The sequence below is a fragment of the Coriobacteriia bacterium genome (assembly GCA_016649875.1).
In the GTDB taxonomy this organism is placed as follows: domain Bacteria; phylum Actinomycetota; class Coriobacteriia; order WRKU01; family JAENWW01; genus JAENWW01.
Window position 1 is genome coordinate 1 of sequence record JAENWW010000012.1, and the last position, 40,428, is coordinate 40,428.

The window sequence follows — 40,428 nt, forward strand, 5'->3', positions numbered from 1 at the left end:
TCAACCGGTTTCCCTCTTGGAGATATGACAGCAACCTTTAGAGGAACATTTACAGAAGCCGGGACTAAAACAGTAACGGTAGAGTTTGTAGAAGTAGCAACAGGTACGGTCTTAGGAAGCAAAGATATAGCAGCAACAGTAGCAGCAGCTAACAGCAAACCAGTAGCAGCTAACCAAGGTCCAACAAGCGTAACAGTAGGTACAACTTATTCATTAGATCTAAGCACAATCTTCACAGATGCTGATTCAGATGCAATGACTTATTCACTAGTAAGTTATACTACTGCTGAATTATCACCAAGTTTAGTTGATGGTAAGACAGTAACGTACACACCATCAACAAACGATGCCGGCAAAACCGTAATAATAACAGTTAAAGCGAATGATGGAAAAGAAGACAGCGCAAATGTAACCATCACACTGACCGTCAACTCTTAAGTTAACCAATTAGCAAAATGAGTCCCTGTGCGTAAAATGCAGGGAGCAAGTCAAGGTCCCGCGGGCAGTGTCGAACCAGACTCACCTGCGGGGCTTTTTCTTATGTATATGTTTCCGCGCCCTCGCCGGAATACTCGGACAGTTTCGAGGGATTTAACTTGGCGCTCAAGTCGCAGTGCTATAATTTTATTGATGCCCATGATCACTCCGATATCGATTCGGCCCTCGAGAAAGAGATAGTCATGTCTGAAGAAAAGATTGCAATCCTCACCGACTCCGGAACCGATGTTCCACAGGAGTATCGTGATAAATACAACATGTACGTGTCTCCTCTCATGCTTATTTACAAGGACGGGCAGTACCGAGACGGGGTGGATATTCAGCCCGAAGACGTGTATGCGCGTTTTCCCGATGATATTCCGTCGACTTCGCTCCCGAGCCCTGTCGATGTTCAAGAAATCTTTAAAAAGATTAAAGCCGATGGGTATGAAAAGGTTATAGTAATCAACATTTCGAGCGGTCTGAGCGGTACATTCAACATGATGAACAACTTCGGACCATCGCCCGAAGGGCTGGAAGTTCGCTATATAGATACGAAGAACATAGCCATCGGAAGCGGATTTTCCGCCATACGTGCCGGCGAACTGATCGAGCAAGGGCTTTCGTTTGAAAAAGTATGCGAAGGGGTCGAAAAGGCGTCGCAAAACACGAAACTCTACTTCTGTGTTTCGACTCTCGAGTATTTGAGGAAGGGCGGACGTATCGGTTTGGTTGCTGCCGTCATGGGCACCATCCTTGATTTGAAGCCGGTCATATCTTGTAATGAAGATGGGATATATGACACCGTTGCAAAGTCTCGCGGACGCAAGAAGTCGCTAAAGGCCGCTCTTGAGTTGGCCGTCGATTTCGCCGAAAATTCGAGCGAATACAACATTACTGTGGTGCACGGTAATGCGAAGGAAGAGGCGGATGCGCTCTTGGAAGTCATGAAAGCGCTGCTGCCGAAATTCCGCATTGCAATCGAGGGGCAAATTACATCCTCGCTCGTCGTGCATACGGGGCCGGGGGTCATAGGTATCGGCGTTCAACGCTTGGCGTAAAACGTCCGCACCCCGGAATATGGATTTGTTTGATTTCTTCCTGCAAATGTGGATATTATATAGGAAAGACAATAGATTGAGACTTAGCTCGTAGAACGCGAGCATATAAAGAAAGTTCACTGAGAAGATTTGATCGTAGAGCGCGAACAGGGTAAACAAAAAAAGCTCACCGAGAAGACAGAGAAGCCCCCATTTCCGGATGGGAGTTTTTCTAAGAGAGGAGGAGCTATTATGGCTACTTCATCGTTTAGTAAGGATTTTACGTTAACCAGTAAAAAAGCGGTTGATTCGTTTACGAAAATCATATCTGTTCCTGCGGTAAGCGTAAAAATTGATAGGAGTTTGTTGACGCCTGAAAGAGAAAGGCAAGGCGAACTGAAAGTAAAACAAATGTTGTCTCGCTAAATTTTAAAAGAAAAAGCTATACCATGAAAGCGCTGCTGCCGAAATTCCGCATTGCAATCGAGGGGCAGGATATCCTCGGTTAGTATTTTTCTCCAAAAACGATACAGACCCGTGCTTTTGTGCTAAACTTTCAGTTCTGCGCATGCGAGAAGTTACGGAAGAGTCGGTTCGCATCGATTCATGTCCCTGTCGAAATGCATACGCGATTTTTTTGGTGGGTATAGCTCAGTTGGTTAGAGCGCCGCACTGTGGCTGCGGAGGCCGAGGGTTCGAATCCCTTTACCCACCCCAACAAAACTACCGAACCTGTCCTTGCGGCAGGTTTTTTCACGTGATAGGGCCTTTTTGTCTACAATGGAATTTATCGGAAACGCACGAAAAGGAGAGCGCTCGTGAACTGGAAATCATTCATCAGGGAAAATATACATCCTATGTCGCCCTACGCGCCGGGACTTCGTGGCTCCGAAGTCAAAGATCGCTGCTCTCGAGAAGAGATTCTCAAAATATCGAGCAACGAGAACCCCTACGGGCCGTTTCCGCGCGCAATCGAAGCGGGAAAGAAAATCATCGAGCATCTCAATCGCTATCCGGACGGATCTTCGCGTGACGTTCGCAAGCGTCTGAGCGGCTATTACGGCATCGACTATGAAAACATTGTGGCCGGCAACGGCAGCAACGAACTCCTCGTGCATATCGGCGAGGCATGCCTGGCACCCGGCGATGAAGTAATCTACTGTTGGCCGAGTTTCATCGTTTACCGTATGGTTTGTCAATTCACCGGAGCGACCGGTGTCGAAGTCGGCTTAAATGACGACGGTGCGTTCGATCTCAAAGCCGTCGCCGCGGCGGTAACCGACAAAACGAAAGTCATCTTTTTATGCAATCCGAATAATCCGACCGGGGGGATTTATCGGAAAGAGGAGTTCGAGGACTTCTTGGCATCGGTCTCCGATGATGTGTTGATTTGCATCGATGAGGCGTACGCCGAATATTGCGTCGATGCGTGTTACCCCAACGGGCTCGACTATTTCGACGGCGAACGTCCCCTCGTTGTTTTGCGAACTTTTTCGAAGATATACGCACTCGCCGGAGCTCGAATCGGATGGGCTGCTGCACCGTCTCCCCTTATAGAGGCGATTAACAAGATTCGCGAGCCTTTCAACGTCAACACCGTCGCCCAGGCGATGGCCTACTATTCGCTCGATGATGAGGCGGAACTCGATCGTAGAATGCTGGAGAACGCGAATCAGCGAGGTCGTTTATCCGCGATGTTTTCCGAACTCGGGCTGAAATTCGTCGAATCGCACACCAATTTCATGTACGTGTATTTCGACGATCCCGATAAAGTGTTCGATGAGCTTTTGAAGCACGGCGTCATCGTGCGCAACTTCGGTGCCGGCGGAGCGCTTCGCATCGGCGTGAGCACGCCTACTGACACTTCCTTATTAATCGAGGTGTTTCGTACGTTGAATGAAGAGGGGATTATTTAAGGAGAGCCTGCGGTGCTCCGACGTCAAGTAACCGAATCGGCTATAATAACAGGTGTAATTTGTCCATTCGCGCTCGCTTACGGTGATGGTGCATAAGCGCCTTAACACTTATGCGAGCGTTTTTATCGTCAGGGGAGTACGCTCTTGATTATCGCCATCGACGGCCCGGCAGGTTCAGGGAAATCCACGGTAGCCAAACAAGTCGCTTCGCGTCTTTTGTTCCACTATCTCGATACCGGTGCGATGTATCGTGCTTGCGCCTACCGCGCGCTCGAGCTCGGTATCGATTCGACGGATGAGGCGGCACTGGCCGCTCTAGCGAAACACGATTCGATAGAGTTCGGCTACGAAAAGGGCGAGGTTTTGCCTTCGCGTGTTTTTATCGCAGGGCAAGATGTCACTGATGCGATTCGCACTCCGCGGGTAGATGCGGCGGTAAGCCCTGTCTCGGCGTACCAGACCGTGCGTACGGCGCTTGTCGAACAACAGCGAGCGATTGCTGCGCAGGATGACTATGTGGTGGAAGGACGCGACATCGGTACGGCCGTTTTTCCCAACGCCGAGCTCAAAGTCTTCGTCACAGCCGAGCCGCAGGAGCGGGCCCGTCGCCGTGCCGAACAAAATCTCGAGCGCGGCATGGTCGGGGATTATGACAAAATCTACGAAGCGATTCTCGCACGGGACAAAGCCGACACCGAGCGAGAGGCATCTCCTCTCGAGGTCGCATGGGATGCCGTCACAATCGACACCACCAACCTCGACATCGAAGAAGTCATCGAGGCGATTGTCGTACTTGCGCGAAGAGAACAGGGCATATCCTAGATGAAACATGAAGAGCGTCGAGGAAAACTGTTCAAGGATGAAAGCATATCGAACTGGTGGGGAATGTATTGGGCGAATATCCTCATCGCTAAGCCGGCACATAGGCTGTATCGCATAAAGCTCGTCGATGTTGAAAACGTGCCGCAAGGGGCGTGTATCATGGCCGGCAATCACGTAAGCTACATCGATCCGATCGCGTTATGGGCGGGTATGCCGCAAGGGACCATTCATTTCGTGGCGAAATCCGAGCTGTATCACAATAAAGTTCTGGCATGGCTTCTCGACAGTGTCGGATCGGTGCCGGTGGCGCGCGGAGCGGCCGATCGTGCGATGATCAAGTGGGCGAGTGATTGCCTCAAGGGCGGTGAGTCCGTCGCGATTTTCCCCGAGGGGACACGTGGCCGAGGGCGCGATGACTTGGGCGGGCTCAATAAAGGGCAAGACGGGGCGGCGTTTCTTTCGTTACGCACCGGAGCGCCTATCGTTCCCATAGGAATCGCCGGCACTGATAAGATAATGCCGAAAGGCTCGAAGATGGTTCATTTTCCCCAAGTGATTCTGAAATTCGGAAAGCCCCTCCATCCGTCCGACTTCGAGGGGTCTCGAAAAGATAAAATGGCTGCGATGACGACGGCAGTGATGAAAGATATAGCGTGGTTACGCGATGGTGCCCGTGCCTTGGAAAAGAAGTAGAGAAGCGAACCCATGAAAGTCTTGATTGCACAATATGCGGGAGTTTGTTACGGGGTGGAGCGCGCTTTGCGTTTTGCCGAGCAAGCTACGAAAGACTCAAATTCGGTGCACAGCCTCGGTCCTCTGATCCATAATCCGCAGGCGGTCGAGAGGCTACGTTCCATCGGCGTCGAAGTCGCGGAATCCGTCGATGAGATCGAAGAGGGAACCCTTGTCATCAGGAGCCACGGTGTGGCGCCCGAGGTCATCGCGGAAGCGAAAAAGCGCAATCTGAACGTCATCGACGCCACCTGTCCTCACGTGAGTAAAGCTCAAGAGGCGGCGGCATTGCTGGCCGAGCAAGGGTATAGAGTCGTCATCGTCGGTGAGGCCGACCACCCCGAGGTCGCCGGAATAAAGGCATATGCCGGGGATGAGGCGCTCGTCGTTTCGAGTCCGAAGGAAATTCCGGCTCGTATCGGCGGGCGGAAGGTCGGTGTCGTGGTTCAAACGACACAGCTTGAGGAAACGCTTGAAGAAGTCGTCGCCGAGTTGCTAGAAAAAGCCAGTGAGCTTCGCGTCTTCAACACGATTTGCAGTGCAACCTCGAAACGCCAGCAGGCGGCTCATGAAATCGCGCAACAGGTGGATGTCGTGGTGGTCGTCGGCGGGCATAACTCCGGAAATACGACGCGCCTTGCAGAAATCTGCCGGAGCGTCAACCCGCGCACCTATCACGTGGAAACCGCTGACGAGCTCGAACCGGAATGGTTCACCGGTGCAAAAATCGCCGGTGTCACGGCGGGTACCTCAACGCCGGATGAGCAAATGCGCGGTGTGATCCATGTTCTTGAAGGGATGAATACTTAGATGGGCATCGAAACGGATAACTCATTGCTACCTACTGATAATTCGGACCGTTACGAGCGCTCGGAAGGGCGGCCCGGAGCCGTGCTGAAGACGGTTGCTCCCGGTTCTCCGGCAGATGAGGCCGGACTTGTTCCGGGGGAGCGAATCGTGCGTATCGAGGGCGAAGAATTGAGAGATATCATCGACTGGATGTGGTATGCCGATGATACGGAAGCCGAAATCGATGTTGAAGATAGCGGCAAAACGGTGCGCGAGGTGACACTTTCTCGCGACCTGGGGCAAGATTGGGGTATCGAGTTCGAGGATATTTTATTCGACGGCATCCGCCGGTGCCACAACGCTTGTACCTTTTGCTTTATGAACCAACTTCCGCAAGGGATGAGAGACTCACTTTACCTCAAAGACGACGACTTTCGGCTTTCGTTTTTACAGGGTAATTTCGTCACCTTGACAAACCTGTCGGATGCCGATGTCGACCGTATCGTCGAGCAGCATATTTCTCCTCTATACGTTTCGCTTCACGCATCGAATCCGCAGGTGCGAGAGACGCTCATCGGTAAAAACGCCCAGCGTGGGCTCGATAATTTCGTGGTGCTTGCAAAAGCCGGCATCGATATGAACGTGCAAATCGTACTCGTTCCCGAGGTAAACGACGGTGCGATTCTCGATGAGACGCTTCGATGGCTCAAAACATTTAAAGATCATGTGCCGAGCGTGGGAATCGTGCCGGTCGCTTATACGAACCAAACAAAGGAAATCGCAGGTCGTGAACCGAAGAGTTATAACTCTCAGCTTGCCGCGGCGCGCGTCATCGAACAAGTGCAGCATTACCAGTTCGAGGAACGGGCCGAGCGTGAGACCACGTGGGTCTATTTGGCCGATGAATTCTACATCTATGCTCAGGCTCCGTTCCCGAAGTCGGAATGGTACGATGAATTTCCGCAATATGAAAACGGAATCGGTATCGTGTGGTCGTTCGTCGATGAAATCAAAGAAAACCTCGCTCGCTATCAAGTCGCGGTGGGAAAGATCGGATTGGGCTCGGATGCGGCGACGGTGGTTGTCGGTGAACTTGCTTCTGAGACTCTGATCGGTGCGCTCAGCGCTCTCGATGCAGGCGGTCGCGTGCGTCTCCTCCCGGTGAGAAACTACTTTTTCGGGGGCAATGTATCGGTGACGGGGCTGTTGACCGGCATCGATTTGGTCACCACGATCCGTTATGACAGCGATCGCCTGGAACGTCCGACCACCTATCTTATTCCCGACATCATTCTCAACGCCTGCGGGCTGACGCTCGATGGGTATACGCCGGAACAAATTCGAGAAGATTGCGGCGCGAATATCGTCTTTCATGAAACGACAGTCGAGGCGCTCATCGAGTGCTTTGCAAATCTTAAGGAGCAATAATGCCAACATTGCCAATCGTTGCCGTAGTGGGACGACCAAACGTCGGCAAGTCGACTTTCGTCAACAGGATCGCTCAAACGGAAGATGCGATCGTGCACCGTTCGCGGGGAGTGACACGCGATCGCAGCTATCACACCGCCGAATGGTGCGGAAAGCACTTCATGCTCATCGACACGGGCGGTATCGAGATGGCCGAAGACGACGCTTTTCAGATATCGATTCGCGCCCAAGCCACGGTGGCGACGCGTGAGGCGGATATCATCATCTTTCTCGTCGACGGAAGGGTCGGTGTGACAGCTGATGATGAATCCGTCGCCCGTATGCTGAAGCGTTCGAACAAACCGATTTTTTTAGTGGTCAACAAAGTCGACACTCCGGGCTCTGAAAAGGAGACCTTTGAATTTTGGAACCTCGGCCTCGGCACACCCTATCCGATTTCATCGACGCACGGTAACGGGACGGGAGATCTGCTCGATGAGATCGTCAAAGATCTTCCCGATGCAGAAATGCTTGAAGATGACGGTGCGATTTCGGTTGCAGTCATCGGCCGCCCGAATGCGGGGAAGTCTTCACTGGCCAATAAACTCACCGGCGTGGATCGCTCGATCGTCTCCGACGTGGCGGGAACGACGCGCGATGCCGTTGACACGACCGTCGTTCATAACGACATCCTCTATCGTTTCGTCGACACGGCAGGCCTTCGCAGAAAGGGCGCCATAGACGAGGACATCGAATATTATGGATTCGTCCGTGCCATGCGTGCCATCGACCGCTGCGATGTCGCGTTGCTCGTTCTCGATTCGACGATAGGCTTGACCGACCAAGACCAACGGGTGGCGAGTTTTGCGGCCGACAGAGGCTGCGCCATCATCATCGTGATGAACAAGTGGGACTTGATGAAAGATGAAGAGGAGCGCGAGAGTTTTATCGCCCATGTCGAGGACAGACTCGGTTTCATCGGGTGGGCTCCGGTCGTTCGCGTAAGTGCTTTGACCGGCAAGAACGCCGTGAAAATATTCGACCACATCGACGTGGTATATGAAAACTTCTCACAAAGTATCTCGACGAGCAGTCTCAACAAGCTTCTGACCGAGATTCGCGATTTCGGGCACACGGTCAACAAGTACGGTAAGTCGCTTCGTATGAATTACGTCACACAGACGCATAAGTCTCCTCCGGGATTCACCTTTTTTGCCAATTTTCCCAATCTCGTCGATGAAAACTACAAGCGCTATATCGAAAATCGCATGAGAAAGCAATTCGGTTTTTCCGGCACGCCGATATACCTCAAGTTTAAGAAGAAAGATTAGAGGAGGGGACGCTGTGATCTTTTATCGATTCGTCGCCGCCTGTGTGGCCGGCTATTTGCTGGGTGCGATTCCCTTTTCGTTGGTTATCGGTAAAACGTTTTTCAAAATCGATCTTCGACGGTTCGGCTCGGGCAGTCTCGGAACAACCAACACGTTGCGTGTTTTGGGCGGTCGAGCCGCTCTCGCGGTGCTGCTGTTGGATGCGCTCAAAGGGACATGCGCCGTGTGGGTCGCTTGGCTGCTGGTTCCCACGTCCGTTTTCGGTGCATCGACTCACAGTTGGGCGTTGGTCGTCGGTACGTTCGCCGCGATTTTCGGACACGCATTCTCACCCTATATCGACTTTAAAGGTGGCAAGGGGGTGGCAACGACCGCCGGAGCGGTACTTGCGATGCAACCCATCGTCGCTTGCATCCTCATCGTCCTTTTTATCATTATCGTGTATTCCACGCGTTATGTTTCCGTCGCATCTATGGTCGTCGCGACGTTATATCCTATAATGGTACTTGTGTTTTACCGTGAGTTGCCGTTCATCTTGTTCGCGTTTATCGCCGCGATATTGATAATTTGGCTCCATCGCGCTAACATCGTTCGCCTCATAGCAGGCGAAGAATCGAAGATTTCTATTAAACACCGGGGCTCGCAGTCTCGCGGCGACCACTGATTCGGGAGGCATTTCAATGCAGGTTGCAGTTATAGGTGCCGGTTCATGGGGCACAGCAGTCGCGTGGTTACTCGACGGCAAGGGTATCGATGTTCGAGTTTGGGCGCGTGAGCCCGAAATCGCCGAACGCATAAATACCGATCACCATAACCCCGTGTATCTTCCCAAAGTCGAGTTTTCCGATCGGGTCATCTCCTCATCGGACATGCGGTATGTTTTGGACGGCGTCCAAGCAGCGGTCTTGGTCACTCCTTCGGTAGGGGTTCGTTCGACCGCAGAACTCATGGCCCCGTATCTGGGAGCGGATGTGCCCGTCGTCGTTTTGAGCAAGGGCATCGAAATGGGCTCGTCGAAATTGATGACCGAGGTTTTGGAGGAAGTGCTCGGCAATCCGAAACGCCTTGCCGGTCTTTCGGGGCCCAACCATGCAGAAGAGGTCAGCCATGCGGTTCCTTCCGCAACGGTCGTCGCTTCGAAAAATCCTCAGACCGCCGAGTTTTTTCAAAAGCTGTTCTCGACACCTTTTTTCCGGGTGTATACAAGTGACGATATCGTCGGTGTGGAGATGTGCGGAGCGGGCAAAAACATCATCGCCATCGCCTGCGGTTTGTGCGACGGACTAAGCCTCGGTGACAACACGAAAGCGACGTTGATGACGCGCGGTTTAGCCGAATTGTCCCGCTTGGGAATCACGGTGGGGGCCAACCCTTTGACCTACATGGGACTCGCGGGAATGGGCGACTTGATAGTGACGTGCACTTCCAAGCATTCGCGCAACAGGGCTCTCGGTGAGCTTGTCGCACGCGGCGGGTCGCTCGATGAATATCAAGAGCGAACGAAAATGGTCGTCGAGGGTGCCGTGGCATGCAAGGCGATTCGTGAACTCGCTCACGAAAAAGGTATCGAAATGCCCGTGACGAACATGGTTTACCAGATTTTGTACGAAGGACATTCACCCATCGAAGCCGGCGAGTGCTTGATGGAGCGCCCGCTACGCGAGGAGCGATGAACATGAGTTCGAATTCGGTGTTTTCGACGAAAGAACCCGGGCATCTGTTTATTTCGCCGTCACTTTTATCTGCCGACTTCACGGCACTGGGGGCGGCGGCGCAGTTGGTGGAACGCGCCGGTGCCGATATGATCCACATCGATGTGATGGATGGACACTTCGTGCCGAATCTCACCTTCGGCCCTCCCGTGATCAAAGCGCTGAAAAAAGTGACTTCGTTGCCGCTCGATGTGCATCTCATGATTGAAAACACCGACGAAACCTTAGGGTGGTACCTCGATGCCGGTGCCGATCTCATCACCGTACATGTGGAGAGTTGCGTTCACTTGCATCGGGTGATTTCACGCATCAAGGAATCGGGCGCCGCAGCCGGTGTATCTCTCAATCCGGGGACACCTCTGTGCACCGTGAAGCCGGTTCTGGCCGATGTCGACATGGTATTGCTGATGAGCGTCGACCCCGGTTTCGGCGGTCAGTCTTTCCTCGAGGGTACCGTCGGACGCATCGAAGGCCTTCGCGGTCTGTGCCTCGAAGAGCACGTTTCACCCGTCATACAGATCGACGGTGGAATCAATACCTCGACGGTGGTGAAAGTCGCCCGTGCCGGTGCCACCTGTTTTGTCGCCGGCAATGCGATCTTCGGTGCTTCCGACGCGCAAGCCGCTGTCGGCGAAATTCGCGACGCGGCATATCGCGCGTTTTTAATGTAGGGTGTATCATCGGTAGTCAGTGTCAGTGCTAGTTGAGAGAAGGACGGTGGATATGCGTCTTATTTCCGATTCTTTCAGAATAATCGGTCGGCCGTTTCTCGCACGCGCATATGAACTTGCGCTTGAGGGAGGGGCACGTACCGCCAGTCCCAACCCCATGGTCGGGTGCGTCGTCGTGTCCAAAGGCGTCGTGGTGGGAGAGGGCTATCACGAACGCGCCGGCGAGCCTCATGCAGAAATCGTCGCTTTGGAACATGCCGGTGAAAAAGCGAACGGCGCGACGGTTTATGTGACGCTCGAGCCGTGCAACCATACCGGCAGGACGGGGCCCTGCGCGCAGGCTTTGATCGAGGCGCAGGTCAAGCGCGTCGTGATAGGCGCTCCGGACCCCAACCCGAAGGCCATGGGGGGAGCAAAGGCTCTCAGCGACGCAGGAATCGACGTGGAGTTCGTCGACGATCCGCGTCCGTTCGAAGAGTTGACACGCGGTTGGGCAAAACGTCTGCGGACGGGCAAGCCTTATGTGCGGGTGAAGCTCGGTACTTCTTTGGATGCGGCGATCTCAATAAGTCGCGATTCCCAGACGACCATCACAGGAGCCTCGGGGGCAGAAGTCACCCGTCGTCTGCGCAAGTATGCCGACGGCGTGCTCATATCGGCATCGACGGCGATCGCCGATAACCCCTCGCTCACATTGCGCGGTATCAACGGTGAGCTTCTTGAAAACCAACCGAAGCGATACATACTGGTGCGTGTCCATGTTCCTCCGCGCGATCTGAAGGTATTTACCGACGGCGCCGCCGAGACCGTTATTTTATGCCCCGACTCGTTTGATGAAGATACCTTTGAGGGGTATAACGCAAAGGTTGTGTTTTATCCGATATCCGGTGGGCTCAACGCCGCGCTCGAGGCGATCGGCACTCTCGGTGTCAATTCGATTTTGATCGAGTCGGGACAGCGTTTGTTCACCGAAATCATCAACGGCCGCATACTCGATGAGCTCGTCACGGTGACCGCGGGCGGGTTCCTCGGAGCCGATTCCCTCAAAAGCTATGATGGCATCGCGACTATCGAGGGCTCGGAAAGTCCGCTTCGTGTCATGGAGCATCGATTGGTACCGTTCGATACCGCCATTTACGGCGATGTGGTGGCGACCATGTGGCGACCGCGCAGTGAGCGCGAGAAGTAGGAGATTTTCATGTTTACCGGAATAATCGAGACGGTTGGAATCATCAGCCGCATTTCGCAGGTTGACGGTGGCGCGCAACTTGAGATATACGCGCCCGATTTCGGTCGCGACATGGCAATCGGCGACTCGGTTGCGGTTAACGGTGCGTGTTTGACGATTGCGGCATTTTCACGCGGCTCATTCGTTGCGGATGTCAGTCTCGAGACGCTCGACAGAACGACGATGGGTTTGCTCCATGCACAAGAGAAAGTGAACCTCGAGCGTGCGATGCGCATGTCGGACAGACTCGGCGGGCACATGGTCAGCGGGCATGTGGATGCGGTGGGCACCTTTCTCCAGCGTCACATTTCGGGGAATTCGACCATTTATCAGTTCGAACTGCCCGATTACCTCGTTGATTACCTCATCGAAAAAGGTTCCCTGGCGATAAGCGGAATTTCACTTACGATTACGCGAGTCAAGAAAAATATGATTGCGTGTGCGGTCATTCCCCATACAGAAACGTCGACGATACTCGGCATGCTGCACGTCGGTGATCGAGTGAATGTCGAGATAGACATGATCGCCAAATACGTCCGCCGATTCAGTACGAATTTCGTGGAGGCAACCGGTGGTTTCGACGATTACGATAGTGCTGAAAACGGCGACCGCCTCGGAAATAAACTTCGGAATTTTCTCGAAGGCTGATGCGGCTCTTTTACCAACCCACATACGGAGATTAAAAAAATATGAGTATTCAAGAACAGAACGGAAAAGGTAAGTTCTCATCCATCGATGAGGCTTTGGAAGATGTGAAAAGAGGAAAGCCCATCATCGTCGTCGATGATGAGGATAGAGAAAATGAAGGAGATGTGGTAATCGCCGCGGCCAAGGCCACGCCCGATACCATCAACTTTTTCATCAAATATGCGCGCGGGCTCGTCTGCTTGCCGATGATGCGTTCTCGTCTCGATGAGCTGGGCATTCCTCCGATGGTCGAGGTCAATACCTCGGAACAAGGAACGGCGTTCCATGTATCGATCGGTGCGAAAGGCCGCATCACGACCGGCATCAGTGCCGCCGACAGGTGGGCGACTGTTGACGCGGCAATCGATGCGAACGCGACATCTGATGACATTTCGATGCCGGGACACGTGTTTCCTCTCGCCGCACGCGCTGGCGGAGTGCTCGAACGCGCGGGTCACACGGAGGCCGCGGTCGATCTTGCACGGTTGGCGGGGTTGTATCCTGCCGGTGTCATCTGCGAGATAATCAAAGAGGACGGCACTATGGCACGCCGCGACGATCTGTTCGAATTCGCAGCCGAACATGATATGAAAATAATCACCGTCGAAAAACTCATTCGCTATCGACGCCATTCCGAGAAGCTCATCGAGCACATCGCGACCGCCGATATGCCGACACGTGCCGGTTATTTCACCGCAGAGGCCTACGAATCCAAAGTCGACGGGCGCACCCATATCGCGCTTGTGGCCGGAGAGATCGGCGACGGTGAGAACGTGCTTGTGCGCGTTCACTCCGAGTGCTTGACGGGAGACGTCTTTCACAGTCTTCGTTGTGATTGCGGTGCGCAGTTCGACAAAGCGGCCGAGGAGATCCAAAAAGAGGGACGCGGTATCTTGCTTTACATGGTAGGGCAAGAAGGGCGCGGCATCGGTTTAGGCAACAAGATGCGTGCCTATGAACTCCAGGACAAAGGTGCCGATACCGTCGAGGCGAACATCGCTCTCGGGTTTGCGCCCGATTTGCGAGAGTACGGCATCGGTGCACAGATCCTCAGCGATTTGGGCGTCAAGTCGTTGCGTCTTTTGACCAATAATCCCAAAAAAGTCGTCGGCTTGGAAGGGTACGGTATGGAGATACTTTCGCAGGAACCCATAACCGCAGGTGTGAACTCCTGCAATATCGGATACTTGAGAACGAAGAACGAAAAGATGAACCACAGCTTGGAACTTTAGGAAGTTCACGCCGATTCGTTTATGTATGAATGACGGCGACGACAAAACCCGACATTACCGAAAGGATAGGGAAACACTATGACTGTATACGAAGGAAATCTCATCGGAAAAGGCTTGAAGGTCGGTATCGTGCTGGGTCGTTTCAACGATCTGCTGGGATCTCGATTGTTGAGCGGCGCGCAAGATGCACTTATCCGCCACGGCGTCGCAAGCCAAGACATCGATGTCGCATGGGTTCCCGGCGCATTCGAAATCCCGCTTGCCGCACAAAAGCTCGCCCAAAGCGCGAAGTACGATGTCATCTTGGCACTCGGCGTCATCATTCGCGGAGGGACTCCTCACTTCGAGTATATCGCGGCCGAGGTGAGCAAAGGCATCGCCAAGGTGATGCTTGATGAGAATGTTCCGGTCATGTTCGGAGTCATCACCGCCGATTCCATCGAACAGGCGATCGAGCGTGCAGGTACCAAGGCGGGGAACAAGGGCTTTGACGCCGCAGTCGCCGGCATTGAGATGGCTTCTTTGCTGAAATCGATCGGAAAGTAACCGACGGGAATCGCTTGTCGGGTACAGGGGTATTTTTGAGCCGTCAGAGGTGCTATATGTGCCTTCGACGGCTCTTTTTTTGTGCAATTCGGATGAAGCTTCTTGCAGTTGTTGACATACCTGACAAAAAAGGTAGTCTTTAGAAGTAGGAATTCTGACTCATCTTGTAGGGATTAAGAATGCGACTCACGACGAAATCAGAGTATGCACTTCTCGCGACCATCGATTTGGCGGTAGCCATCGGCGACGGTCCGGTGAACGCCCGTACGATTTCTCTCAGGCGAGAAGTTCCGTTGAAGTTTCTCGAACAGATTCTGCACGGGCTCCGTCAAGCCGATGTCATCACATCTGTGCGCGGAGCTCACGGGGGATTCGTCTTGGCGAAAGATCCCGAGAAGTTGACGGTACTCGACGTCGTCGAAGCGGTCGAAGGTCCCCTGCAGGCTACGGTCTGTGACTCGGCCAATCAAGCAACCGGGGTGGGATGCACAAAGCAAGCAAATTGTGCCGCCGCCCATGTTTGGGCCAAAGCCACCAAAGTCCTCAGAGATGAGTTTCAATCGACCACAATCGCCAGTTTGGCCGGTGCGCAAAAGCGCTTCGACAAGGAAATGAAAAAGGAGATGCAGTAACTATCATGACCAGATATCTCGATTACTCGGCAACCACCCCCGTCGACCCTCGCGTGCTCGAGGCGATGCTTCCGTATTTTACCGAACACTTCGGTAACGCGAACTCGCTTTACGCAATCGGGCGTGACGCTTTCACCACGTTGGAAGAGGCGCGAACGAGCATCGCCGGCAATATCGGCGCGAAAGCTCCTTCGGAATTCGTGTTCACCAGCGGAGGGACCGAGTCTGACAACATGGCGCTCATCGGAAGCATGAATCGTCTGGCTCCCGACGGTGGAGGGCATATCGTCACTTCAGCCTATGAGCACCATGCGATACTCGAGCCCGCTCATTGGCTCGAAAAGCAGGGACATGAGGTTACATTGGTCAAGCCCGGCGCAGACGGTCATATCCATGCCGAGGATGTCGCTGCGGCGATCAAGCCCAACACGAAACTCGTTTCAATCATCCATGCCAACAACGAGGTCGGAGCGATAAACGACATCAAAGCGATTTCGGAGGTGGCGCATGCGGCTGGTGCCGTCATGCACACCGATGCGGTTCAGTCACTCGGCAAAATACCGTTTGACGTCGAGGATCTCGGCATCGATCTCGCAAGTTTTTCAGCGCACAAAATTTACGGCCCCAAGGGCATCGGCGGACTTTATATCCGTCGCGGCACGAAGCTCGATCCCTTCATCAAAGGCGGCGGCCAAGAACAGCGCCGCCGTTCGGGAACGCAAAACGTCGCCGGAGCAGTCGGTTTCGCGAAAGCCCTCGAGCTTATGATTGCAGAGCAGGAAACGGAGATGCCTCGCTTGGTGGCACTGCGTGATTCGGTCATAGAGCAGGTGCTCGCCCGACTTGAAAACACCATCACATCCCTTGATTCCGGTGATCGTCTTCCCAACATCGCGCCCTTGATCGTCAAAGGCGTGGAGGGCGAGTCGATGCTTTTGCAGCTCGATAATCTCGGATTTTCGATATCCACGGGTTCGGCATGCAGCTCGGGTTCTCTTGAGCCGAGCCACGTTCTCCTCGCGATCGGAATCCCTCAAGTGATTGCGCACGGAAGTCTCAGAGTTTCGTTGGGACGCTATACCACTCAGCAAGATATCGATGATTTCGTCGAGGCTCTCGTGCCCATTGTGGAGCGTTTGCGCGCGATGTCACCTGTTTATACCAGAATGTTTTGTTCCGGCAAATAGTAGTGAATGTTTTGTTCCGGCAAATAGTCAAAGAGTAGTATTACGGCGAAAGATTACGGCGAAAGGGTAGGTACCGTTAATGATTTACACAGAAAAGGTTATGGATCACTTTAACAATCCGCGCAATGTCGGCGTCATAGAAGATGCCGACGGGGTAGGCGAAGTCGGGAACCCGACGTGCGGCGACATCATGAAAATCACCATCAAAGTCGATGATGATGATACGCTTACCGATCTCAAGTTCCAAACCCTTGGGTGCGGAGCGGCGATAGCGACATCTTCCATGATCACCGAACTCGCCAAAGGCATGAAAATTCAAGATGCGGTGAGGATTTCGAAACAAGAAGTCGCCGATGAGCTCGATGGTTTGCCGGCGCCGAAAATGCACTGTTCGGTGCTTGCCACCGACGGTCTGAAGGTGGCAATCGATGATTATCTCAAGAAACACGGGCGTGAGCCTCTCGCCGGTGAGATCAAGTCGGCCGACCCCAACTTCGATCCGCATGCGGAAGAGGACTAATTCCCGTGCGAAGATTAGCTGACTGTCACATGCATACCGAGCTTTGCGGGCATGCGGTGGGAACGCCCACCGACATGTTGCGTGCGGTTCAAAACGCCGGGCTGCTCGGTGCCGTCATGACCGAGCATCTTCCGTTGAAACCCGAACTCGATCCCGAAGGGATCTATGCGATGCGCGGCGATGTGGACACTCTCTACGTCGCCGAGCTTCGTGATTTGCGATTCGACTGGGATGGTGCCGATCTCGTTATCGGCGCCGAAGCCGACTGGCTATCGACGGATCTTGCGTGGACGGCCGAGTCGGTGAGGCAGGCTCGCGCTTGCGGGGTCGAAGTCGTGCTCGGCAGTGTGCATTTTCTCGATGGCTGGGCGTTTGACGATCCGAACTATCTTGAAGAGTGGGACAAGCGCGACGTCGATGCCGTGTGGGAAGATTATTTCACGCAGTGGTGTGCGGCAGCCTCCTCCGGTCTCTACGATGTGATGTCTCATCCCGATCTGGTGAAAAAGTTCGGGCATCGTGCAAGCAATGAAGATGATTTTTATGCGGAGGCGGCTCGCGTCGCCGGGCAATCCGGCGTGTTGGTCGAGGTGTCGACGGCAGGGTGGAGAAAACCGGTGAAAGAGCAATATCCGTCCGTGGGATTCATTAAGCGCTTCATCGAAAACGGCGTGCATTTCACGCTCGGGTCCGATGCGCATGATCCCGCGGAAGTCGGCTATCGCCTGAATGACGCCGCCGATATTCTCGCCTCCTTAGGGGAGACGCGCATAGCTTATCCACAACGTGAAGGGAATATCAGATGGCTGGATCTGTAGTCACCGTCGCAGAAATCGCACAAGGAATAGAAAACGTCTATCCTTCGAGCGGGAGTGCTTCATGGGATAACGTCGGTTTGCTCGTCGGAGATCCTTCTCAGGCGGTCGAGGGAATAGTATTCGCACTCGATCCGACGCTTGAGGTACTCGAGTTCGCGACAGCAAAGGCGGCAAATGTCGTCGTCACCCATCATCCGGTGTTTCTCTCACCGTTGCAAAATGTGAATACCTCACAAAGCTATAACGCTCGCGTGGTTCACGAAGCCATCAAACGCGGCATCGCTCTCATAAACGCCCACACGAACCTCGACGTTGCCCGCGATGCGAAATATATCTTGGGGTCGAAACTGGGGTTATTGGACAGAGGAGATCTTGAAACATCGGAGCCTCCTTCGTATGCCGAGCTTTGGGAGGTTCCCACTCCGCGTTCGCTTGCCGAAGTGGCGCGCTCATGCAGAGAAGTCTTCGGAGTCTTTCCGCGCGTGTGGGGAGAGGCGACGAAACAGGTGATCCGCATAGTCACTGCAACGGGTTCTGCTTCGTCGCGCGTCGATGAAGCGCTCAGTGCTCACGCAGACCTTTTGATTGCGGGAGAAATCCACTATCATGAGTGTCTTGCCGCAAGGGAACAAGGCTTGGCCTGTATCGAACTCGGCCATGATGTCTCCGAGTGGCCTTTGGTTCCGCTTTTGAAAGAAGCGGTACTTTCCAACACGTTCATTTCGCCTACCAAGGTCTACGATATGCCCGCCGGTGCGCACTGGTGGGTTTCGATTGGAGAGTAATATGCACACTGCACAACAGTCGGCGCTGCTCGATATACAAAAAATCGATGTCGAGGGCAGAACGATCATGCGCTCGTTCAATCAACATCCGGCTCATGCCAAAATTCATGCAATCGAAAAAGCCATCGGTCAATTGGAAGTATCGCGCGTGAAGGCTGAGGAAAATGCGCACGATTTCGAACTGAAAATCACAGCGGGACAAGACGAAGTGCTTGCCGCGCAAGCTAAAATCGATGACGAGCGCAAACAGCTGGCGACTATCTTCGAGACACGCAGCATACAAGCGCTTTCGAAAGACATCGAAGCTCAAATCCGCCGTATCGACAAGATAGAGTATGGCGAAATCGCTTATCTGGAACAGCAGGATGCGACGATGAAGCAAGAAAGCGAAATCGCCGAAAAGATAGAAAAACTTTTCACGGCGAGGGCGAAGCTCGAAGAAGGACTCGCCTCGCTGAAGTCACAAGTCGACGTAAAGGTCGAAGAGCTCAAGGCGGCCCGCGCGAAGGCAGAAAAGCATGTGCCCGCAGAAACGCTCGATCGCTACAAGGCGATTTCTCTCGAGAAAAGCGGCGTGGCGGTCGGTGAGTTGATCGATAATGCGTGTTCCATGTGCCGTGTGAAATTCTCTTACACACAAATCGACGATATGGCGGAACATGAGGGTGCGATTGTCGTGTGTCCGTCATGTAAACGACTTTTGGTGGTACCGAAGAATGACTGATGCAATAAAAGCAACTTTGCATACCGATGGAGGTTCGCGGGGCAACCCCGGCCCGGCCGGTATCGGTATCCATCTCGAGTTATCGACGGGAGAGGTATACTCCGCCGGTGCATTCATAGGAGTCGCTACCAATAACGTCGCCGAGTATCGAGCGATTATCTGGGGACTCGAAAATGCGCTCGCGGCACATGTCGCTTCGCTTCAGGTTATCGCCGACAGCGAGTTGGTCATCAAGCAATTGCGCGGAGAGTATAAAGTAAAAAAGAAGGAGCTCCAGACACTTTGCGCCGACGCCTCGAAATTGTTGGTGCGTTTCGAGGATGTCTCTCTCGAAAACGTGCCACGTGCGCAAAATAAAGATGCAGATGAGCGTGCCAACGAGGCCATGGATGCCAAGGGCTCCGTCGGCAACTTCATTCTCGATTACGGTTTCACCTCCGGCGCCGAGCAATTGAGTCTCGCTCTCGAGCCTACGGTCGCACACGAAAAAGATTCTGATTCCGCAGTAGAACAGGAACGAACGACGATGTCTGGAATATATACTCTGACTGTTAAAGACCACTTCGATGCCGCCCATAATCTTTACGGGTATCCCGGTGAATGCAGAAATCTTCATGGGCACACGTGGGATGTCGAGGTAAGCGTCGCGTCTCCTCATCTCGACGGTATCGGTATCGTCTATGATTTCAAGAATTTGAAAGATGATTTGAAAAGCATACTGTCTACTTACGACCATACGTACATCAATGAGAATGAGCCTTTCGATACCATGAGCCCGACGGCGGAAAATCTCGCGCGGGTGATTTGTCTGCGCTTGCAAGAGATGATTACTGCGGATGTCGTGGTCAAAGAAGTCGCGGTCTGGGAGTCTCCGATAGCACGTGTCGGATACAGCCCCACCGATTAAGAAGGGGAGCGCCATGTATACGCCGAATGTCGAGGAGTACCTGGAGGCGATTTTGCGTCTTTCTTGCGTGGACACCTGTGTCGATACGGCGCAGTGTCAGGGTATCGGCACGATGGTTCCCTCGATGCAACGTGGCGAATGCATTGTCGCACATCCTTCCGACATCGCTGAGATGGTGGGAGTCACACGCCCATCGGTGAGCACGGCATTGGCTCGAATGGGGGCCGACTGGCTTGTCACCCGACAGGGAAAAGGCGTGATACTCACGCCGAAAGGATTCGATTACGCACGCGAAATCTTGCGTCGCCATCGTGTCGCCGAGCGTTTTCTCGTCGAAGTCCTCGGATTCGAGAGAGGCACGGTTCATGAGGAAGCATGCGTTCTCGAGCATGCGCTCTCGAATCGTATCGTCGCCGGCCTTCAACGTTTAGTCGATGACGCTGAAAAACTCTAGTTAAGACACTTATTCCAACACATCTTTTTCTGTTGTAATCGCCGGATCCGCTTTTTCGGGGTCCTGTTTCGCCATGAGTAATCCGGTACCCGAGCCTATGGAGGCGTATCCGAACTTCTCGCGGATTTCATCCATTCCTTTGACGAGTTGCTCGCGTCCGGCGCCTTTGCGAAGAACCTCATCGTTTACCGACGCGAAGTCGTCGAGAGAGAGTTGCACCTCATCTCGTGTGAAATTCGAAACTCCCACGCCGAGGAGGCGTACGCTTCGCTTGAGACTATCCGAGCCGATGAGCAGATTTTTTGCGATGTCGGAAAGGGCGGCCTCATCGTTGAGCGGGTTCGAAAACGTTTTTGAAATCGTTTTCGTGGTGAAATCTGAAAACTTCACCTTCACGGTGATTGTTCGTCCCGACAGATGCTCCTTGCGCAGTCGCCAACCCACTTTTTCGCTCAAGGTCGTCAGTTCGGAGCAAAGAACCTCTTTGTCATCGGTGTCGACATCGAACGTGTGCTCGTTGGAGATCGATTTCGTTTCGCTTTCGAGGACTATTTCACTCGGGTCGATCCCTGAGGCACGATCTATCATTCTCCGAGCCGAATTCCCGAGTATGTGGCGCACGTCTTGTTCCTGGGTCTTCGACAAGTCGCCCAACGTGGCAATGCCGATGCTCTTGAGCTTTTTAGCCGTCGACTTTCCGATTCCACCCATTTTCTCTATCGGCATCGATGACAAAAACTCTCGTTCTTTTCCCGGCTCTATCACGGTCAGTCCACGCGGCTTCAGGTAATCGGATCCGATTTTCGCAATGGTTTTGGAGGTGCCCAGCCCGATTGAAGCGGTGAGACCGAGTGCGCAGATTCGTTTTTGAATCTCGAGGCAAACGATTGCCGGATGGGTCGTGTGTCCGATGTCAGGGGTGATGTCGGCGTACGCCTCGTCGATGGAAGTTCGTTCCATGAGCGGCGTGTAATCGCGAAGAATATGAAACACACGGGCGGAGAGTTCGTGGTAGCGGTCGAAGTCGCTCTTGACCCAAACGGCTTGCGGACAGAGCTGTTGCGCTCTAGCCGAACTCATCGCCGAATGGACTCCGAATGCGCGTGCCTCATAACTTGCGGTCGACACGACGCCGCGATGTTTCGCGTCTCCTCCCACGATGACGGGAAGACCGCGCAACTCGGGGTGATCGAGCTGGGCTGCGGCGGCAAAAAACGCATCCAAGTCGAGATGGATGATTGCGCGCCCCGACCACGGTCGCAGCGCGTATTCTTCTGCCGATTCGTTGTTGTTCATGCTCATACTTTCGCCGTCTTTTGAAAATAGTGTATATGATAAGTAGGACTTAAGAAATACGTATGTGTAAACCTCACGTTTAAGGAGTGACCATGCTTATCGGAGCGCATGTCCCTACCTCCGGCGGATACCGGAAAATGGCTCAATATTCAGAACTCATAGGGGCGGAGTGTTTGCAGATTTTTGCGAAGTCTCCGCGTCAGTGGAATGCGAAACCGATCGATGACCTGGCAGTCGAGACCATGCGCGAGCTGCGGGATGAAAAGAAAATCGGCCCCGTTTTCACTCACACCTCGTATCTGATAAACCTTACGACCGATAACGACGAATTGCGTGAGAAGTCGGTTCGTGGTCTGGCCGATGAGCTCGTGAGAGGCTCGCTGCTCGGTGCCGCCGGCATAAACACCCACTTGGGCTCGGTGCCCGACGGCGATACGTCTGCGGCGATTGTGCGTGCGGCGCGGGCAATCGAGGAGGCGTTCGAACTGGCCGGTGGGCTCGACGCCGTCAAGACGGTACTCGTTTTGGAAAACACGGCGGGCGCCGGAACGATTTTCGGAGGCCCGGTCGGTGATGTCGCAGCTGTCATCACGGAGTGCGATGTACCGACTGAGAAGCTCGGCTTCTGTATCGACACCTGCCACGCGTGGGCGTACGGCTACGATGTCACCACCGATGCGGCATGGGAGGAGATCATGTCGGAGATTTCCTCGGTCGGGCTCGATCGGTGGAGGCTGGTACATGCCAACGACTGCAAGTTCGGGCTCGGCGCGCGTAAAGATCGCCACGAGTGGATAGGGCAGGGTGAAATCGGGAACGAAGCTTTTTATAAGCTGCTGCATTTGAAAGGTGTCGATCATCTGTGTTTGACCACCGAAATGCCCGGCGATCCACCACAGAAAGACATCGTCAACATCGAAGCGCTGAAAGTTTTGCGTGCACAATGAGAAAACGCCCTCCGCATAATGCGGAAGGCGTTTCTTCTTAAAGGTTGAGTAAGCCGATAAGCGGGGTTCTGTCGTGAACGACTATTTATCTGGGACGCGCGTCGCCACGCGCCTCAAGCGAACATACCCGTGTGCCGACCGGGTCGGTCTTAATCACACCTATTTGCTCTTGCTCCGAGTGGGGTTTACCAAGCCGCCTCATTGCTGAGACGCTGGTGCGCTCTTACCGCACCGTTTCAGCTTTTCTCCGCGTTTGAAGGCGGGGAGTTTTCTTTTCTGTGGCACTGATCCATCGCGTCGCCGCGCCCTGCATCTAACAGGCACTCTACCCTGTGGAGCCCCGACTTTCCTCACTTGCACGAGTGCAAGCGCAGCCGTTTAGCTTACTCAAGGGTACTATTGTACCGTCATTGCCTCTTTTGAACCAAAAGAATTCCGTTAGTTGTCCTGATTGCCATGACTGTTCGAATCGCCGTTGTCCCTATCTTGGGTGTCGGTCGCACTTTTCATGGAATCATGATTATCCTGATCATCGCTCTGATCGGTTGCTTCGTCCTGATCATCGTTCTGATCGCTCTGATCGGTTGCTTCGTCTTGATCATCCGACGCGCCGGAAGCGGTGGTACTTTTCTTATGTACCGTTCTCTCCTTCATGCTGTTCGAACCGGTGGAATTTTCGTTATCGGAGTCGTCGTTCTCATCCTGATTGTCCGCACCGTCACTTTTTGCGTCTTGCATGTCGGCGGAGTCTGATCCGGAATCGGATTTTTTGCCGGAGGCAGCGGGTATTCCCTTGGCAAGTTGTGTGTGTCGGATGATCTCGGTGACGCTTGCCGACTTGTAAGCGTCGACGGTCGCTGTCGGGTCGGCTGATTGGAGCTTATGAATCAGATTCAGCTTTCCCGGAGTGATACCGGCCGCGATGGCCTCTTCACGCAGTGAGAGGGAGATCCTGTCTTTGTGGACTTCAGCTGTGTATCCCGCCTGTTCCAGGGCATTATTCGCACCGGATTCGGCATCCGACTCGAGTTTGTCGGCCATCGCGTCATCGTCTGTTTCGGAGGTGAGGGATATGATGGTCGACCCGTCGCCGGCAATATACCCGTTTGCACCGGTAGACGTGATCAGGGCATCGGTCGCCTCATCCACGTTCGAACCCACCACATCGGTTCCGTTCAAGACTTTTTCGCCATCGGCGTTATAAGCCTCGGCCATGACGACCTTGCCGAACGAGTTGACGCCCAGTTCGATGCTCGGGTTGATGTCCAAGCTGAGATAGGACTGCGGCGTTTGATAAAAAGCGTAACCGCCGACGCTTCCTCCGACTGCCAGGACTGCAACACTCAGTGCGACTGCAAAGCTCTTCTTCATATATAACACTCTCCAATTTATCGGCACGCCACTTCTGCGCCCGTTCCTGTGTTCAAGCGCATCCTTCAGATACGCTTCCGTCTTATCCAGTAAGGCTTCGTCTGCCTTGATTCGGCCCAATGCCGTCTTAAAACGAGTAATCAATTTCATCACTTCCCAGTTCCTGTTTGATCAAAACCCTGGCCCTGTGCAAGAGGGAGTAAATCGTATTTTCTTTCTTTTGGAGCATCTTCGTCATCTCAGGTACGGTGTATCCCTCGTAATAGAACAAATAGATGACGCCTTTGTACTTATCCGGCAAGGAGAGTACCGTCTGCAACAGATCGCTTTCGGCCTTGTCCTCGAAGGGAAAATCCCTCTCACCAATCGAGTCGATGTTCTTACGCCAAAAACTCTTCAAGGTGTCCTTGCACTTGTTGACCGTCACCCGTATCACCCATGCTTTTTCGTGTTCCTCGGTCTCGAAAGGGTCTTCCCTCAGCAGTAACTTCAGGAACACTTCTTGAAACACGTCATCGACATCCGCATTGTTGCGGAGATACACATAACAGATTCTGCGTACCATGTCCGAATGTTTTCCAAGTGCTCCCGAGATCCTACCGTCGATATCGAGCGATTTTCGTGTCATGTCTCACTTCCTTATATATCCAATACGATTGAGCCGTGGGAATCCTTGCACAATATTTGATTTTTCTTAAAATATTTTCATGTTGCGACACTCATTTTAATCGAATAAGAACGTATTGCGAGAATATGCAATCGTCTTGTACCATACATATTCTGGTATTTCAGGAACGCGGAGAGAATTATGGATGTTCGGTGAAGCGCTCATCGACAGGCGTGCATACTATAGAATTACTCCGTCGGCACTATGAGCCGTGTCGTATCGCAATACAGGGAAATAGACGTTTGATGAAGTGGGAGCTGTGAACAACAGGTTCGACATACGGAGTGCGACAAAACTGAGCCTTTCTTTGGTTCTGTTCGTTTTTGCCGTGATGCCGGCTTGTTTGATGATGATTATGACTCCCACGTGCGCTATGGCGTCGTCGAACAACATGCCATCCTGCCCCATGGCGAGCGCGAGAAGTTGCTCTACTTGCACGAACCCTTCCAAGCAGACTTCGGTGGCGGCAAAGCAGTTTTCGCCTGATTTCACCGTCGTTTCAACGGTTGCGACCGCCATCAAGCCTTCCTCTCTCACGGGGGTACGTCGTATCGTATCTTTGTCCGACGAAGAACGACCCGTGTCGCATCTCACCCCTTTAAGAATCTAAATCTACCTCGCTTTGTGTCTTGATCTAAGACACGTGTGTCCGCAGCTTGCAAAAGCTACCATCCGACCGTATCGGCGTTAATGGCTGTGTGCCATGGCGCCCTGCGACAGCGAGGATATAATCTTGAACTTATTTTTCCCCATGCTCGTAACGGGGCTCTTCACCGGTTTTCACTGTGTGATGATGTGTGGAAACATGGTCCTTTCGTATGCCGTCAAAGGCAGCGAGGAGGGCACATTCTTCCAGCGCATGAAGCCTCACTTCGCTTACCATTTCGCGAAGATAGTGAGCTATACATTGGTCGGACTGTTTCTCGGCAGTATCGGCAACTTCATAAGCACCGGTGCGCGAAGCTGGGTGAGCATCGTGGCGGGATTCTACATGATCCTGCTTGGTCTGCAGATGACCGGCAAGTTCCCCGTGCTCAATTACCTTCAGCCGAAGCCACCGAAATTCATCATGAACATGCTGTCCAAGCTTCGCCGCAAAGCGATGAAGGATGCATCCGAAGATGAATCTTCGCTGGTTACGCCGGTGAGTTTCGGCCTCATGACCGGCCTCATGCCGTGCGGTCCGTTGATTGCGGCGCAGGTAGCGGCGGCGGGCTCCGGCAGCACGATCAGCGGCGGTTTGGCAATGCTCGGCTTCGGCTTGGGTACCGTGCCGGTGATGCTCGCGTACGGCGCGTTCGCGAGCGTGTTGGGCGTCAAATTCAAGAAGTACATGGCAGTCGGTGGAGCAATCGTGATTATCCTTCTCGGAGGTGTCATGATGAATCGCGGCGCCACCGCGTTGGGCTTACCGGTCAACTTCAACGTCGTGAAAACTGCCGTCGTCGGTAAAAGTGCCGTCTCGATTGACGAGTCGAAATTCAAGAAGGGCGCCGACGGTGTCATCGAAGTGCCCATGGTCGTCGAAGGTCAACAATACAAACCGTCCACGCTCGTAATTCCGGCCGATAAACCGGTTCGCCTCATCGTGAACCGCAAAGACGCGAATGCTTGTTCTAAAGAACTGCTGTTCCCGAAACTCGGAATACGCGTTTCACTGAAGGACAACGGGGTGACCGTCATCAATTTGCCCGCGACAGCCGCCGGCGATTATCAGATGTCGTGTCAGATGGGTATGATTACCGGCACGCTTCAAGTCGGGGCGGCGGGAGCCACGAAACGACCGGTGCTCGTTTATGTCATCGGAGTAGTATTCCTCCTGCTCGTCATTGTAATCGTCTTGAATCTCCGTGCGAAGACTTCAGGCGATGTCCCTTCTTCGGGCAAGAAGTCTTCTTCGGGCAAAAGGTCTCCGTCGGGTAAGAAGTCTTCTTCGGGCAAGAAGTCTCCGTCCGCCAAGGAGAAAGACATCGTAATCTTCGGGTTTGATAGACTTGAATTGGTTTTTGTTCTCGCAGCACTTGTATTATCGGTCGCACTTGGTCTGGCCGTCGGCGGATTCTTCGGCTAGAACTCTCAGAGATAAGGAAGCAATTATGAACAACGTAACGCTTAACGTGGGCGGAATGCACTGCAGTTCCTGCTCGATGCTCGTGACGATGAACCTCGAAGATCTCGACGGCGTACAATCGGTCGATTGCAATCACGCGACCGGAGTGACACAGGTCGCCTTCGACAACGACAAAACGAACGTGGACGCAATCATCAAAACCATAACCGAGTCCGGCTATACGGCCGAACTCGCTCAATAAAGGAGAAACTTCTCATGCTTGAACAAGAAACCAAACATTCAACGGGACTGAACGTCGAGAGGGCGCTTCTCGTGGTTGCCCTCATGGCGGCGCTTTTCATGGGTGCGTATCACTTTGCCTTTGTAAGGAACCAAAACTCATTCGGTTCCACTTCGACGGCCGTGGCATCCACGCAGTCAGCCTCATCGACCGGTGGTCCGATCGATGGCTCGACCGATGGCTCGATTGGTGGTCAGACCGGTGGTTCGATCGATGGCTCGACCGATGGCTGCTGCGGTAGCGGTGACGGTGGCGCGTCGGTAAAGGGTTCGACCAAGGTCGCGAACGGTGTGCAGACGATAAATGTCGACACTTCGCAGGGGGTTTTCAATCCGAACGTCATCAAAGTGAAGGCCGGCGTTCCCGTGGTAATCAATTTCTCAAAGTCGGACGGCGGGTGCCTCTCGGGTGTCTACATGCCTGATTTCAACGTCAACGAAGATCTCACCTCCGGAGGAAAAACCGTGAAGTTGCCTGCAATGAAAAAAGGCACCTACACGTTCTACTGCCAGATGAGAATGGTCTCTGCACAAATCGTAGCCGAGTAACAGGCAAGCGGTGCGGGTGTTGTCGCAGCGTCGGCAACACCCGACTGAAATCCTAGGAGGATTTGAATGACTGACAAAAAACTACACGCGAGCTTCGGCGTGACCGGGATGACGTGTGCTTCGTGCGCGGCCGTCATCGAGAAGGTCGTCGGCAAGCTCGATGGAATACAGAACGCAAATGTAAATCTAGCGACGGAGAAGATGTCGGTTGATTTCGACCGATCGGCAATCGATGAGACCGCCATTGCAGCTGCGGTGAAAAAAGCCGGCTACGGGGCTCTCTTGCTTTCCGATGCCAGCTCAACGCTCGGCGCTTCAGAAGCGGGAGCGGCTTCCGCTGCAAATAATGAGGAGGCGGGAGCGACTGCCGTCACGCTCGGTTTGATGGGGATGACCTGCGCTTCGTGCTCGGCGGTCATCGAGAAAGTCCTCGGTCGGGTGTCGGGTGTCGTTTCGGCGCCGGTCAACCTCGCCTCCGAAACGGTGACGGTGACTTTCGACCCTCGTGTCGTAAGTATCGACGCGCTCATCAAGACGGTGAAAAAAGCCGGCTACGACGCAGTGGTCAAAGTCGAGACCGGAAGCAGATCGGCCGATGCGCCCGAGGATGCTCAGCGAATCGCTCAGCGTAAATATGCCGAGCATCAACAAAATCTGCTTGTTTTCGCGCTCTTCTTCGCCGTACCGGCATTTCTGGTTTCGATGGTGCCGCCCTTCATGACGGCCATCCCGACTGGTGCAGCCGAACTTCTCGCCCGTATATTCGGCGGGAGTTGGAGTCCGGCCATGGTTCAGAAATATATCGCTCTCGCGTTATCCACGCCGGTCCAGTTCTACGTCGGCGCACAGTTTTACAAAGGCTTTTGGCATGCGCTCAAGCGGCGTACGGGCAACATGGATACTCTTGTCGCCATCGGAACTTCGGCCGCTTATTTCTACAGCGTGGCTGCGACCTTCGTGCCGTCTTTGAAAACGGAGCCGGTGTTTTATGAAACGGCGGCGCTTCTGTTGACGTTCGTCATCTTGGGCAAACTTCTCGAGGCGCGCGCCAAGGGCAAGACCGGCGACGCCATCAAAAAGCTCATGGGTCTGGCGGCTAAAACGGCGCGCGTCGTGCGTGGGGGAGAAGAAATAGACATTCCGGTCGAGCAGGTCGTCGCCGGCGATGTCGTCGTTGTTCGCCCTGGAGAAAAAGTACCGGTCGACGGAGTCATCACACAGGGCTTGAGCTCGGTTGACGAGTCCATGCTCACCGGAGAATCGATTCCGGTCGAAAAAAGCGTCGGCGATGCCGTCATCGGCTCGACGCTCAACAAACTCGGCAGTTTTCAGTTTCGTGCAACCAAAGTCGGTGCCGATACCGCTTTGGCGCAGATTATCAAACTGGTCGAAGACGCCCAAGGTTCCAAGGCTCCCGTACAGCGGTTCGCCGACAGGATCTCTGCCATCTTCGTTCCCGTGGTCGTCGGCATCTCACTGCTGACCTTCCTGGTTTGGCTCTTCGTGGTCCCGAACTTCGTCGATGCTTCGTACTATGCGAGCGTGACGCCGTTTGTGAAAGCCCTGTTGGCTGCGGTGTCGGTGATCGTCGTCGCCTGTCCTTGTGCCCTCGGTCTCGCCACACCGACCGCTATTATGGTCGGCACCGGCAAAGGAGCCGAGAACGGTATCCTCATCAAGAGTGGAGAGGCCCTCGAAACCGCCTACAAAATCAAGGCGATCGTGTTCGACAAAACAGGCACGCTCACTTACGGCAAACCCGTGGTGACCGAGGCTGAGTCCTTCGGCGATTTCGATCGAAGCCTTTTCTTCCGTCTGGCGGCTGCGCTCGAAAAATCGAGCGAGCACCCACTGGCTGAGGCAATCGTGAATCACGCCAAAGAGCTGGAACTCGAGCTGCCGAGCGTCGAGAACTTCGCAGCGGTTCCCGGGCATGGGGTTCATGGCGTGGTCGACGGACACCGTGTCGCTCTCGGAAATCGAAAGCTCATGGCAGAGGAGGGGATTGATGTCGGTGGCTTTGCCACACGCATCGAACTTCTCGAAGGTGAGGGCAAGACCGTCATGCTCACGGCAATCGACGGTGTGGCTGCAGGTTTGATAGCCGTCGCCGATACGTTGAAAGACAATTCAAAAGAAGCTGTAGCTCAGCTGACTAAAATGGGCGTGCAGGTCTATATGATCACCGGCGACAACCGTCGTACGGCCGAGGCGATCGCGGCGCAAGCCGGTATTGCCTCCGATCACGTGTTGGCCGAGGTGCTTCCCGAGTATAAGGCGCGAGAAGTCTCGAAACTGCAGGAAAAAGGACTTGTGACTGCCATGGTCGGCGACGGCATCAACGACACGCCGGCGCTCGCTCAGGCGGATGTGGGAATCGCCATGGGCGCCGGAACGGATGTGGCGATGGAGACCGGTGGTATCGTGCTCATCAAAAACGATTTGCGCGATGTGGTGACCGCCATCGAACTTTCGAAACGCACCATGCGAAAGATCCACCAGAACTTTTTCTGGGCTCTCGGTTATAACACGCTCGGTATTCCGATTGCGGCGTTGGGTCTTTTGCGCCCCGAGCTTGCCGGTGCCGCGATGGCGCTTTCAAGCGTGAGCGTCGTCACGAGCTCGCTGTTGCTCCGACGGTTCAAGCCGACACTGAGAAAAGTCGCTTAAGCGATTTTTTAGAAAGGAAAGATATATATGAAAAAGCGAACGATTGCGCTTTCTGTGTTGGCGGCCGTGCTTCTGCTGACCGCGACGACCTACTCCTTCGCCAATGCTCCCGCAAAAGGGACCATGGGCGTGTGGGGCTATGTGGTCGATGGTAAGAATGCGAGTCTCAGTGTTTCTGATCAGCCGGGAGTAGATACTCTCGTGGTGAGCCGCGTCACCGCTCCGCAAGCCGCATGGCTTGTCGTGCACGCCGATGATAACGGTATGCCCGGCAGGCGTGTCGGCCTGGCGCATATCGACAAAGGTGAGAGTACCGATGTCGCCGTCAAGCTGACGGGCGTGAAAACGCAAAAGGTCATCGTGGCCGTCCATGCCGACAAGGGGACACCCGGTAAATTCGAATTCGATATGAACAATAAGGAGAAGAGCGCCGACAGGACGTTCTTCGTGAACCGCAAAGAACTTGCGAAAATCGTGACGGTCCGCTAGTCCGGACCTGAATGGATAGGGAAGGATCGATACCCTGTCGAAGAAGAAAAGGAATCTGGCCAAGCAAGTTCAGCGGTCGAGGTGAAATATATCGGTCGGAGCTATCGGAATTCCATCCGTTTTCTGTTGAAGAAAACGAGGTAGATGATCTCGAGAATCCCGACCGTGTTCACCATGAGCAACACGATGAACCATGCCGGCTGCTTGTTTCGGGCGGAACGCCAGAGGGCCAGGCCCTTCCAGACGACCGTCCAAATCAGTAGGATATATAGTAGCGGGTTGTTCGGGTTAAAGAACTGCGTGATACTGTTCATAATCGACGCTTCCTGTGAGCGGGTATCTTTCCGCCTAAATGGTAGGTCTTCGGGATGCTGTTGGCAAGCGATTAGTTTGTCGCTCTTGGCATAATTGCGAGGAGAACGATTATCGCGATGACCGCGACCGCGACATATCGTGCGAGTTTCTTGTTTTCCGCTGAACCGGGGTCGATTTTTGCTCCACAACTCCAGCAGGTTCGGGCGTTCTGGGATATCTGAGAACCGCATTTCTTACAGCGGTGTCGAATTTTCTTTATCTTGATATATATCTCGGAGTTTATCGAAGCGTGATTCAGGTTTTCAGGTGTTCCATTCATCGTGCGATCCCCCTTAGGATACAAGGAAGATATTAGCAGATATCACGGGTAATCGATGAGGTTAGACAATCAATCGAGATCATTCAATTTACAGCGTGATCGTCAACTTAACCGCAAAGAAAAAGGTCGGAGCTGATTAAAGCTCAGACCTGCATGTTTGTTGGTACCCCGCACGGGATTCGAACCCGTGATCTCCACAATTTTTTATGTTCAGAACTTTTTAAGATTACTATATTTCTATTTTGATACGTCTGGAATGCAACAAGATGATATTTACTTTTTACTAGCTATGACTCGCTTTTGGCCACATTTCGTAGAAAATATTCACAAAATCCCGTGTGAACTGAATACTCATAATATTGCTTCTTGAATACGCCTAAAGTTAGATGCATGGCATTTTATGCCGCTTCATGCTCAATAATCCGTGTCATAGGACAGGGACGTTAGATATTCCCTCATGGGTAAACTCGCTCAATTAAACAAATATTTGCATTAATTGTGTGTAATGATTATCTTAATAGCACAATCTACAAAGAACTTTATTGATAGGTAAGGCTTTATGACTTTTTCCAAACCGAAATATAAAAGAAACGAAGTCAGGAGATGCGGGAAAATTCTTGCAAGTGAAAATGGGCTCGATAATAAATATGCATTAGATGTCGCAGACAACTGGCGCTCTTCGCATCTTCAACCCGTAAAAACTTTTCTTCAAATGCTCCAACGTGAATCTTTGAAAATTACCGACGACTCAACATCGGTGTTCAGGCTCAAGAGATTGCCCTCAATTGTTGATAAGCTTGGTCGACTAAAGAGTCATGACCTGGCTTCTATGCAAGATATTGGTGGATGTCGGACGGTACTAGATAAGGTCTCTGACTTATATCGTTTGCGCAATGCCATTCGGAAATCTGAAATGAAGCACAAGTTTATTCGTGAATACGATTACATTATTACTCCAAAACCATCTGGATATCGAGGTATCCACTTGATCTATAAGTACTACAGCGATAAAAACGATTACTACAATGGATTGAATGTGGAGATTCAGATTCGTACTAAACGCCAGCATGCATGGGCCACATGTGTTGAGGTAGCTGGCGATTATTTGAGTCATTCTTTTAAGTCAAGCCAGGGGCCGGAGGAGTGGCTAAACTTTTTTAAATTGGCAAGTTCCGCCATAGCTATTCTTGAGAAATCGCCAACGGTGGTCGGTACGCCAAATTCCAAACAAGCCCTAAAACAAGAATTGCGAACTAGTTATGAAGAACTAAAGGTTAAGGAAACTCTTCGGCGGATAAAACGTTCGCACTCGGAAATTAACAAGATGAATGTTAAAGCGAAAAACAAATACTTTTTGGTTGATTTTAATGAACAAACTAAAAACGTCTCAATTACGTCTTATAGGGAGAAGGATATAGAATCACTAACCAAGGACTATTTAAGAAAAGAAGAGGAGTACAAATATACCTTGCACAATGTCGTGGTGGTATCGGGAAACTCAATTGAGTCTCTGCGGTATGCATATGGTAACTATTTTGCGGATGTTGATACATTTCTGAGAATGATGGACAGATTCATAAAATAGAGTCCTGTGGTCTACGCGTCGGATTGTAAGGTCTGTGTTAGTTGTTAGTCTAGGTGTCCATAGTCTAATTTTTACCAACTTGCATGTACAACATCCGGACCGAGTCACCCATCATTTTCTTGCGATTCAAGCACATGAGCACACCTAATCTGCCATGCGAGTTCGCGCACTTCATTTTTAAGCTATAGACATTGCCCCATCTGGTTTCAATTTGGTATTCAGCAACTATGAGGACAACATAATCGGCACGCCTAACTTACGACAAGAAATCATCAAACCTGCATTAAAAAAGGCTGGTTTACCTCGGACAAGAATTCATGATTTTGAACACCCATGCTCGATACCCATAAGGGTGTTGGAATATGGTCGGACGTCGCAATATTTAGATAAACTTTAATATTCTGCTTACAAATGGAGAAGTCAGCAATAAAGGTAGAGCGCAATAACGCCCTGACCTGCATGTTTGTTGGTGCCCTGTACGGGATTCGTACCCGTGATCTCCGTCTTGAGAGTATCCTCGAAGCAATTATTGCTAGTTCCATTTTAGTCCATTTTATTGCCTGTGAGCTGTGGTTTTATAGTTTCTTCATTCCAGCTCGTTTTTGCTCAATATAGGTACTTTTGGCTAGTTTCGCTTACAAAATGCTTACAACTTGGTATTTGAACTAAAGGAACAGCAATATTTTACAACCATGATAGAATGAAAGAATATTAAGGTTCGATATATGGGGGGGGATTATGGACACGAAAATTAGAGACCAAATTCTTGAGGACATTAGAGCAATTCAAGGCGATTATTTGAGTTCAATACCTAACTTGAAATCAGATGATTATGCGTTTAACTTTTGGGTTCTTACAAAGTTGTACTGTATAGATGAGGAAATCGCGATCTCCTATATCACAGACAACTCAGATCGAGGAATTGATTGTTGGGTGTATTTTGAAGAAGCAAAAGAACTTTATTTAATCCAAAATAAATTTTATACTACCGCAGCTCTCTCAAGGGGAGCGGTTATTGATGAATTTTTATCAAGACCACTTGAGCATTTAAGACTTGGCTCCTATACAAGATCAAAGGATCTACAAGATATCTTCACAAAATTTATGGTCGATACAGAATTTAAAATTCATTTAGTGGTGTATACAACTCAAGACAAGGAAGATACCGCGCTCAAAAATGAAATAGATACTTGGTCGTATGATCAAGAGGGCATAAAAGCATACATTGACGCTAAGATGTACCAATTGGATGACATCAAAGAAACGTATTACGGAGAGCAGTATTCTGATGTCATAAATTTTGAATGCGAAATAGCAACCACCAATCAAGGTACTTTGCTTAATATTGATCCGGAGCATTACTCGCTTCCGAACCTTATTAAGGCAAGATACATCTTGACTTCAGTTACAAATTTATTTGAGATTGTTAAAAAAGCTGAAAAGAAAAATTATCAATTGTTTGAAGAAAATATTCGAGAATATCTTGGCAACAAAGGTGTAAACAATAAAATCATTGCAACACTAAGGGATCCCAAAGAGAGAGGTAATTTCTTTTTCTACAATAATGGAATTACTATAATTTGCGAAAGTTTTGTAAATGGTAAAAACAAGGCTGCCACAAAAATATTTAATCCTCAAATTGTTAATGGGTGTCAGACGGTAAATTCGATTTTCGATGTGATTAGCAAGGTTCCTGCTGGGGAAATGTCGGACTTTGATAATACTTATGTGATGGTAAAAGTGCTGCAAGTTGATAAAGAAAATAATAAATCGCTATATTTGGATATTGTTCTATATAACAACAGCCAGAACGCCATCAAAGAAAAGGACTTTGCTGCAAATCATAAGGTATTCAACAGTTTAAAGAACCATATGGAAGATCGCGGTTTTGCGTTGTATGTAAAACAGAGTGATGAGTATAAATACAAAAATAATAAGGCGCTTCAGGCGCAAATGAGAAAACCAGCTGCAAATTATTTTGAATACATTGGGCTAGAAGATTTTAATACTGCCCAAATGGGCATAAGATTGGAAAAATTATTGCAGGTTCTCATGGCGTTTCAGTTTGGTGGATATGAAGCATTTACAAAAAAGAATACACTTTTGAAAAGAGATTCAAAATATTATAACGAGCTTTTGGAAATGATTAGCAACGTAGATTATAGCGTTGATCAAATAATTAAACTCTATTTGTTGTTCCTGTATGCAGAATTACAAAAAAAGGGAAGTGAAGACAACAGAACCCCTATTCCTTATTATGTCTTGGATTTTATCGGCAAAGATTATCGAGATTCTGCGAATCAATATCTTTTGTTTGAAAAGGATTCAGCTATGGTGATTTATAATTTTTATAAGTCAGTTGCCAACCAGTACAGAAGACAGATTGAAAATTCAGGGACAGACTACAACAAAATGATTAAGCAGCCGATAAGGGAAGACGTTTTGAACGGTGCGATATTGGGAAAACTAGATGATCTGGAATCTGAACAGCGTGGCATAATAAAAAGATTCAGGACAACAGTTTTCGAATAGCGATCGACCATAAATATTATTATTAATTGTAGGGGCAAATTATTGCCCCTACTTTACCAACTGACCCATAAGACTTCCGGGCCCAACCAATCGTCGTTTTCATTTGAATCAAACGTATAGGCATCGCCAATTTGCCATATGAGGTTTCTCACTTCATCAAGGCTGAACGCATTGCCATGTTTCACTTCTACATGAATCTTGCGCGAGCACAGATAGCGTTTACGGTTCTTGAAGCGTTCATCGCTATCAAAGGTCTTGCCGATATACTTGCTGGCGTAGGCAGCTCCTGAGCGTGTTTTTGGTAGATTAGAAGTACCGCAGTTCGGAAGCTAAGAATTCCAGCGGTGGAAGACAAAAAATGATCCATTGCCGAGCACCTCAAGTTGATGAAAGGCTTTGCGAAGTGGCTCTTCAAGGCGACGTTTCGCTGGAATAAAGCAGCCCTTGCAAACCTTGCTAATGGCCTATATACTGTCACTAATGATTTGTTTCTTAACATTTTTGATAACTATCATTAAGGATACGACAGTATACATGAAGTTTCGAGAATACATAGAGACGCATCACGTCTTCACTTCTACGGTCCTGACCGACGTGTGCGGGAATGCGGCCAGCGTGAAGACCGCGCTCTCCCGCGCCGTAGCCGACGGCAAGGTGTTCAAGGTGCGAAACGGTCTCTACGTATCGGATACAGGGCGTTTCGTCGGAGTAGCCGCAAACCCGTATGCGGTCGCCGCCGCGTTCGCCCCCGACGCCCTGTTCTCCTACCATTCCGCGCTCGAACTACACGGCCTCGCCCATTCGGTATCCAGAAGAGTGCAGTTCTGCTCGGGTTCCAGCCGCCTTTCCTTCTCATTTCACGGAACCGACTTCGAGCGATACCCAACGCGTGACAAGGCAACCACCGACACGGTACGTGCAGACTCTTTCGGTTCGGTCTCGGTCACATCGCGCGAGCAGACCTTCATCGACTGCATGGCTCATATGCGGCTGTGCAGTGGGGCCGAAGAGGTCCTGCACAGCTTGGCTGGGTTGCCGTATCTCGACCTGAAGATTCTTTCCGGACTATTGGAAGAACAGCCGACATCGGTGGTGGCACGTGCAGGCTGGTACCTTGAGGCCAACGCCGAGCGCTGGAGCGTGACGGTCGACTACCTCGAAGCGCTTCACGGATCCCTACCGGCCAAAGCCAGCTACTATCTGGATTCCACCTCGCGCAAACAGGCGCAGACCTTTGCGGCACGCTGGAAGCTCAACCTGCCCGTCTCCTTATCGGAGCTCGAATCATGGATGGAGTTATAACCATGAGCATATCAAAATTCAAGATGCTGAACCTTTTGAAGTACAAATTAATGGTTATAAACAATTCGGTTGCTGACATGCTGGTGAGTAATCATTCATAAAGCGATGATTAAGAAGGGGAGGCATTTCGCCCCCCCCCTTTTTTTTCTGTTATTACCAACTAGCCCATAAGACATCCGGCCCCAACCATTCGGTTGAAACAAGATTTATCGCGAGAAGCCGCTTATTTCTTTTTTAGCGTATTGATTTTGAAAGGCGTATACAAGGGACAGACACCAACTGCAGACGTAAGCAGAAGAATGATGCCAAGAATTCCTAAGTATTTCCAATTGTTGTTCACAACAAAAAGAAGGCTGAGCAAACCTGCACCGACAATGAAGCGGATAATCCGGTCGATATTTCCCATGTTCTTCAAGTTCTTCATATAAAGCATCTCTTTCTTTTAATAAAATCGATTTAAATAAGTATATACTTTCGTATCTATTTCGTTTGAACAATTGCCTGCATTGGACAAAACTTTACGCATTTTGCGCACTGAATGCACTTTTCCTGATCAATAACAGGAAGACCATACCCTTCCTGACTTATGGCACCTACCGAGCATTGATTAATGGCCGGGCAACGATGGTTCTGTGGACAACGTTTTTCATTTATTGCAATATTCATTTGTATCTCCCTAAACTATTTCTGTGTTTACAATAACGTAAAAGAGAAAGTGCCACAGTGACAAAGTCATCATAATAGGAAATTCTTTCTGAATCAGCGAATGCGCACCAAAATTGCCATACAGAAGTTATTTGTTTGTGGAACTACTAAAATTGTACATCTAATTACTTAGAGACAACCGGGTGCAAAAAGTAATGGTCTCGGATATTAATCTTGAGGGGGCCAAAGACGTTGTTAAAGAAATCGAATCTGTTAAAGGAACTGCAGTGGCTATTCAAACCAATGTGACGAAAGAAGAAGACATTCAGGCTTTAGTTGATACTTGTGTTAATATTCCTCGCATTCGATGATTCAAGCTTTATAAATGGTACGGTTATTATTGCGGATCCAGGATGGACAGCATACTAAATATTTGAATTCAATACACATATTAGGTAGAGGAGATACAAAATGGATATACTTTACAAAGTTCAGACAAATAAAAGTTTTGAAAATGCAGTAGAGGACCTGAAAAAGAACCTGAGCGCCCATAATTTTGGTGTATTGTGGGAGTTGAATTTCAAAGATAAGCTACAGGAAAAAGGCCTGGATTTTGATATAAATTTCAAAGTGTTAGAAGTTTGCAACCCCAGGCAGGCTAAGAGAGTGTTGGAAATGCATATAGAGGTCGGGTATTTTTTACCCTGTAAAATAGTTGTATATGAAGAAAAAGGTTCAGTAATGATCGGAATGCCCCGTCCGACCGGATTAATCGGTATGATTGATAATAATCAATTATCCGACATTGCCCTTGAAGTCGAAAACGAGCTGCAATCTGCCATAGATAGTACCAAATAGGTTATGATGAGTAAATTTTTTCCGGATAATTAAGGAAAAGAGCGGGGTGCGGATTCCGGCGTATCCGGTCGGCTGTTCCGGAATTATCCGGACAGCAAACCGGAAACATCCGGACACTTTGTCAAGCAATTTGTTTGTATGATAATGCCGAGAATATTTCAATGCATTAGTCGTTTGATACGCGAGTTTTTTCTCGACAACCACTCCTTTTCTACGGTTGGGCTGTCCGGCGTTTTGACAGCCTTTTGCCTAAGAATGCCGCCGAAATATGCACCTGTCTAAGTACTTTTTGACCGTTTGAAATCGTCTCCTCTTTCCTTCGCGATTTGCCGCATACCTTTCGCTTCAAATCTGTGCAGAATTTTGATACGATGCTTTTGATTCATGGTTAGCATCTCCTTGCTCCTTTTCAGTTTCCTCACTAAAAAGGATAATGTGAGTTGGGGTGCTCGGCAATGGATCATTTTTTGTCTTCCACCGCTGGAATTTTCAACTTCCGAACTGCGGTACTTCTAATCTATCGAAAACAACTTGACTGGGAAGCACAGTGGGAGTGCGCGATAGACCCAGAAACGGCGAAATCAATTCGCGCTGACAGGAAGCCTGAGCATGAAGACACCTGCTTCATGTGTGGAAAGTTCTGCGCAATAAGAAGTATGAATAAAGCACTTGCAGGTGAGCATATTGATATTTTGTAGGTGAGAATTTGAGTTCTTTTAATCTAAGGGGGGGGTAATTTCCCGCCCCTTGGGGCAAAAAGAGGATGTGGTATACTGAAAAAATGGCCGAGCATATAGATAAAAGCCATAACAAAACACTTCTGTTGTACCATATGGTATTTCTTGTAAAGTACAGGCGATAAGTATTTATACCGGAAGTAGAAGAGACTCTGAAAGAGATTTGTGTTGGAATAGAACAACGATAGGATATCCGATTTGTAGGGCTTGAGGAAAATCAAGTGCTCATGCTCGTACAAGGGAACCCAATCGAATTGGATTTATGGATTTGATACCCCGTTGCTTGCGGCGGGGTTCTTCATATGATGTTCTGAATTCTGTAAAGAGAATTTGGTGCAAATCAAGCACCTGCTTGTCCAATAACACTAGCCTATCAACTCGTTGTTTTATATTTGGATTACAAGCAGTGCAAGGAGTTTTTTTTATGGCATTTTCCGCAGCACAACAGCAGATAGCAGACAGGTTCGATTCCGATGTAGACCAGAAGCGCTGGCATGACTGGAAGTGGCAGGTACGCCACTGCATCAAAGATGTCGAGACCTTTGAGAAGTTGCTGGATGTACACTTTGATGATGCCAAGCGTAAGGACATCGAGACAACCATCAGCAAGTTCCCCATGTCCATTACCCCATACTTCCTCTCCCTTATGCAGACCGAATCTTTGGAGAATGACCCGATCTTCAAGCAGAGTTTTCCTTCTGTCCGAGAATTGGACGTCCTTGAGTGCGATATGGCAGACCCTCTGCATGAAGATGTGGACAGTCCTGTCCCAGGTCTGACCCATCGCTATCCTGACCGTGTCCTCCTTCTCGTAAGCAATACCTGTGCCATGTACTGCAGGCACTGCACTAGAAAGCGAAAAGTAGGGGATGTGGACAGCATTCCTGATAGGGAGCAGATCAAGGTAGGAATCCAGTACATAGCAGACCATCCGGTTGTCCGTGATGTCCTGCTGTCAGGGGGAGATCCCTTCATGCTCAGCGACGAGTACCTTGACTGGATCCTTACCGAACTGAGGAAGATCGACCATGTGGAGATTATCCGAATCGGAACCAGGATCCCTGCAGTGCTCCCTTACCGAGTCACTGACGAGTTGGTTGCCATGCTCAAGAAGCATCATCCCCTCTGGTTGAACACACAGTTCAACCATCCTCGGGAATTGACCAGTTCCTCCAAGAA

General features: G+C 51.0%; 45 protein-coding genes, 1 tRNA gene, 1 other RNA gene and 3 pseudogenes. 41 read left to right on the forward strand and 9 right to left on the reverse strand.

Features of this window, described 5'->3' with window-relative positions:
- Nucleotides 1–24: 24 nt before the first annotated feature.
- The 26 genes and pseudogenes from JJE36_05465 to JJE36_05590 all read left to right on the forward strand — a co-directional run bounded on the left by JJE36_05465 (nt 25) and on the right by JJE36_05590 (nt 20,617).
- Nucleotides 25–438 (forward strand): hypothetical protein, encoded by a 414-nt coding sequence (locus tag JJE36_05465; protein ID MBK5211743.1) that lies wholly within the window; start codon nt 25–27, stop codon nt 436–438.
- Nucleotides 439–680: 242 nt separating this feature from the next.
- Nucleotides 681–1,538 carry a DegV family protein gene (locus tag JJE36_05470; GenBank protein MBK5211744.1) on the forward strand — a complete coding sequence of 286 codons (858 nt, stop codon included), beginning with the start codon at nt 681–683 and terminating at the stop codon, nt 1,536–1,538.
- A gap of 231 nt (nt 1,539–1,769) precedes the next feature.
- Nucleotides 1,770–1,943: a hypothetical protein gene (locus JJE36_05475; GenBank protein ID MBK5211745.1), complete on the forward strand. Its 174-nt coding sequence runs from the start codon at nt 1,770–1,772 to the stop codon at nt 1,941–1,943.
- A 214-nt stretch (nt 1,944–2,157) separates the two neighbouring features.
- Nucleotides 2,158–2,234, forward strand: a tRNA-His gene (locus JJE36_05480).
- A 140-nt stretch (nt 2,235–2,374) separates the two neighbouring features.
- Nucleotides 2,375–3,433, forward strand: a complete 1,059-nt coding sequence (hisC, locus tag JJE36_05485) for a histidinol-phosphate transaminase (GenBank protein MBK5211746.1) — start codon at nt 2,375–2,377, stop codon at nt 3,431–3,433.
- Nucleotides 3,434–3,577: 144 nt separating this feature from the next.
- Entirely contained in the window at nt 3,578–4,255 is a 678-nt protein-coding gene (locus tag JJE36_05490) for a (d)CMP kinase (protein ID MBK5211747.1), read from the forward strand.
- Nucleotides 4,256–4,948 (forward strand): 1-acyl-sn-glycerol-3-phosphate acyltransferase, encoded by a 693-nt coding sequence (locus tag JJE36_05495; GenBank protein ID MBK5211748.1) that lies wholly within the window; start codon nt 4,256–4,258, stop codon nt 4,946–4,948.
- 12 nt (nt 4,949–4,960) lie between these two features.
- The gene (locus tag JJE36_05500; protein MBK5211749.1) at nt 4,961–5,797 is read left to right on the forward strand and encodes a 4-hydroxy-3-methylbut-2-enyl diphosphate reductase; all 837 of its coding nucleotides are present in this window, start codon (nt 4,961–4,963) and stop codon (nt 5,795–5,797) included.
- Nucleotides 5,798–7,204 (forward strand): DUF512 domain-containing protein, encoded by a 1,407-nt coding sequence (locus tag JJE36_05505; protein MBK5211750.1) that lies wholly within the window; start codon nt 5,798–5,800, stop codon nt 7,202–7,204. It abuts the gene before it with no gap.
- Nucleotides 7,204–8,514 (forward strand): ribosome biogenesis GTPase Der, encoded by a 1,311-nt coding sequence (der, locus tag JJE36_05510; protein ID MBK5211751.1) that lies wholly within the window; start codon nt 7,204–7,206, stop codon nt 8,512–8,514. The genes JJE36_05505 and der overlap by 1 nt, the downstream gene beginning before the upstream one ends.
- Nucleotides 8,515–8,527: 13 nt before the next feature.
- The gene (plsY, locus tag JJE36_05515; protein MBK5211752.1) at nt 8,528–9,178 is read left to right on the forward strand and encodes a glycerol-3-phosphate 1-O-acyltransferase PlsY; all 651 of its coding nucleotides are present in this window, start codon (nt 8,528–8,530) and stop codon (nt 9,176–9,178) included.
- Nucleotides 9,179–9,194: 16 nt separating this feature from the next.
- Nucleotides 9,195–10,187: an NAD(P)-dependent glycerol-3-phosphate dehydrogenase gene (locus JJE36_05520; GenBank protein ID MBK5211753.1), complete on the forward strand. Its 993-nt coding sequence runs from the start codon at nt 9,195–9,197 to the stop codon at nt 10,185–10,187.
- Between the two features lie 2 nt (nt 10,188–10,189).
- Complete coding sequence (locus JJE36_05525) at nt 10,190–10,897, forward strand: ribulose-phosphate 3-epimerase (protein ID MBK5211754.1); 708 nt, start codon at nt 10,190–10,192, stop codon at nt 10,895–10,897.
- Between the two features lie 52 nt (nt 10,898–10,949).
- The gene (ribD, locus tag JJE36_05530; GenBank protein ID MBK5211755.1) at nt 10,950–12,086 is read left to right on the forward strand and encodes a bifunctional diaminohydroxyphosphoribosylaminopyrimidine deaminase/5-amino-6-(5-phosphoribosylamino)uracil reductase RibD; all 1,137 of its coding nucleotides are present in this window, start codon (nt 10,950–10,952) and stop codon (nt 12,084–12,086) included.
- 9 nt (nt 12,087–12,095) lie between these two features.
- Nucleotides 12,096–12,773 (forward strand): riboflavin synthase, encoded by a 678-nt coding sequence (locus JJE36_05535; protein ID MBK5211756.1) that lies wholly within the window; start codon nt 12,096–12,098, stop codon nt 12,771–12,773.
- Between the two features lie 41 nt (nt 12,774–12,814).
- Complete coding sequence (locus JJE36_05540; GenBank protein MBK5211757.1) at nt 12,815–14,044, forward strand: bifunctional 3,4-dihydroxy-2-butanone-4-phosphate synthase/GTP cyclohydrolase II; 1,230 nt, start codon at nt 12,815–12,817, stop codon at nt 14,042–14,044.
- Between the two features lie 78 nt (nt 14,045–14,122).
- On the forward strand, nt 14,123–14,590 hold the full coding sequence (locus JJE36_05545) for a 6,7-dimethyl-8-ribityllumazine synthase (protein MBK5211758.1): 468 nt from the start codon (nt 14,123–14,125) through the stop codon (nt 14,588–14,590).
- A gap of 179 nt (nt 14,591–14,769) precedes the next feature.
- A complete protein-coding gene (locus JJE36_05550; protein MBK5211759.1) occupies nt 14,770–15,222 on the forward strand; it encodes an Rrf2 family transcriptional regulator in 453 nt (150 codons plus the stop codon).
- Nucleotides 15,223–15,227: 5 nt separating this feature from the next.
- Nucleotides 15,228–16,409 carry a cysteine desulfurase gene (locus JJE36_05555; GenBank protein ID MBK5211760.1) on the forward strand — a complete coding sequence of 394 codons (1,182 nt, stop codon included), beginning with the start codon at nt 15,228–15,230 and terminating at the stop codon, nt 16,407–16,409.
- Between the two features lie 79 nt (nt 16,410–16,488).
- A complete protein-coding gene (gene nifU, locus JJE36_05560; protein ID MBK5211761.1) occupies nt 16,489–16,929 on the forward strand; it encodes a Fe-S cluster assembly scaffold protein NifU in 441 nt (146 codons plus the stop codon).
- A gap of 5 nt (nt 16,930–16,934) precedes the next feature.
- The gene (locus JJE36_05565) at nt 16,935–17,747 is read left to right on the forward strand and encodes a histidinol-phosphatase HisJ family protein (GenBank protein ID MBK5211762.1); all 813 of its coding nucleotides are present in this window, start codon (nt 16,935–16,937) and stop codon (nt 17,745–17,747) included.
- A complete protein-coding gene (locus JJE36_05570) occupies nt 17,732–18,532 on the forward strand; it encodes a Nif3-like dinuclear metal center hexameric protein (GenBank protein MBK5211763.1) in 801 nt (266 codons plus the stop codon). The genes JJE36_05565 and JJE36_05570 overlap by 16 nt, the downstream gene beginning before the upstream one ends.
- Nucleotide 18,533: 1 nt before the next feature.
- Entirely contained in the window at nt 18,534–19,256 is a 723-nt protein-coding gene (locus JJE36_05575; GenBank protein ID MBK5211764.1) for a hypothetical protein, read from the forward strand.
- Nucleotides 19,249–19,647: pseudogene (locus JJE36_05580) on the forward strand (ribonuclease HI family protein). Before JJE36_05575 ends, JJE36_05580 begins: the two are co-directional and overlap by 8 nt.
- Nucleotides 19,648–19,791: 144 nt before the next feature.
- Nucleotides 19,792–20,163, forward strand: coding sequence for a 6-carboxytetrahydropterin synthase QueD (gene queD, locus JJE36_05585; protein ID MBK5211765.1), 372 nt, complete (start codon nt 19,792–19,794; stop codon nt 20,161–20,163).
- Nucleotides 20,164–20,176: 13 nt separating this feature from the next.
- Nucleotides 20,177–20,617 (forward strand): metal-dependent transcriptional regulator, encoded by a 441-nt coding sequence (locus tag JJE36_05590; protein ID MBK5211766.1) that lies wholly within the window; start codon nt 20,177–20,179, stop codon nt 20,615–20,617.
- 9 nt (nt 20,618–20,626) lie between these two features.
- On the opposite strand, the gene dinB is transcribed toward JJE36_05590, so the two are convergent.
- Nucleotides 20,627–21,919 carry a DNA polymerase IV gene (gene dinB, locus JJE36_05595; GenBank protein ID MBK5211767.1) on the reverse strand — a complete coding sequence of 431 codons (1,293 nt, stop codon included), beginning with the start codon at nt 21,917–21,919 and terminating at the stop codon, nt 20,627–20,629.
- Nucleotides 21,920–22,005: 86 nt separating this feature from the next.
- Here dinB and JJE36_05600 point away from each other — a divergent pair, with 86 nt between their 5' ends.
- Nucleotides 22,006–22,860 carry a deoxyribonuclease IV gene (locus JJE36_05600; GenBank protein ID MBK5211768.1) on the forward strand — a complete coding sequence of 285 codons (855 nt, stop codon included), beginning with the start codon at nt 22,006–22,008 and terminating at the stop codon, nt 22,858–22,860.
- 41 nt (nt 22,861–22,901) lie between these two features.
- Here the strand turns inward: JJE36_05600 and rnpB are convergent.
- From rnpB to JJE36_05620, 4 genes are all read right to left on the reverse strand, one after another.
- An RNA gene (gene rnpB / locus JJE36_05605) (RNase P RNA component class A) lies at nt 22,902–23,250 on the reverse strand.
- Between the two features lie 48 nt (nt 23,251–23,298).
- Nucleotides 23,299–24,381: a hypothetical protein gene (locus JJE36_05610; GenBank protein MBK5211769.1), complete on the reverse strand. Its 1,083-nt coding sequence runs from the start codon at nt 24,379–24,381 to the stop codon at nt 23,299–23,301.
- Entirely contained in the window at nt 24,359–24,859 is a 501-nt protein-coding gene (locus JJE36_05615) for a sigma-70 family RNA polymerase sigma factor (protein ID MBK5211770.1), read from the reverse strand. The genes JJE36_05610 and JJE36_05615 overlap by 23 nt, the downstream gene beginning before the upstream one ends.
- A gap of 219 nt (nt 24,860–25,078) precedes the next feature.
- The gene (locus JJE36_05620; GenBank protein MBK5211771.1) at nt 25,079–25,417 is read right to left on the reverse strand and encodes a hypothetical protein; all 339 of its coding nucleotides are present in this window, start codon (nt 25,415–25,417) and stop codon (nt 25,079–25,081) included.
- Between the two features lie 214 nt (nt 25,418–25,631).
- Here JJE36_05620 and JJE36_05625 point away from each other — a divergent pair, with 214 nt between their 5' ends.
- From JJE36_05625 to JJE36_05645, 5 genes are all read left to right on the forward strand, one after another.
- On the forward strand, nt 25,632–26,969 hold the full coding sequence (locus JJE36_05625) for a sulfite exporter TauE/SafE family protein (GenBank protein ID MBK5211772.1): 1,338 nt from the start codon (nt 25,632–25,634) through the stop codon (nt 26,967–26,969).
- Between the two features lie 25 nt (nt 26,970–26,994).
- Nucleotides 26,995–27,210, forward strand: a complete 216-nt coding sequence (locus JJE36_05630) for a heavy-metal-associated domain-containing protein (protein ID MBK5211773.1) — start codon at nt 26,995–26,997, stop codon at nt 27,208–27,210.
- Nucleotides 27,211–27,224: 14 nt separating this feature from the next.
- Nucleotides 27,225–27,797 (forward strand): cupredoxin domain-containing protein, encoded by a 573-nt coding sequence (locus JJE36_05635; protein MBK5211774.1) that lies wholly within the window; start codon nt 27,225–27,227, stop codon nt 27,795–27,797.
- A gap of 66 nt (nt 27,798–27,863) precedes the next feature.
- Nucleotides 27,864–30,467 (forward strand): copper-translocating P-type ATPase, encoded by a 2,604-nt coding sequence (locus JJE36_05640; GenBank protein ID MBK5211775.1) that lies wholly within the window; start codon nt 27,864–27,866, stop codon nt 30,465–30,467.
- Nucleotides 30,468–30,494: 27 nt separating this feature from the next.
- Nucleotides 30,495–30,956 carry a hypothetical protein gene (locus tag JJE36_05645; GenBank protein MBK5211776.1) on the forward strand — a complete coding sequence of 154 codons (462 nt, stop codon included), beginning with the start codon at nt 30,495–30,497 and terminating at the stop codon, nt 30,954–30,956.
- Between the two features lie 101 nt (nt 30,957–31,057).
- On the opposite strand, the gene JJE36_05650 is transcribed toward JJE36_05645, so the two are convergent.
- Both JJE36_05650 and JJE36_05655 read right to left on the reverse strand, forming a co-directional pair.
- Entirely contained in the window at nt 31,058–31,270 is a 213-nt protein-coding gene (locus JJE36_05650) for a hypothetical protein (protein MBK5211777.1), read from the reverse strand.
- 71 nt (nt 31,271–31,341) lie between these two features.
- On the reverse strand, nt 31,342–31,590 hold the full coding sequence (locus JJE36_05655) for a hypothetical protein (GenBank protein MBK5211778.1): 249 nt from the start codon (nt 31,588–31,590) through the stop codon (nt 31,342–31,344).
- A 559-nt stretch (nt 31,591–32,149) separates the two neighbouring features.
- Between JJE36_05655 and JJE36_05660 the strand changes: the two genes are divergently transcribed.
- The 4 genes from JJE36_05660 (at nt 32,150) to JJE36_05675 (ending at nt 37,009) form a co-directional block, all read left to right on the forward strand.
- Nucleotides 32,150–33,175, forward strand: a complete 1,026-nt coding sequence (locus tag JJE36_05660; GenBank protein MBK5211779.1) for a RelA/SpoT domain-containing protein — start codon at nt 32,150–32,152, stop codon at nt 33,173–33,175.
- 411 nt (nt 33,176–33,586) lie between these two features.
- Nucleotides 33,587–33,790: a hypothetical protein gene (locus JJE36_05665; GenBank protein MBK5211780.1), complete on the forward strand. Its 204-nt coding sequence runs from the start codon at nt 33,587–33,589 to the stop codon at nt 33,788–33,790.
- Between the two features lie 123 nt (nt 33,791–33,913).
- Entirely contained in the window at nt 33,914–35,707 is a 1,794-nt protein-coding gene (locus tag JJE36_05670; GenBank protein MBK5211781.1) for an AIPR family protein, read from the forward strand.
- A 480-nt stretch (nt 35,708–36,187) separates the two neighbouring features.
- A complete protein-coding gene (locus JJE36_05675) occupies nt 36,188–37,009 on the forward strand; it encodes a hypothetical protein (GenBank protein MBK5211782.1) in 822 nt (273 codons plus the stop codon).
- A gap of 223 nt (nt 37,010–37,232) precedes the next feature.
- Here JJE36_05675 and JJE36_05680 read toward each other — a convergent pair whose 3' ends face one another.
- Together JJE36_05680 and JJE36_05685 are read right to left on the reverse strand one after the other, a co-directional pair.
- A complete protein-coding gene (locus JJE36_05680) occupies nt 37,233–37,433 on the reverse strand; it encodes a DUF2892 domain-containing protein (GenBank protein MBK5211783.1) in 201 nt (66 codons plus the stop codon).
- Between the two features lie 56 nt (nt 37,434–37,489).
- Nucleotides 37,490–37,675, reverse strand: coding sequence for a 4Fe-4S binding protein (locus tag JJE36_05685; protein ID MBK5211784.1), 186 nt, complete (start codon nt 37,673–37,675; stop codon nt 37,490–37,492).
- Between the two features lie 182 nt (nt 37,676–37,857).
- On the opposite strand from JJE36_05685, the gene JJE36_05690 reads away from it, so the two are divergent.
- The 5 genes and pseudogenes from JJE36_05690 to JJE36_05710 form a co-directional block, all read left to right on the forward strand.
- Nucleotides 37,858–38,025: a hypothetical protein gene (locus JJE36_05690; protein ID MBK5211785.1), complete on the forward strand. Its 168-nt coding sequence runs from the start codon at nt 37,858–37,860 to the stop codon at nt 38,023–38,025.
- A pseudogene (locus JJE36_05695) lies at nt 38,000–38,083 on the forward strand (3-ketoacyl-ACP reductase). Before JJE36_05690 ends, JJE36_05695 begins: the two are co-directional and overlap by 26 nt.
- Nucleotides 38,084–38,125: 42 nt before the next feature.
- Nucleotides 38,126–38,512: a DUF302 domain-containing protein gene (locus JJE36_05700; GenBank protein MBK5211786.1), complete on the forward strand. Its 387-nt coding sequence runs from the start codon at nt 38,126–38,128 to the stop codon at nt 38,510–38,512.
- A 521-nt stretch (nt 38,513–39,033) separates the two neighbouring features.
- Nucleotides 39,034–39,210: pseudogene (locus JJE36_05705) on the forward strand (phosphomethylpyrimidine synthase ThiC).
- 463 nt (nt 39,211–39,673) lie between these two features.
- Nucleotides 39,674–40,428: KamA family radical SAM protein (locus JJE36_05710; protein ID MBK5211787.1), on the forward strand; the 755-nt coding region annotated here is incomplete at its 3' end.

Coding starts and splice junctions, on each gene's coding strand:
- JJE36_05465 (MBK5211743.1), top strand. CDS start 25: ATGACAGCAACCTTTAGAGGAACATTTACAGAAGCCGGGACTAAAACA.
- JJE36_05470 (MBK5211744.1), top strand. CDS start 681: ATGTCTGAAGAAAAGATTGCAATCCTCACCGACTCCGGAACCGATGTT.
- JJE36_05475 (MBK5211745.1), top strand. CDS start 1,770: ATGGCTACTTCATCGTTTAGTAAGGATTTTACGTTAACCAGTAAAAAA.
- hisC (MBK5211746.1), top strand. CDS start 2,375: ATGTCGCCCTACGCGCCGGGACTTCGTGGCTCCGAAGTCAAAGATCGC.
- JJE36_05495 (MBK5211748.1), top strand. CDS start 4,256: ATGAAACATGAAGAGCGTCGAGGAAAACTGTTCAAGGATGAAAGCATA.
- JJE36_05500 (MBK5211749.1), top strand. CDS start 4,961: ATGAAAGTCTTGATTGCACAATATGCGGGAGTTTGTTACGGGGTGGAG.
- JJE36_05505 (MBK5211750.1), top strand. CDS start 5,798: ATGGGCATCGAAACGGATAACTCATTGCTACCTACTGATAATTCGGAC.
- der (MBK5211751.1), top strand. CDS start 7,204: ATGCCAACATTGCCAATCGTTGCCGTAGTGGGACGACCAAACGTCGGC.
- JJE36_05520 (MBK5211753.1), top strand. CDS start 9,195: ATGCAGGTTGCAGTTATAGGTGCCGGTTCATGGGGCACAGCAGTCGCG.
- JJE36_05525 (MBK5211754.1), top strand. CDS start 10,190: ATGAGTTCGAATTCGGTGTTTTCGACGAAAGAACCCGGGCATCTGTTT.
- ribD (MBK5211755.1), top strand. CDS start 10,950: ATGCGTCTTATTTCCGATTCTTTCAGAATAATCGGTCGGCCGTTTCTC.
- JJE36_05535 (MBK5211756.1), top strand. CDS start 12,096: ATGTTTACCGGAATAATCGAGACGGTTGGAATCATCAGCCGCATTTCG.
- JJE36_05540 (MBK5211757.1), top strand. CDS start 12,815: ATGAGTATTCAAGAACAGAACGGAAAAGGTAAGTTCTCATCCATCGAT.
- JJE36_05545 (MBK5211758.1), top strand. CDS start 14,123: ATGACTGTATACGAAGGAAATCTCATCGGAAAAGGCTTGAAGGTCGGT.
- JJE36_05550 (MBK5211759.1), top strand. CDS start 14,770: ATGCGACTCACGACGAAATCAGAGTATGCACTTCTCGCGACCATCGAT.
- JJE36_05555 (MBK5211760.1), top strand. CDS start 15,228: ATGACCAGATATCTCGATTACTCGGCAACCACCCCCGTCGACCCTCGC.
- nifU (MBK5211761.1), top strand. CDS start 16,489: ATGATTTACACAGAAAAGGTTATGGATCACTTTAACAATCCGCGCAAT.
- JJE36_05570 (MBK5211763.1), top strand. CDS start 17,732: ATGGCTGGATCTGTAGTCACCGTCGCAGAAATCGCACAAGGAATAGAA.
- JJE36_05575 (MBK5211764.1), top strand. CDS start 18,534: ATGCACACTGCACAACAGTCGGCGCTGCTCGATATACAAAAAATCGAT.
- JJE36_05590 (MBK5211766.1), top strand. CDS start 20,177: ATGTATACGCCGAATGTCGAGGAGTACCTGGAGGCGATTTTGCGTCTT.
- dinB (MBK5211767.1), bottom strand. CDS start 21,919: ATGAGCATGAACAACAACGAATCGGCAGAAGAATACGCGCTGCGACCG.
- JJE36_05600 (MBK5211768.1), top strand. CDS start 22,006: ATGCTTATCGGAGCGCATGTCCCTACCTCCGGCGGATACCGGAAAATG.
- JJE36_05610 (MBK5211769.1), bottom strand. CDS start 24,381: ATGAAATTGATTACTCGTTTTAAGACGGCATTGGGCCGAATCAAGGCA.
- JJE36_05615 (MBK5211770.1), bottom strand. CDS start 24,859: ATGACACGAAAATCGCTCGATATCGACGGTAGGATCTCGGGAGCACTT.
- JJE36_05620 (MBK5211771.1), bottom strand. CDS start 25,417: ATGGCGGTCGCAACCGTTGAAACGACGGTGAAATCAGGCGAAAACTGC.
- JJE36_05630 (MBK5211773.1), top strand. CDS start 26,995: ATGAACAACGTAACGCTTAACGTGGGCGGAATGCACTGCAGTTCCTGC.
- JJE36_05635 (MBK5211774.1), top strand. CDS start 27,225: ATGCTTGAACAAGAAACCAAACATTCAACGGGACTGAACGTCGAGAGG.
- JJE36_05640 (MBK5211775.1), top strand. CDS start 27,864: ATGACTGACAAAAAACTACACGCGAGCTTCGGCGTGACCGGGATGACG.
- JJE36_05645 (MBK5211776.1), top strand. CDS start 30,495: ATGAAAAAGCGAACGATTGCGCTTTCTGTGTTGGCGGCCGTGCTTCTG.
- JJE36_05650 (MBK5211777.1), bottom strand. CDS start 31,270: ATGAACAGTATCACGCAGTTCTTTAACCCGAACAACCCGCTACTATAT.
- JJE36_05655 (MBK5211778.1), bottom strand. CDS start 31,590: ATGAATGGAACACCTGAAAACCTGAATCACGCTTCGATAAACTCCGAG.
- JJE36_05660 (MBK5211779.1), top strand. CDS start 32,150: ATGACTTTTTCCAAACCGAAATATAAAAGAAACGAAGTCAGGAGATGC.
- JJE36_05665 (MBK5211780.1), top strand. CDS start 33,587: ATGGAGAAGTCAGCAATAAAGGTAGAGCGCAATAACGCCCTGACCTGC.
- JJE36_05670 (MBK5211781.1), top strand. CDS start 33,914: ATGGACACGAAAATTAGAGACCAAATTCTTGAGGACATTAGAGCAATT.
- JJE36_05675 (MBK5211782.1), top strand. CDS start 36,188: ATGATTTGTTTCTTAACATTTTTGATAACTATCATTAAGGATACGACA.
- JJE36_05680 (MBK5211783.1), bottom strand. CDS start 37,433: ATGAAGAACTTGAAGAACATGGGAAATATCGACCGGATTATCCGCTTC.
- JJE36_05685 (MBK5211784.1), bottom strand. CDS start 37,675: ATGAATATTGCAATAAATGAAAAACGTTGTCCACAGAACCATCGTTGC.
- JJE36_05700 (MBK5211786.1), top strand. CDS start 38,126: ATGGATATACTTTACAAAGTTCAGACAAATAAAAGTTTTGAAAATGCA.